The sequence below is a fragment of the Pseudomonas fluorescens genome (genome assembly GCF_902497855.1).
In the GTDB taxonomy this organism is placed as follows: Bacteria; Pseudomonadota; Gammaproteobacteria; order Pseudomonadales; family Pseudomonadaceae; genus Aquipseudomonas; species Aquipseudomonas fluorescens_BI.
Map to the genome: position 1 here is coordinate 1 of NZ_CABVHU010000018.1, position 57671 is coordinate 57671.

The following is a 57671-nucleotide window of genomic DNA, read 5'->3' on the forward strand; positions in this document are numbered from 1 at the left end:
TACGCTTCTTCATGTATTACAACCGCACAAGGCTCCACAGCTACAACGGTTACCTATCACCGATAGCTATGGAGCAAAAGGCGGCATAAACACCGTAACCGGTGTCCGGAATTACTTGACCAGTTCAGCTTGCCAGCGAAGGTCGTTAACGATAACGCGTGCAGTCAGGACAAACGCGGCACCTGTAGGAGCTGGCTTGCCAGCGAAGGTCGTTAACGATAACGCGTGCAGTCAGGACAAACGCGGCGCCCAGGAATGCTTCGCTGGCAAGCCAGCTCCTACAGATCATCTGTATAGAAGTTGTAACTGTGCGAACCAGATCATTAAAGCTAGAGTCTGATGGTTTCACGCAGGCTCGGACCTTAACCCCTGCGCATCGCCCAAGGAGTTTTCATGCACACATTTCGCCGCAGCGCCGCCCTTCTTGCCCTAAGCGTGAGCGCCGTTGCCAGCCTCCCGGCCCTGGCCGCCGACGAGCTGCATTACAACCAGATCGCCCTGCGCGCCGAAGTCAGCCAGGAAGTGGCCCGCGACCTGATGATCGTGACCCTCTACACCGAAGCACAGAACAGCGACCCGGCCAAACTCGCCGCCGACGTCAGCACCACCATGAACAAGGCGCTGGCCCAGGCCAAGCAGGTCAAGGACATCACCCTGCGCCAGGGCAGCCGCAACAGCTACCCGATCTACGACACCAAGGGCCAGAAGATCACCGGCTGGCGTGAACGCGCCGAACTGCGCCTGGAAAGCTCGGACTTCGCCGCCCTGTCGAAATTGACCGGCGAACTGCTAACCGACCTCAAAATGGGCGGCATGGACTTCGCCATCGCCACGCCTACCCGCAAGGCCAGCGAAGACACGCTGCTCAAAGAAGCGGTCACCGCCTTCAAGGCCCGCGCCCAACTGGCCACCGACGCGCTGGGCGGCAAGGGCTACAAAATCGTCAACCTGAACCTCAACAGCAATGGTTACCCGCAGCCGTACATGCGTGGACCGATGATGATGAAAGCCGCGAGCATGGACAGCGCGCCAGTGACACCGGAAGTTGAAGCCGGCACCAGCCAGGTCAGCATGACGGCGGACGGGTCGATTGAAGTGTTGATGCCTTGATTCGCTAACCCGTACCAGTAACGGCGATCACCCACGTGATCGCCGTTTTTTTTGCCAGGCCAAAAACCACTGAGTGCCTACACTGTGGGTGGGTATAAATAAGTAACACCCGCGCCAACCGAGTGCACCAGACACCCCCGGTCGTCCGTTGCCGGTGCGCTAATTGCACCGAAAAAACCCCGCGCAAACGTTCAAATGCGCAGGTATTTATACATTTGCGACATTAAGGTACGTTCGTGCCACTGTTTAAGGCTTGTTGCTGATCGGGATCTTGCATTGGGTATGGCCCCTGCATAAGTATCCGCAGGCACGACTCACGAGGTCGTCCTCTAATTCCAAAAATGACAACAAATCATGAGGCCACCATGCTTAAACACGCGGTCATTCCGTTTTTAGTCGGCGCAAGCCTGTTAGCCAGCGCACCTTTCGCCCAAGCGGCGACTAACCTGGTGTTCTGCTCCGAAGGGAGCCCGGCCGGTTTTGATCCCGGTCAGTACACCACCGGAACCGACTTCGACGCCTCAGCAGAAACCATGTTCAACCGCCTGACTCAATTCGAGCGCGGCGGCACCGCCGTTGTTCCTGGCCTGGCGACCAGCTGGGACATTTCCCCGGACGTGCTGACCTACACCTTCCACCTGCGTGAAGGCGTGAAGTTCCACACCACCCCGTATTTCAAGCCGACCCGTGAGTTCAACGCCGACGACGTGCTGTTCACCTTTAATCGCATGATTAACAAGGATGACCCGTTCCGCAAAGCGTACCCGACCGAATTCCCGTACTTCACCGACATGGCCATGGACACCAACATCGCCAAGGTCGAGAAGGTTGACGATCGCACTGTCAAATTCGTCCTCAACAGCGTTGACGCAGCCTTCATCCAGAACCTGGCCATGAGCTTCGCCTCCATCCAGTCCGCCGAGTACGCTGCCCAGCTGCTCAAGGAAGGCAAGCCCGGCGACATCAACCAGAAGCCGATCGGCACTGGCCCGTTCGTGTTCAAGAGCTACCAGAAAGACTCCAACATCCGCTACACCGGGAACAAGGACTACTGGAAGCCTGAAGACGTCAAGATCGACAACCTGATCTTCGCCATCACCACCGACCCGTCGGTACGTATCCAGAAGCTGAAGAAAAACGAGTGCCAGATCACCTTGTTCCCTCGTCCTGCCGACCTCAAGGCACTGCGTGAAGACAAGACCCTGAAGCTGCCGGAACAGGCCGGGTTCAACCTGGGTTACATCGCCTATAACGTGATGCCCGTGCTCAAGGGCCGCACCGACAACAACCCGTTGGCCGACCTGCGGGTCCGTCAGGCGCTGGACATGTCGGTGAACAAGGCACAGATCATCGATTCGGTGTACCAGGGCGCCGGCCAGCTGGCCGTCAACGCCATGCCGCCCACCCAATGGTCCTATGACACCACCATCAAGGATGCCAAGTACGACCCTGAGAAAGCCAAGGCGCTGCTCAAGGAAGCCGGCATCAAGGAAGGGACCCAGATCACGCTGTGGGCCATGCCGGTCCAGCGTCCGTATAACCCGAACGCCAAACTGATGGCAGAAATGCTGCAGTCGGACTGGAAGAATATCGGTCTGAACGTCAACATCGTCAGCTACGAATGGGGCGAGTACATCAAGCGCTCCAAGGGCGGCGAGAACCAGGCGATGATCATCGGCTGGAGCGGCGACAACGGTGACCCGGACAACTGGCTCAACGTGCTGTTCGGCTGCGACTCGCTGAGCGGCAACAACTTCTCCAAATGGTGCGACAAGGACTTTGACAAGCTGGTCAAAGAGGCCAAGAAGACACCTGACCAGGCCAAGCGCACCGAACTGTACAAGCAGGCGCAACACGTCCTCAAAGATGCCGTTCCCATGACACCTATCGCTCACTCGACGGTGTTCCAGCCCATGCGCGCCAACGTGCAGGATTTCAAGATCAGTCCATTCGGCTTGAACTCCTTCTACGGCGTCAGCGTCAGCAAATAAGGTGGTGCAGTGGCGACGTTTTGGACGTCGCCATTGCGTTATCTACCGAGAAAGCAGGAATTTGCCTACATTCTGATCCACTGCGTACTACAGCAGCGGTTTCGGACGTGTTGCCTTTTCCCACAAGCCTTTCGGAATTTTCGTATTTACTGCCGGACCCAAGGTTCATACCGTCGGGATCTGACCAGTTAGTCCGTGGGCTCTCGGTTATTGCTGCACGTCATGGCTTGAGATCAGTGAGGCCTCCACGTCCCCCGGACGGGAAACGTCTCATTGTCAAAAACACTAAAAAAAGAGCGAGCGTCATGCGCCATTCCTTGGTTTTTTCCGCATTGCTGGGCACCGGCCTGTTGGCCGCCACTTCCATCAGCCAGGCCGCCAGTAACAGCCTGGTGTTCTGCTCCGAAGGCAGCCCCGCTGGCTTCGATACCGCGCAGTACACCACCGCGACCGATAACGACGCTGCCGAGCCGCTGTACAACCGACTGGCAGAGTTCGAAAAAGGCGCCACCAACGTAGTCCCGGGCCTGGCAACCCGTTGGGATATTTCCGAGGACGGCCTCAAGTACACTTTCCACCTACGCGAAGGAGTGAAATTTCACACCACGGCGTACTTCAAGCCGAGCCGTGACTTCAATGCCGACGACGTGCTGTTCACGTTCAATCGCATGCTCGATCCGCAGCAACCCTTCCGCAAGGCTTACCCGACCGAATTTCCGTACTTCAACGGGATGAGCCTGAACAAGAACATCGCCAAAGTCGAAAAGACCGGGCCGCTGACCGTGGTCATGACGCTCAACAGCGTGGACGCCGCGTTCATCCAGAACATCGCCATGAGTTTTGCCGCCATTCTTTCGGCCGAATACGCCGACCAGTTGCTGGCGTCCGGCAAGCCGAGCGACATCAACCAGAAACCGGTCGGCACTGGCCCGTTCGTGTTCAAGAGCTACCAGAAAGACTCCAATATCCGTTACACCGGCAACAAGCAGTACTGGGACCCGAGCCGGGTCAAGCTCGACAACCTGATCTTCGCCATCAACACCGACGCTTCCGTGCGGGTGCAGAAGCTCAAGGCCAACGAGTGCCAGATCACCCTGCATCCGCGCCCTGCCGATGTAACCGCGCTGAAGAACGATGCCAGGCTCAAGCTGATCGAGAAGCCTGGTTTCAACCTTGGCTACATCGCCTATAACGTGCGTCACAAGCCGTTCGACCAGCTCGAAGTGCGCCAGGCACTGGACATGGCGGTGAACAAGCAAGGCATCCTCAACGCCGTCTACCAGGGTGCCGGTCAACTGGCGGTCAACGCCATGCCGCCGACCCAGTGGTCCTACGATGAGACCATCAAGGATGTCGCCTACAACCCGGAAAAAGCCAGGGAATTGCTCAAGGCCGCCGGCGTCAAGGAGGGCACCGAAATCACCCTCTGGGCCATGCCGGTCCAGCGCCCCTACAACCCCAATGCCAAGTTGATGGCAGAGATGCTCCAGGCCGACTGGGCAAAGATCGGTCTCAAGGTCAAGATTGTCAGCTATGAATGGGGCGAGTACATCAAGCGCACCAAGAATGGCGAACACGACGTCAGCCTGATCGGCTGGACCGGGGACAACGGCGACCCGGACAACTGGCTCGGCACGCTTTACAGCTGCGACGCCATTGGCGGCAACAACTACTCCATGTGGTGTGATCCGGCTTACGACAAGCTGATCAAGCAGGCCAAGGTCGTCACCGACCGTGACCAGCGCACCGTGCTCTACAAACAGGCTCAGCAGTTGCTCAAGCAGCAAGTGCCGATCACGCCTGTCGCCCACTCGACGGTCAACCAGCCGTTAAGCGCCAAGGTCGAAGGGTTCAAGGTGAGTCCTTTCGGCCGCAATGTGTTCTCGGGTGTCAGCCTGGAAAAATAACCGATTAGCCACAACCGCCGGGGGGCGCTTGCGCCCCTCACGCAAGCGTATTGCCGCAATTCGTCAAATCGGCCTGCTGCAAACGTTTGCGATGCCTTGAATGCGTTTTAAACCAATAGCCGGATCACCAAAAAAAGACCGGCATAAAAAAGAAACCAAGGAGCTTCACCCATGAAACTGAGCAGCACCGCGTTACTGGCCCTGGCCATCAGCAGCGTCACCGCCACGGCGTACGCAGAATCCCAAAGCCAGGCGTTCACCCCGGTTACCGTGAAAGAGAAAAGTGCCCAGAGCGCAGCCACCGGCTTCGTCGAAGGTCAGTCGATCAGCGGCACCACGCGTAACTGGTATGCGAACGAGCAACTGAAACGGGGCGGCCAGTTCGCTTACAAGAAAAATGGCATCTCGACCGACACGGATCGTCGGATCAATTGGGTGCAAGGCACCATCATCAAATACAACTCCGGTTTCACCGAAGGCCCCGTGGGCATCAGCACCGAAGTGGCGGCGTACAACGCCATTGCCCTGGACCGTGATCGCAAGGACCTGGCGTCCAACAACGGCGGCGCACCGGGCACGCGTCCCGGCGCGGGCAACAACCGCACCCTGACCGAAGAAGGCGGCGACGCTGTCGGCCAGTGGAGCAAGCTCGGCCTGGCCAACGTCAAGGCCCGCGTGTCCAACACCACCCTGACGGCCGGTCGCCAGAACTTCAGCAGCCCGATGGTCGATGTGATCGGCAACCGTGCGCTGCCTTCGAGCTTCGAGGGTGTGAGCCTGCACAGCGAAGAGCTGGAGAATCTGTCCTTCGACGTCGGCACCTTCGATCGCAACTCTCCACGTATGGAACAGAGCCAACGCAAGTTCCGCACCGAATATGCCAACGGCATCGTTGAAAGCGATCACGTCCACACCGCCGGCATCACCTACACCCCATTTGCCAGCCTGACCACCAGCCTCTGGGCCACCCAGGCCGAAGACATCTGGAACCAGTACTACTTCGGCGCCAGCCATGTGCTGGGCGACAGCCAGGTTTTGAGCCTGACCACCGGCCTGAACTACTACAAGACCCAGGAAGAAGGCAAAGCGCTGATCGGCAATATCGACAACGACACCTACTCCCTGTCGCTCGGACTGACCCATCAGGCCCACAGCCTGACCTTCTCGTACCAGGAAATTAACGGCGACGAGTACTTCGACTACCTGCACGAAACCAACGGCATCTACCTGGCCAACTCCCTGCTGTCGGACTTCAACGGCCCGAACGAGAAATCCTTCCAGGTGGCCTATGGTCTGAACATGGCCGAATACGGCGTGCCAGGTTTGAAGTTCAACATCTACAGCGCACGCGGCTGGGGGATCGACGGTACTCACTACAAGGGTAACGAAGGCGTGGCGGGCAGAGGCTACGACGGCATCCAGGCCCAGGATGGCGAACATCACCAGGAATACGGAATCGGCACTGCGTACGCGGTGCAGAGCGGCCCGCTGAAAGCCACGGCGATCCGCGCGACCTACACGACTCACCGCGCCAGCGAAAACCAGGCGGATGGCAGCATCAACGAGTTCCGTCTCGTGACCACCATCCCGTTCAACATTCTGTAAAACGCCAGCCAGACGGCTGACTCGTCACGGGTCGGCCAACTGGATGCGGTCTTTTAACCGTTTGCAGAGGGTTCTTGATGAAAATGCTTCCCCTACGTGCGGCCATCGCTGCCGCGTTGCTGAGCGTCGCTGTTGGCGTCTCGGCCAAACCCCTGGTGGTCTGCACCGAAGCCAGCCCCGAAGGCTTCGACATGGTCCAGTACACGACAGCGGTCACCGCCGATGCAGTGGCCGAAACCATCTTCAATCGCCTGGCCGACTTCAAGCCCGGCACCACTGATGTGATTCCTGCCCTGGCAGACGCCTGGGACATCAGCGAGGACGGTCTGACCTACACTTTCCACCTGCGCAAAGGCGTCAAGTTTCACACCACCGACTACTTCAAGCCGACCCGTGACATGAATGCCGACGATGTAGTCTGGAGCTTCCAGCGTCAGCTGGACCCGAAACACCCGTGGCACAACAAGTCGAGCGTAGGCTTCCCGTACTTTGAAAGCATGGGCTTCAAGGAACTGCTCAAAAGTGTCGAGAAGCTCGACGACAGCACGGTGAAATTCACCCTGACCCGTCGCGAAGCACCGTTCCTGGCCGACATTGCCATGGCCTTTTCTTCGATCTACTCCGCCGAGTACGCCGACCACCTGCTCAAGGCCGACAAAACCGGCGATCTAAACAATAAACCGGTCGGCACCGGGCCGTTCATTTTCCAGCGCTACAACAAGGACGCCCAGGTTCGCTTCAAGGCCAACCCGGACTACTTCCGCGGCAAGCCACCGGCAGACGCACTGATCTTCGCCATCGCCACCGACAACAACGTGCGCCTGCAGAAACTCAAGGCCAACGAGTGCCAGGTCGCACTGTATCCGAAGCCGGATGACATCCCGAGCATCAAGAAAGATACCCAGCTGAAAGTCGATGAAATGAACGCGATGACCGTCGCGTATATCGCCATCAACACCACTCACAAATATTTGAGTGATGTGCGCGTACGCAAAGCCATCGACATTGCTTTCGACAAGGAAGCGGCGGTCAACGCGCTGTTTGGCAAAGGCAATGCGACGGTGGCGGTCAATCCGTACCCGGACACCTTGCTGGGCTACAACCACAGCCTGAACAACCCGCCCCGCGACCTGGGCAAAGCCCGCGCCCTGTTGAAGGAAGCCGGCGTTCCTGAGGGCACCGTGTTTACCCTGTTCACCCGCAATGGCGGTGGCGCGACCAACCCGAACCCGATGCTCGGCGCGCAAATGATGCAGGCCGACCTCGCCAAGGTCGGGATCAGGATCGACATCCGCGTGATGGAATGGGGGGAAATGCTCAAGCGCGCCAAAAACGGCGAGCACGACATGGTGTCCGCCGGATGGGCGGGCGATAACGGCGACCCGGATAACTTCCTGACGCCTATGCTCAGTTGCGAGGCCGCAAAAAACGGCGAAAACTACGCGCGCTGGTGCAACGAGAAGTTCCAGGCGCTGCTCGATGAAGCCCGGGCCAAAGTGAACCCTGCCGAACGCGCGGCGCTCTATGAGCAAGCCCAGGTCATTTTCAACCAGGACCAGCCATGGATCAGCATCGCGCATACCCGTATGTTCACCGCAATGCGCAACAACGTAGAGGGCTATAGCATTAGCCCGCTCACCACCAATAACTTCGCCACCACCCAGGTGAAGTAGATAAGAAAATTCCCGGTGTCCCTGACCCCAGGGACGCCGGGCACGCCTAACCGGCTGATGAGGTACACCACACGATGTTTAGTTTTATTGCCCGCCGACTGGGGTTGTTGATCCCTACGTTCTTCGGCATCACCTTGCTGACTTTCGCGTTGATTCGCATGATTCCGGGCGACCCCGTGGAAGTGATGATGGGTGAACGTCGGGTCGACCCCGAAATGCATGCTCAGGCAATGGAACGCCTTGGTCTGAACAAACCCCTGTATGCCCAATACCTGGATTACATCGGCAAACTGGCCCAGGGCGATCTCGGCGAATCCCTGCGCACCCGGGAAAGCGTCTGGACCGAGTTCAGCTCGCTGTTCCCCGCGACTCTGGAACTGTCCATGGCCGCCCTGCTGTTCGCCGGCATCCTGGGCCTGCTGGCCGGGGTGATCGCGGCACTCAAGCGAGGATCCCTGTTCGACCACGGGGTGATGGGCATCTCCCTGGCGGGGTATTCGATGCCGATCTTCTGGTGGGGCCTGATCCTGATCATGTTCTTCTCGGTGTCCCTGGGCTGGACCCCGGTGTCCGGGCGGATCGACCTGCTCTACGACATCGAGCCGCGGACCGGCTTCATGCTGATCGATACGCTGCTGGCCGATGACGTCGGTGCCTTCTTCGATGCCCTGCATCACCTGATCCTGCCGGCCATCGTGCTGGGTACCATCCCGCTGGCGGTGATCGCGCGGATGACCCGTTCTTCGATGCTCGAAGTGCTGCGCGAGGACTACATCCGTACCGCCCGCGCCAAAGGCCTGTCACCGTCGCGCGTGGTGTTCGTCCACGGTCTGCGTAACGCGCTGATTCCGGTGCTGACCGTGGTCGGCCTGCAAGTCGGCACATTGCTGGCCGGTGCGGTCCTGACCGAAACCATCTTCTCCTGGCCCGGCATCGGCAAATGGCTGATCGAAGCCATTGGCGCCCGGGATTATCCCGTGGTGCAGAACGGCATCCTGTTAATCGCCTGCCTGGTGATTCTGGTCAACTTCGTGGTGGACATCCTCTACGGCTTTGCCAACCCACGCATCCGTCATCAGCGCTGAGATCATCATGACCATGACCACTCCAGCTTCAACTTCAAATCAAGCGGTAACAGTCGATCAAAGCCTGCTGTACCCGTCGCCGTACAAAGAATTCTGGCACGCCTTCTCCCGCAACAAAGGCGCCGTTGCCGGCCTGATGTTCATGCTGCTGATCATTTTCTGCGCGATCTTCGCGCCCTGGGTTGCCCCGCATAACCCGAGCGAGCAGTACCGTGACTTCCTGCTGACCCCGCCGGCCTGGCTGGAAGGTGGGCAGATCCAGTTCCTGCTCGGCACCGATGAACTGGGGCGCGACCTGCTGTCGCGGTTGATCAACGGTTCGCGCCTGTCCCTGCTGATCGGTTTGTCGTCGGTGGTGATGTCGCTGATTCCGGGGATCCTGTTGGGTCTGTTCGCCGGGTTCTTCCCGCGGATTCTGGGCCCGACCATCATGCGTCTGATGGACATCATGCTGGCCCTGCCGTCCCTGCTGCTGGCCGTGGCGATTGTCGCCATCCTCGGCCCTGGCCTGATCAACACCATTATTGCCATCGCCGTGGTTTCGTTGCCGTCCTATGTTCGTCTGACCCGCGCCGCAGTGATGGGCGAACTGAACCGCGACTACGTGACCGCCGCGCGCCTGGCCGGTGCCGGTCTGCCACGCCTGATGTTCGTCACGGTGCTGCCCAACTGCATGGCGCCGCTGATCGTTCAGGCGACCCTGAGTTTCTCCTCGGCGATTCTCGATGCCGCGGCACTGGGCTTCCTCGGCCTTGGCGTACAACCGCCAACGCCTGAGTGGGGCACCATGCTGGCTTCGGCTCGCGACTACATCGAACGCGCCTGGTGGGTCGTCAGCCTGCCCGGCTTGACCATTTTGCTCAGCGTGCTGGCAATCAACTTGATGGGCGACGGCCTGCGCGATGCGCTGGACCCAAAACTCAAGAACGCCGCCTGAGGAGATTCACATGTCACTGTTGGAAATCAAGAATCTCAACGTTCGCTTCGGCGACAAGAACGCCGTACCCGTGGTCGACGGGCTCGACATTACCGTGGACAAGGGCGAAGTGCTGGCCATCGTTGGCGAATCGGGTTCCGGCAAGTCCGTGACCATGATGGCGCTGATGGGCCTGATCGAGCATCCGGGGATCGTCACCGCCGACGCCCTGAATTTCGACGGCAAGAACATGCTCAAGCTGAGCAACCGCCAGCGCCGGCAAATCGTCGGCAAAGACCTGGCCATGGTGTTCCAGGACCCGATGACCGCGCTGAACCCGAGCTACACCGTCGGTTTCCAGATAGAGGAAGTGCTGCGCCTGCACCTGAAAATGTCCGGCAAGCAAGCCCGTGCCCGCGCCATCGAACTGCTGGAAAAAGTGGAAATCCCCGGCGCCGCCAGCCGCATGAGTGCCTACCCGCATCAACTGTCCGGCGGCATGAGCCAGCGCGTTGCGATCGCCATGGCGATTGCCGGCGAACCGAAACTGTTGATCGCCGATGAGCCGACCACGGCGCTGGACGTGACCATTCAGGCGCAGATCATGGACCTGCTGCTGGCCCTGCAAAAAGAGCAGAACATGGGCCTGGTGCTGATCACCCACGACCTCGCGGTCGTGGCCGAAACCGCCCAGCGTGTGTGCGTGATGTACGCGGGGCAAGCGGTGGAAGTCGGTCAGGTGCCACAACTGTTCGACATCCCGGCCCACCCGTACAGCGAAGCGCTGCTCAAGGCGATTCCGGAACACAGCCTCGGCGCCGCGCGCCTGTCGACGCTGCCGGGCATCGTTCCCGGTCGTTACGACCGCCCGCAAGGCTGCCTGCTGTCGCCGCGCTGCCCGTACGTGCAGGAAAACTGCCGCACGCAACGTCCGGCCCTTGACCCGAAAAGCCATAGCCTCGCCCGCTGCTTCTACCCGCTGAATCAGGAGGTGGCGTAATGGCCGTCGTACTTACCGCCCGCAACCTGACCCGTCACTACGAAGTGTCCCGCGGCCTGTTCAAGGGCCACGCCACCGTGCGTGCGCTCAATGGTGTGTCGTTCGAACTGGAAGCCGGCAAGACCCTCGCGGTTGTAGGCGAGTCGGGTTGCGGCAAATCCACCCTCGCTCGCGCATTGACCTTGATCGAAGAGCCCTCCTCCGGCTCCTTGAAAATCGCCGGGCAGGAAGTTGCCGGCGCCGACAAGGCCCAGCGCAAGCAGCTGCGCAAAGACGTGCAGATGGTGTTCCAGAGCCCGTACGCCTCGTTGAACCCGCGGCAGAAAGTCGGTGATCAGCTGGCCGAACCGCTGCTGATCAATACCAATCTTTCAGCGGTTGAGCGCCGTGAAAAAGTCCAGGCGATGATGAAGCAGGTAGGCTTGCGCCCTGAGCATTACCAGCGTTATCCGCACATGTTCTCCGGCGGTCAGCGCCAGCGGATCGCCCTGGCCCGGGCGATGATGCTGCAACCGAAAGTGCTGGTGGCGGACGAACCGACTTCGGCGCTGGACGTGTCGATCCAGGCGCAGGTGCTGAACCTGTTCATGGATCTGCAGCAAGAGTTCAACACCGCCTACGTGTTCATCTCCCACAACCTGGCGGTGGTGCGGCACGTGGCTGATCACGTGATGGTGATGTACCTCGGCCGTCCGGTGGAAATGGGTCCCAAGGAAGACATCTACACCCGTCCTTTGCACCCGTACACCCAGGCGCTGTTGTCGGCGACGCCGACCATCCACCCGGACCCGGACAAGCCGAAAATCAAGATCGTCGGCGAATTGCCCAACCCGCTGAACCCGCCGTCCGGCTGTGCTTTCCACAAGCGCTGCCCGTACGCGACCGAGCGCTGCAGCACTGAAGAACCGGTCCTGCGCCTGCTCGACAGCCGCCAGGTGGCGTGCCACTACGCCGAACAGTTCCTCGACGGCGCGGCATAAGCAAACCTGTAACCGGCACAAAAAACTGTGGGAGCGAGCTTGCTCGCGAAGGCGGAGGATCAGTCAATAGAAGTATCAACTGACAAACCGCTTTCGGGAGCAAGCCCGCTCCCACAGGGACTGTGTTTCATCCAGGGTTAAGTGATAACCCAACCTCTTCCACCGCGATTGCACATCAGTCGGCGCAGAAGAGGTTTATTTTGTTTGCGGTTTATGTCTGGGTGTCGTCCTCGCCCTCGTCACCGTCCATCGAATCGTCCTCTTCCGAGCTGCCAGCCAGACTCTGGTCACCCGCCTCTGATCCGGATTGGGCAATCATCGTCTCGCTCTGCGTGCCCTGCCAATTCCAGGCCTGTTTGTCATGCTCCTGACACTCCGCCCACGCCGCGGACGAACCGAGGGACAGCAACACCAACACCTTCAGCAACAAAATACCGCGAAGAAACATGCTCATAGCCGACTCCCTCCTGCCCACGACGAACCCGGGTGCCGTGGCTTTTGTGCGAGACAGTTGTGATCGAGCGGGTTCTCAAACCAGAACGTTGATGATCGCCGGGAAATGCCACCCACGCAGAGAATGGTTTTGCATAATCGCTATGGCGAATGGTTATTTAACAGAGATGATGTCCCCTGTAGGAGCAAGCTTGCTCGCGATGGAGGCCAACGATAACGCGCCCTTCCTGAATGAATGCGGCGCCCTTGAGCATCGTCGGAACGCCGCCCCCAAAACCCCGCAGCTTTCGCAACGGGGCTTTGGGTGTTTCAGGTCAGCGCTTAACGATGCTCACGCCGCGCGGAATTTCACGTCCGGACAGCGCTCTTGCATCAGCGCCAGGTTGACCCGGGGCGGGGCCAGATTCTTGCGCACGTCGATAGTTCGTCGCAGGGTTGACGCTCGCGCATGGAGGCCTCCCAAAACAAGCACGTTTGCAATTAGGGATATTTGATGATCACAACTGTTTTTGCTCCGTTGCAATCTCTCGCCGATACTCTGCTGCCTCATGCACTGGAACCGTCGGAGGACGGTGCTCACGATCTGTCGCACCTACAGAGGGTGTGGAACAACGCCCGCACGCTTCATGCGCAAGAGGGAGGCAATCTTGAAGTGCTTTTGGCAGCGGTGCTGCTGCACGATTGCGTGACAGTGGAAAAAAACTCGCCGCTACGATCACAAGCGTCAATGCTAGCGGCGCAGAAAGCATCACAGGTGTTGGCGGAGATAGGCTGGATGAGCACAAAAATCAACCTTGTCGCCCATGCCATCGAAGCCCATAGTTTTTCAGCCAGCATCGCCCCGACCTCGCTGGAAGCGAAAATCATGCAAGACGCTGACCGCCTGGACGCCTTAGGCATGGTCGGAGTCGCACGCATGTTCTACGTTGGCGGACGCTTAGGTCACGCGCTATACGACCCGCAGGACCCCGAAGCCAACCAGCGCGACTACGACGACAAACGCTTTTGCCTTGATCATTTTCAGACCAAGTTGCTGCACTTGGCAGATGGTTTCCAGACCGTGACGGGACAACGTCTGGCGCAGATTCGCCATGACCGGTTGAAAAGCTTTCTGGATCTGTTCAAAGAAGAGATCGGTATTGGCTGATCCCACACGCATGGCAGATGGTTTTCTATCAGGGGACATGTTCCCAAGAGACGACTGCCGTTCATTTTAGGCTGACTAATTTCAAACCTGTGGGGGCGAGCTCGCGCCCGGAGAGGCCTTCACTGCCATTGATGTTGTCTGATCTGCCGTCATCGCGAGCAAGCTTGCTCCTACATAGTTGTGGTGCCTCAACTCAATCTGACCAACGCTTCGCCCAAGCAGACCCATGAGCAACAAAAAGCCCCGCGGCTTTCGCAACGGGGCTTTTGGTGTTTCAGGTCAGCGTTTAATGATGTTCACGGGTCGCGCGGAATTTCACGTCCGGCCAGCGCTCTTCCATCAGTGCCAGGTTGACCCGGGTCGGGGCCAGGTAGGTCAGGTGACCGCCGCCGTCGACCGCGAGGTTTTCCACGGCCTTGACTCGGAATTCCTCGAGCTTCTTCTTATCGTCGCAATCGATCCAGCGCGCGGAATACACGGTGATCGGCTCGTAGGAGCACTCGACCTTGTATTCCTCTTTCAAACGGCTGGCGACCACATCGAACTGCAGCACACCGACGGCGCCGAGGATGATGTCGTTGCTGCGCTCGGGGAAGAACACCTGGGTCGCGCCCTCTTCCGCCAGTTGCTGCAGGCCTTGACGCAGCTGCTTGGATTTCAGCGGATCACGCAGGCGCACGCGACGGAACAGTTCCGGGGCGAAGTGCGGGATGCCGGTGAAGCCCAGGACTTCGCCTTCGGTGAAGGTGTCGCCGATCTGGATGGTGCCGTGGTTGTGCAGGCCGATGATGTCGCCAGCAAACGCTTCCTCAAGCTGCTCACGCTCGGAGGAGAAGAACGTCAGGGCATCGCCGATCCGCACGTCTTTGCCGGTGCGCACGTGGCGCATCTTCATGCCTTTTTCGTACTTGCCGGAGCAAATGCGCATGAAGGCGATGCGGTCGCGGTGTTTCGGGTCCATGTTCGCCTGGATCTTGAACACGAAGCCGGCGAATTTCTCTTCGACCGGTTCCACGGTGCGTTCGTTGGCGACACGGGCCAGCGGTTTCGGCGCCCAGTTGACCACGGCATCGAGCACGTGATCGACACCGAAGTTGCCCAGTGCGGTACCGAAGAACACCGGCGTCAGTTGGCCGTCGAGGAATTCCTGCTGGTTGAATTCGTGGCAGGCACCCTGCACCAGTTCCAGCTGTTCGACGAAGCGATCGTACTCGTCGCCCAAATGCGCGCGGGCTTCATCGGAATCGAGCTTCTCGATGATTTTCACATCGGTGCGCTCGTGGCCGTGACCGGCGGTGTAGACGATGATGTAGTCGTCGGCGAGGTGATAAACGCCCTTGAAGTCGCGGTAGCAACCGATCGGCCAGGTGATCGGCGCCGCCTTGATCTTCAGGACCGCTTCGATTTCGTCGAGCAGTTCGATCGGGTCGCGGATGTCACGGTCGAGTTTGTTGATGAAGCTGACGATCGGCGTGTCACGCAGACGGCAGACGTCCATCAACGCAATCGTACGTGGCTCAACGCCTTTACCGCCGTCGAGGACCATCAAGGCCGAGTCCACCGCCGTCAGGGTGCGGTAGGTGTCTTCGGAGAAGTCTTCGTGGCCCGGGGTGTCGAGCAGGTTGATCATGTGGTCGCGATACGGGAACTGCATGACCGACGTGGTAATGGAAATACCCCGTTGTTTTTCCATTTCCATCCAGTCGGAGGTGGCATGGCGGTCGGACTTGCGAGATTTCACCGTGCCGGCAACCGCAATCGCCTTGCCCATCAGCAAGAGCTTCTCGGTGATGGTGGTTTTACCGGCATCGGGGTGGGAAATAATGGCGAAAGTGCGGCGTTTCGCGACTTCGGCGGCCTGTTTGGTCATGGGAAATCGCCTGGCAGGTGATTCAAAAAAGGGCGCAGATTATAGCCCAACTTGAGTCAATAACCGAACCGTTGAGCACATTAGGGGTGGCCAAATGCTGCTTCAGATGGGAACCTTTCAGACCGTGGAGGCGTCCACTCCCCTGTTACGACTATTCGTCAGGGTTGAAAAATCAGCAAGTTAGCCTGACGAGGCTGCGCTTATGGCTCGATAAGCCGTACGCCTTTCTCCTGTAGGAGCGAGCCTGCTCGCGAAAAACGTCCAGACGAATGCGTTCATTCAGAATGCACGCGTCATCGTTGACGTCCTTCGCGAGCTGGCTCGCTCCCACAGGGGGGACGCGCACGGCATGAGCTGCTTCTCGCGAACGTTGATCCCGGCAGCCAGGAATGGCATGCCACACGGGACTGCGTCCGCCGACTGAACAAAAGGAGTCCGCCTGTGGCTATTCGCTATGGCAAGGGGCTGATAGGAGGTGCGGTTGTCGTCGCCCTCCTGGCCCTGCTGATCCATTGGATTGGCATCAACACGATCGAACATTACCGCGACGATTTGTTGTTCTACCTGCAAGCTCATCTGATTCTGGTCCTCTTTTCCATGCTGGCCGCCCTTGTAGTGGGCATACCCGCCGGTATCTTCCTCAGCCGCCCGACCATGGTTGGACGCGCCGAACGCTTCATGCAGATCTTCAACATCGGCAACACCGTGCCGCCTCTTGCCGTACTGGCCATCGCCCTGGGTATCCTCGGCATCGGCAGCGGTCCCGCGATCTTCGCCCTGTTCCTCGCCTCGCTGTTGCCGATCGTGCGCAACACCTATGAAGGCCTGAAAAATGTGCAGGGTTCGCTCAAGGAAGCGGCCGTCGGCATCGGCATGACACCGACTCAGGTGTTGTGGCGGGTCGAACTGCCGAACGCCGTGCCGATCATCATCGGTGGCGTGCGCGTGGCGCTGGCGATCAACGTCGGTACCGCACCCCTGGCGTTCCTGATCGGCGCCAACAGTCTGGGCAGTCTGATTTTCCCCGGCATCGCCCTGAACAATCAGCCGCAACTGATGCTCGGCGCGGCCTGCACCGCCCTGCTGGCCTTGCTGCTCGACGGCCTGGTGACACTCGCCAGCCGCCTCTGGCTCGAACGCGGGCTGCGCCCGTCTTAAGCCTCGGCAAAGGAATCGATATGAAAAAGCTATGCTTATTTTTAGGCTGCGCCCTGCTGTTCGCAGGATTTGCCCAAGCCGCTGAAAAACCGGTGATTCGCATCGGCGCCCGGGTGTTCACCGAACAGACCCTGCTCGCGGAAATCACCTCCCAGTACCTGCGCACCAAGGGTTACGACACCCAGGTGACCGGCGGTCTGGGCAGCAACCTCGCCCGCAGCGCTCAGGAAAGCGGCCAGCTGGACCTGATATGGGAATACACCGGCGTGTCGCTGGTGGCTTACAACCATGTCACCGACAAACTCGACAGCGCGCAGTCCTACGCGAAGGTGAAAGAACTCGACGGGAAAAAAGGCCTGGTCTGGCTCACCCCGTCGAAGTTCAGCAATACCTACGCCCTGGCACTCCCGGAAAAAACCGCGAAGGCTTATCCGCAGATCAACACCATCAGCGAGCTGAACACGGTGATGCAGGCTGAGTCGAAGACCAACCACCTCGTCGCCCTGGACACCGAGTTCGCCAACCGTTCCGATGGCATGGCCGGCATGGTCGACCTCTATGGCATGAACCTGACCCGTAAAAACACCCGCCAGATGGATGCCGGGCTGGTCTACACCGCCCTGCGTAATAGCCAGGTGTTTGCCGGCCTGGTCTATACCACCGACGGCCGCTTGAACGCCTTCAAGCTCAAGTTGCTGGAAGACGACAAGCACTACTTCCCGGATTACACCGCAGCCCCGGTGGTACGTCAGGTGTACCTCGACGCCCATCCGGCACTGGCGGAAGACATCAAACCGCTGGCCGAACTGTTCGATGACGCCACCATGCGTGCGCTGAATGCGCGGGTCGACGTCGATCACGAAAGCCCTTCATCCGTTGCCGCAGATTTCCTGCGCCAGCACCCTATCAACTGAGGAGGAAAAGACATGGAATTTCTGAACGCCTTTTCCCATCTCGACTGGGCGCAGGTCGCGCAATTGACCTGGCAGCACATCACGCTGGTCGGCATTGCCGTGACATTGGCGATCCTGGTTGGCGTGCCGCTGGGCATCCTGATGACGCGCTTCCCGACACTCGCCGGCCCGTTACAGGCCAGCGCCACGGTGCTGCTGACCGTGCCATCGATTGCCCTGTTCGGCCTGCTGCTGCCGTTCTACTCGAAATTCGGCCAGGGCCTGGGCCCGATGCCGGCGATTACCGCCGTATTTTTGTACTCGCTGCTGCCGATCATGCGTAACACCTACCTCGCCCTGACCGGCGTCGAACCCGGCATTCGCGAAGCCGCCCGCGGCATCGGCATGACCTTCGGCCAGCGCCTGCGCATGGTCGAACTGCCGATTGCCGTGCCGGTGATCCTCGCCGGTGTGCGCACCGCCGTGGTCATGAACATTGGCGTCATGACCATCGCCGCGACCATCGGCGCCGGTGGCCTCGGTGTACTCATTCTCGCTTCAATCAGCCGCAGCGACATGTCGATGCTGATCGTCGGCGCCGTGCTGGTCAGCCTCCTGGCCATCTTCGCCGACCTGCTTCTGCAATGGCTGCAACGCACGCTGACTCCAAAAGGACTCCTGAAATGATCGAACTTCAAAACCTCAGCAAGACCTTCCAAAGCAACGGCAAAGATGTGAAAGCCGTGGACTCGGTAAGCCTGACCGTCAATGAAGGCGAGATCTGTGTGTTCCTCGGGCCATCGGGCTGCGGCAAAAGCACCACGCTGAAAATGATCAACCGCCTGATCAAGCCGACCTCGGGCAAGATCCTGATCAATGGCGAAGACACCACCGACCTCGACGCCGTGACCCTGCGTCGCAACATCGGTTATGTGATCCAGCAGATCGGCTTGTTCCCGAACATGACCATCGAGGAAAACATCACCATCGTTCCGCGCCTGCTGGGCTGGGACAAGCAGAAATGCCACGACCGCGCCCGCGAGTTGATGAGCATGATCAAGCTCGAGCCCAAGCAGTACCTGAATCGCTACCCGCGTGAGTTGTCCGGCGGCCAGCAACAGCGGATCGGCGTGATTCGCGCCCTGGCGGCCGATGCGCCGTTGCTGCTGATGGATGAACCGTTTGGCGCGGTCGACCCGATCAACCGCGAGATGATCCAGAACGAGTTCTTCGAGATGCAACGGGCGCTGAACAAGACGGTGATCATGGTCAGCCATGACATCGACGAAGCTATCAAGCTGGGCGACAAGATCGCGATCTTCCGCGCCGGCAAGCTGCTGCAGATCGACCATCCGGACACCTTGCTCGCGCACCCGGTGGACGACTTTGTCAGCAACTTCGTCGGCCAGGACAGCACGCTCAAGCGGCTGTTGCTGGTAAAAGCCGAAGATGCGGCGGACAACGCGCCGTCGGTGAGCCCGGAAACCCCGGTGGCCGAAGCGTTGGAATTGATGGACGAACTTGACCGTCGTTATGTGGTGGTCACTGATGGTGAGAATAAGGCGCTCGGTTATGTACGACGTCGCGACCTGCACCGTCAGACCGGCACTTGCGCGCAATACCGGCGCGAGTTCAATGCCACCGCGGCGTACGACGAGCACTTGCGCATCCTGTTGTCGCGCATGTACGAGTTCAACCGTTCGTGGCTGCCGGTGATGGATGCCGAGCGGGTGTTCCTGGGTGAAGTGACCCAGGAATCGATTGCCGAGTACCTCAGTTCCGGCAAGTCCCGTGGCGGCAAGACCAGCATTGTTTCGCCGGCCGAGACTGCCGTCGCCTGATCTGACGCCTTCCCTGTAGGAGCGAGCTTGCTCGCGATGGACCTGAGAGCGCCGCGTTGACTCAGGAACCACGCATTTTCGTTAACGCCCATCGCGAGCAAGCTTGCTCCTACAGGCGGTTGCAAACACCTCAAATATCCTTCTACCGGGAACATCACACTGTCATGCTGGTCAGCTACATCATTGGGTACAAGGCACCGCACGACGGAAGCGTGCAATAACGCGACATTTTTTGTTGATCTCAAGCCCCTCACGCCCTAAAGTTCGCGCCGAACGTCCATGCTGGAAACGATCCATCCGGCTCAAGTACTGACGACGAGACAGCAAGGCCAAGGGAAAGCACCGCTTCCCATGGCCTTTTTGCTTTCGGCGACATGCCTTGGGAAGTAGGCGAACCAAAGTGGGGATACGGAGGACGTTCATTTGCACCCATTGTTAATTTCAGTTTGCCCTTAGGAGTCTCCAGCAATGTCGATCAACGTCGAAGATTATTTCGAGCGCGCTACCTTTGACAAAATGAAGGCATTCGCCGACAAGCAAGAAACCCCGTTCGTGGTGATCGACACCGCGATGATCAGCCAGGCCTACGATGACCTGCGCGCCGGTTTCGAATTCGCCAAAGTCTATTACGCGGTAAAAGCCAACCCGGCTGTCGAGATCATTGACCTGTTGAAAGATAAGGGGTCGAGCTTCGACATCGCCTCGATCTATGAGCTGGACAAGGTGATGGACCGCGGCGTCAGCGCCGACCGTATCAGCTATGGCAACACCATCAAGAAATCCAGAGACATCCGTTATTTCTACGAGAAAGGCGTGCGCCTGTTCTCCACCGACTCCGAAGCCGACCTGCGCAACATCGCCAAGGCGGCACCGGGCTCGAAAGTCTACGTGCGTATTCTCACCGAAGGCTCGACCACGGCTGACTGGCCTTTGTCGCGCAAATTCGGCTGCCAGACCGACATGGCCATGGACCTGCTGATCCTGGCCCGCGACCTCGGTCTGGTGCCTTACGGCATTTCCTTCCACGTCGGCTCGCAACAGCGCGACATCAGCGTCTGGGACGCGGCGATCGCCAAGGTCAAAGTGATCTTCGAGCGCCTGAAGGAAGAAGACGGCATCGTGCTCAAGCTGATCAACATGGGCGGTGGCTTTCCAGCCAACTACATCACCCGCACCAACAGCCTGGAAACCTACGCCGAAGAAATCATCCGCTTCCTCAAGGAAGACTTCGGTGACGACCTGCCGGAAATCATCCTGGAACCTGGCCGTTCGCTGATCGCCAACGCTGGCATTCTGGTCAGCGAAGTGGTGCTGGTTGCGCGTAAATCCCGCACCGCCGTCGAGCGCTGGGTGTACACGGATGTGGGCAAGTTCTCCGGCCTGATCGAAACCATGGACGAAGCCATCAAGTTCCCGATCTGGACCGAGAAGAAAGGCGAAATGGAAGAAGTGGTCATCGCCGGCCCGACCTGCGACAGCGCCGACATCATGTACGAAAACTACAAGTACGGTTTGCCGCTGAACCTGGCCATTGGTGATCGTATGTACTGGTTGTCGACCGGTGCCTACACCACCAGCTACAGCGCCGTTGAATTCAATGGCTTCCCGCCGCTGAAATCGTTTTACGTTTAATTAGTAGTCACCCATAAAAACCCGTGAATTTCACGGGTTTTTTTATTGCTGCTTATTGGCAATAAAGTTCTGCACTCCAACTTCATAACGCGTTACAGACCCGCCATATAAAAGCATCCAAAACAAGGTTATTCTGCGACCTCACTCCATTATTCTAAAAGGATTTAAACCATGGATCATAATGCCGCACCTGTTGCATCCCCATCGATCATTACCAAAAGCGACATTACACGTATCAAAGAGTACGTCACCACCGCAAATGCACTTCCAATCACCCAGAGTGAGGTTCAACAGTTTCTCAAAGGTGAAGGGAGTGGTATCGCAGGCCTGGAGCCGTATGAAATTGCCAGCACTTTTGCCAAAATCGCAAGCAACGCAAACAGCTGGAACGACATCGAATTATCGATGAAAAAAGTTGCCGGCAGCCTTAACGCCTTCCATGCCGACCTGACTTCCTTCGGAAATGACATTATCGATGCCGTTGTGACAATGCCAGGTTATAAAAACTACCTGGGCACTCTTGAAGGACTGTCCGAAGAAGAAATCGCCCTGCTGCCGCCTTTGCAGGTGGGCCAGGAAGAGAAAAACAGATTCCCGACTATCAAGGACTCCATCCAGTTCATTGCCAGCTCCATCGAACAAAAAAGGATGAGCAGCACTAACATTGAGCTACGCCTTCGTATCTTCAAAAAGGAGTTGAACAATGAAATATCGGTAATGATCAGCAAAAAGCTGAAGCTGGCCGACCCTCATGAAGTGTCCGCAGAAATCACCCGGCTCAACGCCGAAATCGACGCTGCCCAACAATTGGTTGAAAAAACAACCAAAGCGTACGAATTAAATATTTACGATCAAGTTTTTTCATTTCACCCCACCCTATTTCTGGTTCCGGCTGCCAAAGAGGTAGCAAAAAAAATTGAGGTAGACCCTTTGATCCGTCGCCGGAACGAGCTCACCGAGCAAGTCCGCCAGAAGTACATTCTTACAGGGACCCTGCAAACACTGCATAACCGTCTATCCGTCATAGATACTTTTATCAACGACGCTATCAGCAGTGTGGCTCTGGTGGAGACCTTGTGGATCACTATTTCAGAATATATTGACTCGTCAAAAAACAAAGTGGACGGGATTCACGAATTCCTGACACTAAGAACATTTGTTACCAGCCTGCGAGCAGTTCTCGAAGACTGGAAAAAAGTGGATGTGAATGCCAGAGCTCTGACAAGGGCGTTAGACTGATCTGCTCATTCTGCACTTTGGTAAAACCATTTATAAGTAAAGAGTCAAGTCACTTGTTGAGCGAGTTGCGACGCACGCTGCTGATACTGTTGAGCCATCGCTCGAATGACGGGGTGCGGGGCGTTGAGTAACGCCTCGCCACTCACTCGCAGAAAATTCTGGTTACCGCCAGCCAATGCCTGGCGCAACCAGGACAACGCTTCGTCGACTTGCCCCTCATCGGCCAACAACGCCGCAAAACTGAACTGGCCTCGAAAATCCCCACCTTCCGCCGATCGTCGATACCAACACCTTGCCGCCAATGGATCGGCTGGACAAATTTGCCCTTCTTCCAGATAACGCCCCAGTAGATTCATCGATTTCGCATGCCCCAGTTCTGCGGCCTGTCGATACAGGCTCAACGCTTGAACCGGGTCTATCATCACCCCGCGCCCGGTCGCCAGCAGATTGGCGTAGTTGTACATCGCCCAATCGAGACCCGCTTCGGCGGCAACGCGATAATGCACCGCAGCAACCGCCGCATCGGCAGCACACCCCCAGCCATGCTCATGACAACGACCGAGCATGTTGCGCGCCATCAGATGACCTCGCTGAGCGGCGATTGCGAACCAGCGCACGGCCAGCGGCTGATCTTGCGCGATCCCTCGCCCGTCCAGCAGGATCTGCCCGAGCAGGGCCTGAGCGTCGAGCACGCCTTCACGGGCCGCGATCAGAATCGCCTGAGCCGCGCTCGCGGGGCTTTCATTGAGCATGGCTTTGAGGCGATCGCCGTCGAGCACTTCTTCGCGGCGCAATTGAAAACTCATACCTCGACCCAGCGGCGCAGCAGGTTGTGGTAAGTGCCGGTCAGGCGGATCAGCGAAGGGTGGTCGGGCATATCTTGCGTCAGCTGCTGGATCGCCCCGTCCATTTCAAACAGCAAGGCACGCTGGCTGTCTTCGCGGACCAGGCTTTGGGTCCAGAAAAACGAGGCAAAGCGCGTGCCGCGGGTGACGGCATTGACCTTGTGCAGGCTGGTGCCGGGGTACAGGACCATATCGCCGGCGGGCAACTTCACCCGTTGGGTGCCGAAGGTGTCCTGGATCTCCAGTTCGCCGCCGTCATAGTCGTCGGGCTCGCTGAAAAACAGGGTCGCCGACAGATCGGTGCGCACCCGCTCGATGCTGTTCTTTGGCTGGCGCACGGCGTTGTCGATGTGGAAATCGAAGCTGCCACCCGCCGTGTAGCAGTTCAGCAACGGCGGGAAGACCTTGTGCGGTAGCGCGGCCGACATGAACAGCGGATTTTTCCACAGCCGTTCCAGCATCGCCGCGCCGACCTCCTTGGCCAATGGATGACCTTCGGGCAGTTGCAGATTGTGCTTGGCCTTGGCCGACTGAAAACCTGCCGTGATCTTGCCATCCGCCCAATCGGCCTGTTCCAGAGCCTCGCGGATGCGCTGCACTTCTTCTTTAGCGAACAAGCCGGGAATGTGCAGCAGCATGGAGAAGCACCTGAAGGCAAAAGGATGGCAATGATATTGATTCTTATTGCCTGTGTAAAACCCTGGCGACGAATGAAACATCAAAAACCGTAAGGTTAAATTGTAAAGAATGTAAATTCAGTGCGAATAGTAATGTTTCGCAATTGATACGGATACTTGTTTACCCTATATTCCGCGGCCTCAAATCCTTGGGGAGGGGAAATGCTCATGTCACGCCAACACTCACAATTACCGGTCAGTTCACCGCGTTTGCTCGCGTCTGCAATTGGCGTGGCGATCACTGCGGGCTCCGCTGGCCATATGGTTTTCGCTGCCGAGAAGACCGACGAGAAAGCGCCGAACAATGCGATTTCCCTCGACGCCACTGCGATTAACGGCGAAGCCCAGGACGCGACGACCTACAACGTTGAAAAAGCCTCCTCGCCCAAGTACACCGCGCCACTGGTCGACACGCCACGCTCGATCACCGTCATTCCGCAACAGGTCCTCAAGGACACCGGCGCCCTCAACATGCAGGACGCGCTGCGCACCGTTCCAGGCATCACCTTCGGTGCCGGTGAAGGCGGCAACCCACAGGGTGACCGTCCATTCATTCGTGGCTTCGACGCTCAGGGCGATACGTACCTGGACGGCGTGCGCGACACCGGCTCGCAAAGCCGCGAGATCTTCGCCGTCGAGTCGATTGAAGTCAGCAAAGGCCCGAACTCGGCCATTGGCGGCCGTGGCGCTGCCGGCGGCAGCATCAACCTGGTGAGTAAAAAAGCACACTTGGGCGACTCGCTCGACGGTGGCTTCACCTGGGGCTCGGATCAGACTCAGCGCTACACCTTCGACGGCAACTACCAGTTCACCGACACCGCCGCCGGCCGTCTGAACCTGATGAGCCACGAAAGCAACGTCGCCGGCCGGGACAAGGTCGATTACGACCGTTGGGGCATCGCGCCATCGCTGGCGTTCGGCCTGGGTACCGACACTCGCGTGAACCTCGATTACTACCACCTGGAAAGTAACGACACGCCGGATTCGGGCATTCCGTACACCATTCCTGCCGGCCTTGCTGCCGCCCGCACCAAGTCCAATCCGGACAAGCCTTACGCCGGTGGCGATGACAGCAACTTCTACGGTCTGGACCGCGATTTCCGCAAGGGTCGCACCGACACCGCGACCTTCGCCATCGAGCACGACCTGAACGATGCGCTGACCGTCAAGAACACCCTGCGCCATGGCAGCAGCATGCAGGATTACATCCTGACCCAGCCGGACGACTCCAAGGGCAACGTCAACAATGGCAGCGTCTGGCGTCGGGCCAACACCCGTGTCAGCAACACCACGACCACCACCAACCAGACCGATCTGTTTGGTGATGTGTACATCGCCGGGTTCAAGAACAGCTTCGCCACCGGTATCGAGCTGAGCCGCGAGGAAGGCAAAAAGTCCTCGTACAACGTCAACACCGACACCACGCCGGGTACCGCCGCCGCGACCACCAACTGCACCCCGGCGCTGATCGGCACGCCGAGTAACTACAACTGCACCTCGCTGTCCAACCCGAACCCGAACGACCCATGGGACGGTTCCATCTCGCGCAACTACGCCGGCACCGACACCAAGGCCAAGACCTATGCGCTGTACGTGTTCGACACGCTGGAGCTGTCCGATCAGTGGCTGGTGAACATGGGCCTGCGTTACGACCATTTCGATACCGACTACAAGACCTACAACGCCGCCGGCACCACCACGTCCAAGGGCGATGACGTCAGCGAATTCGTCACAGGCCAATTCGGCGTGGTCTACAAGCTGGCTGAAAACGGCAGCATCTATGCCTCGTATGCCACCTCCGCCACGCCACCGGGCAACACCCTGGGTGAAGGTCAGGAAGGCAACCCGCTGGGCGGCACCCCGGATCGCAGCGGCAATCTGCTGAGCAGCGACATGGAGCCGGAAACCACCAAGAACTACGAAATCGGTACCAAGTGGGATCTGCTGAATGATCGTCTGTCGCTGACTGCCGATATCTTCCGCACCGAGAAAGACAACGCCCGGGTACAAGTCGACACCACGTCCTATGAAAACGCCGGTAAAACCCGCGTTCAAGGTGTCGAACTGTCGGCCACCGGCAAGATCACCGACAAATGGCAAGTCTTCGCCGGTTATGCCTACATGGACAGCGAGCAAGTCGACGGCGGCCCGTTGGGCGCGGCGAACGACGGCAACGAGCTGCCTAACACGCCGAAAAACAGCGCCAGCCTCTGGACGACCTATCAGGTCACTCCGAAGCTGACCATCGGTGGCGGTGCGTTCTACGTCGACGACGTATTCGGTAGCACGGCCAACACCACCATGGTGGATGACTACGTACGCTACGACGCCATGGTGGCCTACAAGCTGACCAAAAACGTCGACCTGCAGCTGAACGTGCAGAACCTGACCGACGAAACCTACTACGACAAAGCGTTCTCGACCCACTTCGCCAACCAGGCGGCAGGCCGTACCGCGTTGCTGAGCACCAACTTCCACTTCTGATAGAAAACTGTAGGAGCGAGCTTGCTCGCGATGGTCGTCAACGATGACGCGGGAAACCTGACACCCCGCGTCGCTCTCGAGTTTTTCGCGAGCAAGCTCGCTCCTACAGTATCGGCGTTGGGCCAGGCCCCGTTCATCCAGATGAACGGGGCCTTTGTGCGTAAAAAAGAATGCTTCTCGACAACCCACGGCATAATGCGCGCCGTGATGATTATTTTCGAACGAACAAGGCGAGTGACGTGTTGAAGAAAACCCTGTTCCAGTTGCACTGGTTTTTCGGCATCAGCGCCGGGCTGGTCCTGGCCCTGATGGGCATCACCGGGGCGACGGTATCGTTTCAGGATGAACTCCTGAGCGTGCTGAACCCGACTGTGCTGCAGGTCGAGAAGCAGGTCGCCGGCGTCCTGCCGCCCGCCGAACTGGTGGAAAAAATCGAAGGCGCCTCGGGCAAGAAAGTGGCGATGATCTGGGTCGAGACCGACAGCGGCAAAGCCGCCCGGGTGTCCTTTACCCCGCCACCGGGTGAGCGCCGCGGCGAGATGCGCTACTTCAACCCGTACACCGCCGAATTCATGGGCGATGCCGTCGGCCAGGACTTCTTCGGCTTCATGCTGCAACTGCATCGTTTCCTGGCCATGGGCGATACCGGTCGGCAGATCACCGGCGCCTGTACGCTGATCCTGGTGTTCTTCTGCCTGTCCGGCCTCTACCTGCGGTGGCCGCGCCAGTGGAACAGCTGGCGTGCCTGGCTGACCCTCGACTGGAAGAAAAAAGGTCGCAGCTTCAATTGGGACCTGCACTCGGTGGCGGGCACCTGGTGCCTGGTGTTTTATCTCCTGGCGGCGCTGACCGGGTTGTCCTGGTCTTATGAGTGGTACAGCAAGGGCCTGACCCGGTTGCTTTCCGATTCGCCGCAGAACGAGCGGGTTCGCGGCGGCCGTGGTCCTGCGCCAGCCGGCCCGGCGCCGACCGCCGACTACGCCGCGATGTGGAGCAGCATCTACAGCGCCGCCGGCCCGGCCTTGAGTGCCTACAACATTCGTATGCCGCCAGTGGCCGGGCAACCGGCAACCGTGTTCTATCTGTTGAACAGCTCGCCCCATGACCGGGCACTGAACCAGATCAGCCTCGATCCGGCCACCGGCATCGTCAAACGCCATGACCGCTACAGCGACAAGAGCCTCAAGGCGCAGTTGCTGACCAGCATCTACGCGCTGCACGTCGGCAGCTATTTCGGAATCGTCGGGCGGATCATCCTGACGCTCAGCGCGCTGACCATGCCGCTGTTTTTTGTCACGGGCTGGTTGCTGTACCTCGATCGTCGACGCAAGAAAAAGCAGATCAAGGATGCCCGCCAAGGCCTCGCACAATCAGACAGCAATACGCCGGCCTGGTTGATCGGCTTCGCCAGCCAGAGCGGGTTTGCCGAGCAATTGGCGTGGCAGACCGCCGGGCAATTGCAGGCCGCCGGCCTGCCGGTAAAGGTTCAGCCTCTGGCGGATGTCAGTGAGCAGGATCTGCGCGATTCCAGCAACGCACTGTTCGTGGTCAGCACTTTCGGCGACGGCGAAGCGCCGGACAGCGCCCGGGGCTTCGAACGCAAGGTACTGGGCCAGGCGCCGAGCCTGGAGCGCCTGAACTATGCGGTGCTCGGCCTCGGTGATCGGCAGTATCAGCACTTCTGCGGTTTCGCCCGACGCTTGCACACCTGGCTGGGCGAGCACGGCGGCAAGACCCTGTTCGCCCCGGTGGAAGTCGACAGCGGCGACCCCTACGCCTTGCGTCACTGGCAGCAGCAACTCGGCCTGGTGACCGGACAGGCGCCCGTGGACACCTGGCAAGCGCCCGGCTATGACCACTGGACCCTGGTTCGCCGGGACTTGCTCAACCCGGACAGCAGCAGTTCGGGCGTGTACATGCTGGGCCTCGCCGCCCCTACCACCAGCAGCTGGTTGGCCGGTGACCTGGTGGAAGTACTGCCGCGCAATTGCCCGTGGGCGATCGAGCACTTCCTCGATGGCCTGGGCATCGACGGTCGAGCCACGGTGACGCTCGACGACCTGTCGCAACCGCTGGAGCAAGCCCTCGCCAGTCGACAGTTGCCCGAGAACCGGACCCATCTGGTCGGTCTGCACGCACAAGCGCTGGTGGACGCCTTGGTGCCGTTGGCCATGCGCGAGTACTCCATCGCCTCGATTGCCGCCGATGGCGTACTGGAACTGATCGTGCGCCAGGAACTGCACCCCGACGGCAGGCTCGGCATCGGCTCCGGCTGGCTGACCGAACACGTGCCGGTGGGCGGCACCATCAGCCTGCGGGTACGACGCAACAGCGGTTTTCATCTGCCGACCGAGCCGGTGCCGATGATTTTGCTGGGCAACGGTACCGGTCTCGCGGGGCTGCGCAGCTTGCTCAAGGCGCGGATTGCCGACGGGCAGCAGCGTCATTGGCTGTTGTTCGGCGAGCGCCATCGCGAGCACGATTACCTGTGCCGCGATGAGCTTGAAGAATGGCTGATTTCAGGTGATCTGGAGCGATTGGACCTGGCGTTCTCGCGGGATCAGGCCGAGAAGATCTACGTGCAGGATCGACTGCGCGAGTCAGCCGCAGAACTGAAAAAATGGCTGGCGGATGGCGCCGTCATTTACATCTGCGGCAGCTTGCAGGGGATGGCCTCAGGGGTGGACCACGTGCTCAATGAAGTGCTCGGAATCGAAGCGGTCGACCGCCTGATCGAAGAAGGCCGCTACCGCCGCGACGTTTACTGATAGAGCTGAATATTGGCTGGGTATCCTGGCGTCACATTAACAACAATGTGATGCCTGGATAACCAACTGCTTGATTCGGGGCTCAACGTTACTGTGGCGACTCGCTTTCTGGATCACGCTTATTAAGCTTTGCTCGCGCCTTGATCTTGTCGATCTGCTGCTGACTGAGGCAGGTGACCTTAGAGCAGTTGTTGTTAAGGTCACACATTTGGTCGCAAGGGATGTCTTTATGGTCATCGATCAAACAGCGGTCTGCAGTACCGCTTCGATAAACGCCGTTGCCATCATTGTCCTTCCCTAAAAAAACACATAGAAAATGGCCGCCACCGATGGGCGCGATATCGCAGTAATAAGCACCCACCATTCCCCATCCTCCGTTGCATAACCCTGCATCGGTTTGATTTTCATTTTTGCAAGCAGAAAGAAACAGCGTGCACAATATCAAGGATATAACTGCCTTCCATGATGATCTTTGTTGTCCATTTATCAGTTTCATTGGTCTTTACTCGATTGGCGTTCAAGGTTTCAATCACCACCCTCTTAGCTTTCAATGAAAACAACCAAAAAACACCTGTAACAAATGACAGTTTATTATGCCGATTGGTTATAGCACGGCGCTTTATTCCTAATTAACGGCGAAGTTAAGCTGGGTAACGGATGGTAACCATGGAATGTCCAGCTGAGGCTATTACATCGCCTGCAGCTGCTTCTCAAATACGCTCACCCCATCCAGATCCCGCAACACCACGCTCATCTCCCCCGTCTGCCCATCGATATTCACCTCGCCAAAAAACTGAAATCCGGCAAAGGGTGAAGCGTTCTGCACCGGCGGTGCCTTTTCGAACACCACTTCAGGGCCAAAGGTTTTATCCAGTGGCTCCGGGCCGAAGCTCCCCGCATTCAGCGGACCGGCGACAAATTCCCAGAACGGCTCGAAGTCCTGGAATGCCGCGCGATCCGGGTGGTAGTGATGGGCCGCGCAGTAATGCACATCCGCCGTCAGCCAGACGTAATTGCGTACCTGCTGCGCTCGCAGGAAACCGAGCAATTGGGCGATCTCCAGTTCACGCCCCTGGGCCGGTCCCGGATCACCGTTGGCCACGGCTTCCCAGCGGGCCACCCCCGGGCTGACTTCACCGTCGGAGACACCCAGACCGATCGGCATGTCGGCGGCGATGACTTTCCACTGGGCACTAGAGCCTTTCAATTCGCGTTTGAGCCAGTCCAGTTGTTCACGTCCAAGGAAGGCTTTGGCGGTGCCGAGGTTGTCGTCGTTCGCCCCACGATAACTGCGCATGTCGAGAACGAACACATCGAGCAACGGGCCGTAGCCGAGCTTGCGATAAATCCGCCCACCGCCATCAGCGCCCTGCCATCGCATCGGCGCATAGTCGAGCCAGGCCTGGCGCCCGTGACTCACCAGACTGTGGATATCTTTGTTCGTGTAACGCCCATCCAGTTGCTTGCCCGGCGACCAGTTGTTCACCACTTCGTGGTCGTCCCACTGCCAGATCTGCGGCACCTCGGCGTTGAAGCGACGGATGTTTTCATCCATCAGGTTGTAGCGGTAATTGCCGCGGTAGTCATCGAGGGTCTGGGCGACTTTGCTTTTGGCTTCGCTGGTGAGATTGCGCCAAACGCGACCACTCTCCGTCATGAGCTGCGCCGGCACCGGGCCGTCCGCGTAGATGGTATCGCCGCTGTGGATAAAAAAGTCCGGCAGGCGCAAACGCATGGCTTCATAGATGCGCATGCCGCCGATGTCCGGATTGATGCCGAACCCCTGGCCTACGGTGTCGCCGCTCCAGACGAAGCGGATGTCGCGACGGGCCTGGGGCACACTGCGCAGGTGGCCGAACCAGGGTTCGCTGGCGACTCCGCACCGGGCGTCTTCGAAAGACACCCGATAAAAAATCGCCTGGTCGGCGGGCAGTCCGCTGAGTTCGACCCGGGCGGTGAAGTCGGTGCGGACATCGGCCAAGGGCGAGACGAATCGACGGGGGTTGCTGAACAGGCTGCGGGTGTCCCACTCCACCACCATCCGCGCGGGACGGTCGCAGCGGCTCCAGACCATCGCCCGGTCACCCAGCAGGTCGCCGGATTGCACGCCATCGGTGAGTTGTGGACGGTCCTTGACCGAGGCAATCACCGCCGGCGCCAGGCCCGGAAGCAGCAGGCCGGCGCCGACGGCTTGCATGACACGACGGCGACCGAGGTCGAATTCGCTCATGGGGTTCTCCCTTTAAAAGGAAAACTTAAGCACCTACGCATGACACTGGCGTGAAATGCGATCCCTGTAGGAGCTGGCTTGCCAGCGAAAGCGGTGTGTCAGGCGACATCAATATTGACTGTCCCGCCGCCTTCGCTGGCAAGCCAGCTCCTACAGGGGTGTGGAGAGGTTAGGCCTTGGCGGGCTCCAGCGCCATCTCCACCACTTCCGGCCGCTTGAGCAGCGCATACGCCACTGCCGTCAGCAAACTCCCGGCCACAATCGCCAGCAGATACAACAAGGCATGATTGATCGCATTCGGAATCGCCAGCACGAACAACCCACCGTGGGGCGCCATGAGTTTGCAGCCGAAATACATCGACAACGCTCCCGTCAGCGCACCACCGGCAATGCTCGCCGGGATCACCCGCAACGGGTCTTTCGCGGCAAACGGAATCGCGCCTTCGGAGATAAAGCACAGCCCCAACACCAACGCCGCTTTACCGGCCTCGCGTTCGGTCTGGGCGAACTTGCGCCGGGCGATGAACGTGGCGATACCGAGGCCGATCGGCGGCACCATGCCCGCGGCCATGGTCGCGGCCATCGGTGCATAACTCTGTGACGCCAGCAACCCCACCGAAAAGGCGTAAGCGGCCTTGTTGATCGGCCCGCCGAGGTCGACGCACATCATGCCGCCCAGCAACACACCGAGCAGGATCGCGTTGGTGGTGCCCATGCTGTCGAGGAAGTGCGTGAGCCCGGTGAGCATCCCGGCGACCGGTTTGCCGACCACGTAGATCATCACCAGGCCGGTGAACAGGCTCGCCAGCAACGGGATGATCAGGATCGGCTTCAGCGCTTCGAGACTTTGCGGCAAGCGCGCATAGCGATTGATCGCCTGCGCGGCGTAACCGGCGATGAAGCCGGCAATGATCCCGCCGATGAACCCGGCGCCCAGGGTGCTGGCCAGCAGACCGCCGATCATCCCCGGCGCCAGGCCGGGACGGTCGGCGATCGAATAGGCGATATAACCCGCCAGCAACGGCACCATCAGCTTGAACGCGGTCTCGCCACCGATCTGCATCAGGGCGGCCGCGAGCGTGCCCTCCTCCTTGAACGCGGTGATGCCGAACACGAACGACAAGGCGATCATCAGGCCGCCCGCCACCACCATCGGCAGCATGAACGACACCCCGGTCAGCAGGTGTTTATAAACGCCGGTTTTCTCTTGCTTGGCCGGGCCTTTACCGCCGGTGGCCGCCGTTTCCTGCTTGCCTTCGGCCAGCGCCTTGTTCAGCGTCGCTTCGGCTTGCTTGAGGGCAATGCCGGTGCCGCAACGGTAAATCTTCTTGCCGGCGAACCGCTCAGTGGCGACTTCGATGTCCGCCGCCAGCAACACCACATCGGCATCGGCAATGGCATCAGCGCTCAACGGATTGCGCGCGCCGACCGAGCCCTGGGTTTCCACTTGCAGGTCGTAGCCCAGGCGCTTGGCGGCCTGCTGCAAGGCTTCGGCGGCCATGAAAGTATGCGCGACACCGGTCGGGCAGGCGGTCACTGCCACCAGGCGTGGTGCGTTTTTAACGACAGCAGCAGGCTCGGCGACCGCTTCGGGAGCGGCGTACACCTCGGCTTCTTCAGCGCCGCGGCGCAGCACGGCTTCGACATCCTGCAGGGCCTGGGCCGGCGTGCTCTGGAACACCCGCTTGCCGACGAAACGCGACATGTCCACCGGCGCGCTGGTCACCAGCAGCAGCCACTCGGCGGCTTCGATCGTGGCCGCCGACAATTGACGTTCCGGATGCGCGGCATCGGCAACTTCCACGCTGGTGCTCCAGCCCTGACGCTGGGCCGCGGCATCGAGCAACCGCGCGCACAGCACACTGGTGACCATGCCGTTCGGGCAGGCCGTAACAATGGCTAACTTCATGACAATCCCTCTTATTGTTCTGTCAGGGGGCGCATGCGCACACCCTGTTCGAGCCGCGCCAATTGCGCGACGTCGCCGATGCCGAAACCGATCTGGGTGACCGCCATCGCGGCAATCGCCGTGGCGGTGCGCAGGGTCTGTTCAGGCGTGTCGGCGCTGAGCAGACCGTGAAGCATGCCGGCCAATAACGAGTCGCCCGCCCCCACCGTGCTGACCACGCGGACCTTGGGCGGCGTGGCATGCATCGCCGAACCGACACTGAACCAGTTCACCCCGTCGGCACCGTGGGAGATCACTACGTGCTCGATGCCTCGAGCGTGCAAGCGGCTCGCGGCTTCGGCCTGGGCCGTGACCGAAACCACTTCGCAACCCAGCACGTCGGCCAGCTCTTCGGTGTTGGGCTTGATCAGCCACGGCGCGGCCTTGAGCCCGGCACGCAGGGCTTCACCACTGGAGTCCAGCGCCACGTTCAGCCCGAGGTTGTTCAACCGCACAATCAACGCCTGCAGCCACTCGGGGCTGATGCCTTGGGGCAGACTGCCGGCCACGACAACCGCATCATGACCTGGAGCCAGTTGATCCAGTCGATCGAGCAACGCCTGCTGCGCCGCTTCACTGACCAGGGGGCCGGGACCGTTGATGTCGGTAATGCGCCCATCGCTTTCCGCCAGTTTGATGTTGCTGCGGGTTTCGCCGGGGACGCGAATGAAGGCGTCGACAAAACCGCGCCTGGCGAACAGGGCTTCGAACGCCTGGGGATTGTCTTCGCCGAGGAAACCGCTGACCGTGAGCTGATGCCCGAGATCCGCCAGCACCTGCGCCACGTTCACACCCTTGCCGGCGGCGTGGGTGTGCATCTCGTCGCTGCGATTCACCTCGCCGGGTTCCAGGCGCGGCAACTGGACGGTGAGGTCCAGCGCCGGATTGAGGGTCAAGGTCAGGATCTTGGCCATTACAGGGCCTCCACTAATGCGCGCACTTCGTTCGCGCTGCCCACGGCCAGGGCCTGTTGGGCAAGGGTTTGAGTCTGGGTCAGGCTGAGTTCGCGGATGCGCGCCTTGACCTCGGCAATGCTGCGGCCCGACACGCTGAGCTCATCCACCCCCAGCCCGACCAGCACCGGCACCGCCAGCGGGTCGGCCGCCAGCTCGCCGCACACGCCGACCCACTTGCCATGGGCATGGGCCGCCCGCACGGTTATGTCGATCAGTTGCAGCACCGCGGGGTGCAAGCCGTCAGCCTGGGCCGACAAGGTTGGATGGCCACGGTCGATGGCCAGGGTGTATTGGGTCAGGTCGTTGGTGCCGACGCTGAAAAAGTCGACTTCCCTGGCCAGCACCGGCGCCAGCAAGGCCGCCGAGGGCACCTCGATCATGATCCCCAGTTGCAGATCGGCCACGGGGATTTCCAGGCGCAGGCGTTCGGTCATGTCCCGGGCCTGACGCCACTCATCGACGCTCCCGACCATCGGGAACATGATGCGCAGCGGACGGTTATCGGCCGCACGGAGCAAGGCGCGCAATTGCGCTTCCATGATGTGCGGGCGTTGCAGGGTCAGGCGAATGCCGCGCACGCCCAGGAAGGGGTTTTCCTCTTTGGCGATCGGCCAATAGGGCAGCGGTTTGTCGCCACCGACATCGAGGGTGCGCACCACCAGCGGCCGACCGGCCAGGCCATCGAGTACGCGACGGTATTCGACTTCCTGGGTGGCTTCATCCGGCGCTTGGGAGTGGGCCATGAAAATCAGTTCGGTGCGCAGCAGACCAATGCCTTCGGCGCCCTGCTCCACCGCGCTGGTGACGCCGGCGCTTTCGCCGATGTTGGCGAACACTTCCACGGCGTGGCCGTCGGTGGTCAAGGCCGGTTGATGGCGTTGTTCGGCAGCGGCCTTCAGGCGTAGCTCACGGGTGTCGCGTTCTTCGATGGCGCGCTGCAAGGTTGCGGCATCGGCGTCCACGTGCAGGCGACCGCGCTGGCCATCGATCAGCAGCGGCGTGCCCGGCGCCAGCAGCAATACCGCCGCACCCGCGCCCACCAGCGCCGGAATGCCCAGCGCCCGGGCAACGATGGCGCTGTGGGCGGTGGCACCGCCACGGGCGGTGAGAATGCCGGCGACGCGAGTCGGATCGAGACGGGCGACGTCCGATGGGCCGACTTCATCCATCACCAGAATGTACGGTTGCTCGGGCTCGCTCGGGGTTTCGACCCCACAGAGTTGCGCCAGCACCCGACGACCGATATCGCGCAAGTCGGCGGCACGTTCGGCGAGCAAGGCGTCCTGCAGCGATTCCTGCTGTTTGGCAGCCGCTTCGATCACCGCCATCCACGCCGCTTCGGCGCTTTCGCCTTGCTTGAGGCGGGTGTCGACTTCATCGGTCAACTCCGGGTCGTCGAGCATTTCCTGGTGGGTGATGAAGATCTCGCGAATCGCTTTGGATTTGCTGCGCTCGATCAAGCCTTCGATGTCGCGGCGCACCTGCGTCAGCGCTTGCTGGAGGCGCTCGCGCTCGATGGCGGCGGATTCTCCGCGCAGCGGGTAATCGATGGTTTGCAGCACTTGAATATGGGCGGGACCGATGGCGATGCCCGGTGCCGCAGCGATGGCCTGAACCAGGCTGCCGGAGGCTGGCGCGAGCAACACTTCGGCGATCTCGGTGAGCACTTCGCGCTGCTGGCTCACGGCCGGCAGCGGCTCGACCTCTTCACCGAGGCCTTCTTCGATCGCCGCCAGCAACGCCGGCAAGGCATCGGCGGCAATGCTTGGCTCGGCAATGAACTCCAATACCTGACCGCGCCGGGCGCCAAGGCTGAGCAGCTTGCTCAAGCTCTTTACCGACACCGCGCTGTCCTGGCCATCGACGATGCGCACACGAATCTCACCTTCGAAACTTTTCGCCAGTTGCGCGAGGATTTTTGCCGGGCGCGCATGCAGGCCGTGGGCGTTGGCCAGGGCGATGCGTGCGCTCGGCCAGTCCGCCGGCAGCTCACCACCGAGCACCTCGAGGACTTTGCGGCTGCTGGTGGCGCGGCCCAATTCATGGCCACGACCTTCGATCAACAATGCACAAAGCCGCTCCAGCAATGCCTGATGGGCTTCACCGAGGCTGGCCAGGCAGAACAGACCGCTCAACGGCTGGCCGAGATAACGCATCGGCTTGTCCGGGGTGACGAAGGCCAGGCCCGGACGCTTGACCGTTTGCTCACTGTGCAACCACCACAGCCCGTCGCCCAGCGGCAACGCGTCGACCTGTTGCAGCACCGCGGAGAAACCGTTGCTGACGCAGTCGGCCTGACGCAATAAACGCGCACCGCGCCAGACCAGCTCTTCGAAATCATCGGCAGACACACCGAGGCCGATCATCTGTGCATCCAGCGCCAGCTCTTGCGGCGCGCCTTGCAGCAGTTTCAACAAGGCTTCGGCGGAACTGGCGCGGCGCAGGGCCTGGCCCAGGTCGGTCTCGCCCAGGGCACGGGTCAGCAGTTGCAGCAGGCGCAGGTGTTCGTCGGATTTGGCCGCAATGCCGATCGCCAGGTAGACGATCTGACCGTCGCCCCAATCCACGCCCTCGGGAAATTGCATCAGCCGTACCCCGGTGGAAAACACCTGGTCGCGGGTTTCCGGAGTTCCGTGGGGAATGGCAATACCTTGACCGAGAAAGGTCGAGCCCTGGGCTTCGCGCGCCTGCAAACCGGCGAGATAACCCTCGGCCACCAGGCCATCTGCGACCAGGTGCTGGGCCAGCAGGTGCAACGCAGTGGACTTATCCACAGCCGATTGGCCCATGGAAATCTGCTCTATGGTGAGCTCGAGCATGCTTTCTCCTTTTTGGCGCCTGGGCACCAGGTATTGTTTTGAATGATTCCAGCTTAGGCGCTGGGTACGACCTTTTCAGAAGCCATTTGGCAGTTTCGCGGCAGAACCGACCAAAGACGTCTTAAACCTAGAAAATACGCCTGCTGAAACGTTTAATCTAGAATGATTGGCACGTTACTCGATAATGTCTCATCCTTGAAGCCCAACTTGTCGGATGCGTTGAGACAGGGGTCGTCTGGCTGAATCGGTTAGGATTGGCGTACATGTCGCGGCAAGCTCGAAAAAACAAGGAATTCCCGGGTTGAAACTCAGTGATATTGCACAGTTGGCCGGTGTGTCCGTTACCACCGCCAGTTACGTCATCAATGGCAAGGCCGAGCAGCAACGCATCAGCAGTGCCACCGTCGAACGCGTGCGCGCGGTCGTCGAACAACATGGCTTCACGCCCAATCCCCAGGCCGCCGGACTGCGCAGTCGGCACACCCGCACCCTGGGCTTCATTCTGCCGGACCTGGAAAACCCCAGTTACGCGCGGATCGCCAAATTGCTGGAACAAGGCGCCCGGGCGCGCGGCTATCAGTTGTTGATCGCCAGCTCCGACGATGCGCCGGACAGCGAACGGCAGTTGCTGCAACTGTTCCGCGCCCGGCGCTGCGATGCACTGATCGTCGCCAGTTGTTTGCCGGCGGGTGATGACAGTTACCGTCAGTTGCAAGCCAAGGGCATTCCGATCATCGCCATCGATCGGGTGATGGAGCCTGAGTATTTCTGCTCGGTGATCAGTGATGACCGCGAGGCCAGTCTGCAGCTTACGCGCAGTCTGCTTGAGCCGTTGCCCAAGCAGATCGCGCTGATCGGTGCCCGCCCGGAACTGAGCATCAGCCAGGAACGTGCGGCCGGTTTCAAAGAGGCGCTGGCCGGGTTTGACGGCGATATCCTGATCGAACACGGCGAATCGTTCAGCCGCGAGTGCGGTAAACAATTGATGGACGAATTGCTCCAGCGCCTGGGCCATTTGCCGGATGCGCTGGTGACCACGTCCTATGTACTGCTGCAGGGCGTGTTCGATGCCTTGCATGACTTCCCGCTGAAGTCCCGCCCGCTGCGCCTCGGCACCTTTGGCGACACGCAGTTGCTGGACTTCCTGCCATTGCCGGTCAATGCCATGGCCCAACAGCATCAACTGATTGCCGACAAGGCCCTGGCGCTGGCGCTGGCCGCCATCGAGCAGTCCGATTACCAACCCGGCGTGCAGGCCATCGCGCGGACCTTCAAGCAGCGTATTCGTCAGGACTGAATCGTGGAGCTTATCGACACCCACACTCATCTGGATTTTCCGGACTTCGACGAGGACCGTCAGGCGCTGCTGGCCGAGAGCCGCGCCCTCGGGGTGCGGCGGATGGTGGTATTGGGGGTGTATCAGGGCAACTGGCAGCGGGTCTGGGAGCTGGTGCAAAGCGACCCTGACCTGCATGCGGCATTCGGTTTGCACCCGGTGTATCTGGATGATCACCGCCCTGAAGACTTGAAGGAACTCGGTGACTGGCTGACTCGGCTGGCCGGTCATCGGCAGTTGTGTGCGGTGGGCGAGATCGGCCTGGATTACTTTATCGAGACCCTCGATCGCGAACGTCAGCAGGCGCTGTTCGAGGCGCAGCTCGGGCTGGCGAAGGACTTCGATCTGCCCGCGTTGATCCATGTCCGGCGCAGCCATGCGGCGGTGATTGCCACGCTCAAACGGTTCAAGTTGAACCGCGCGGGAATCATCCATGCCTTTGCTGGCAGCAAGGAAGAAGCCCGCGAGTACATCAAGCTGGGTTTCAAACTCGGACTCGGCGGTGCCGCGACCTGGCCGCAGGCATTGCGCATGCACCGGGTCCTTGCCGAACTGCCGCTGGAGTCGGTGGTCCTGGAAACCGACTCACCGGACATGGCGCCCGCCATGTTTCCCGGTCAACGCAACAGCCCGGCGCATTTGCCGGCGATCTGCGCGGCGCTGGCGGAGATCATGGCGGTGAGCCTCGAGGAATTGGCCACCGCCAGTACCACCAATGCATACGAACTGTTTCACTGGTGACATCACTCGTCAACTTGAATAGCAGCAGCGTATTATCCTAATAATTGAACCAAACTTCATTCTGCACAATTGGATCAGGCCCAAATATATCAAACGCAAAACGAGCAAAAACGCGAGCATGTTTATTCGCTCCAACCCATCCGCCTTTATCACGCTCATTATCAGTAACGTTATACCAGCCTCCGTCCTGCTTCCGATCATCCGGGGAGTCTCTTCCCCACCACTGGAGTGAGTCAAAGCTATAATGCAGATTTGCTTTATCACCTGAAATGTCGCCTAGCAGCGGGCTGATGCTATATTGCTTGAAGTAGCAATAAAACAGCCCACCGTTGTTCTCCCACCAATAATCAAATGTTAAATATCCTTGAAACAAGGCATGTTTCACAGTTAGCACTTCAGTTTTAATTTCGGCCGTTTTCGACATTTTCTCATACTGTTCCGCCGTGAGAATGTTAGGTGAGACATTATTTGATCTGTTCGGACCCGAAACATCTTCTTTCTTTTTATCATGCATTTTCACGCCCACCCTTATACTAATAAAACGCAGGAAAAGTTGGCCTTAAGGCTTGAATTATTAAAGTCTGAACAACACGGAAATGATACCTGTCAAATATGACAGTACCGACGAGCGGTGTGCTCATGGTCGGCGCATCTACCAGAAATTTGCGTGACGGGAATTATAGGGATTAGTACTGGACGGTTGGCAGCGGCCGGCACGGCCAATGCGCGTGAAGTATTCAATTGGCCTTCCACGTAGCCCTCTTCTGTAGGAGCAAAGCTTGCTTGCGATGGAGTATCAGTCGACATCTGTGTCGCTGACGGTTCATCGCGAGCAAGCTTTGCTCAACAGGAGAGGGATAGCGGGTGTTTTACACCCGGAACGCACTGATCAGCTGCTTCAACTCCACCACCTGAGCCGACAACGCACGGCTGGCATCCTCGGTCCGATGCGCACCTTCGGCGGTCCGCTCGCCGGCGCGGTTGATCTCGACGATATTCTGGTCGATGTCGTGCGCCACGGCGGTTTGCTGCTCCACCGCGGCCGCGATCTGCTGGTTCTGGTCAACGATCATGCCGACGGCACCGAGAATATTTTCCAGCGCCTGCTGGACCTTCTCTGATTGCCCCACGGTGCCGCTGGCCATCTGATGGCTTGAGCCCATGGCCTTCACCGCAGCGCCGACACCACTGTGCAGCCGGGCAATCATCTGCTCGATTTCTTCGGTCGATTGCTGGGTGCGCTTGGCCAGTGTCCTGACCTCATCAGCAACTACCGCGAATCCACGGCCCTGTTCACCAGCCCGCGCGGCTTCGATAGCCGCGTTGAGCGCCAGCAGATTGGTTTGCTCGGCGATGCTTTTGATCACTTCCAATACGCGGCTGATGGACTGGCTGTCGCTGGCCAGTTGATTGATCACCCGCACCGACTGATCGATCTCGTTGGCCAGTGCCGCGATGCTGCCCTGTTGGGACTCCACGAGCCCGCGACCGCTGACGGTCTCGTCGTTGACGCTGTGGGCGCTGCTGACCGCCGCAGCGGCACTGCGCGCCACCTCCAGAGAAGTCGCCGACATCTGGTTCATGGCCGTGGCGACCTGCTCGATCTGCGAACGCTGCCCTGCCACTGCCTGGCTGCTCTGGGTGGAGACGTTTTCGACTTGCCCGGCCTGGCGCTCGACCTCGCCGACGGTCTGCCCCACCCGCTCGATCAAATCATGGATTTTCTTCACGGTGCCGTTGAACACCTCGCCCAACTCGCCCAGTTCATCGCGACTGTTGGCATTGAAGGTCACCGTCATGTCGCCGGCCGCCACCTTGTCCATCATCGCGCCAAGGCGTTTGAGCGTGGTGCGGGTCGATGCGTAGAAGCCGCCGTAAAGGTAAAAAATCAACACGAACACCACCGACAACGCCACGGCCTGCAATACCATGTGAGTGCGGTTCTGATCCAGCCGCTGCTGCAATTGGGTGCCCAGAAACGTCAGGGTGGCTTCGTTGAGTTGATAGGTCTGATCCATCAGGCCCGTGACCTGATCGTAAAAAGCCTGCCAGGGTGCATCGAGGGTATCGGCCATCACCACCTGTTCTTCGAACAGTTCGCTGGCTTTTTTGAGCGACGCTTTACTACTCTCGGCCTGACTGGCCAGGGCTTGCTGTGCCGCGCTGCTTGAGCCCAGCGCATCTTGCAACTTCAGTCCGTACTCGGCCTGCAGCTTTTCGATCTGTACCAGTAGCTCATCGAAACGGGTGCTCGAGGATGAATTGAGAAAGCCCTGCCCCAAGGAGTAAGCACCCATCGCCCGCCCATCGCCCAGGATCTGGGTGATGAGGGGGGTGACGTGGGTGACGAGTTCACTGAGCTGACGCATGTCGCTCTGGTTGTCGCGGCTGAGCCCGGCCTGACTGGCGATGATCTGGCTGAAAATCTGCGCATTGCCCAGCAACTTGCCGATCAGCGCACTTTTGCTTTGCAGGGAGGTTTCCGTTTGCTGGGCCTTGAACGCCGCAATCATTTCATCGCGTTTGGCGTCGAATACGGCGATTTGCTCCGGCTCGGTGGCCATCGCGGCCAACCCTTGCAAGCGCGCGAGAACGCTTTGCTCCAAGGCATTGATTTTGCCTTCGACATTGCTGGCCTTGCCGGATTGACCGAGGGTGACGTTGATCTGCACCAGGTTGTTCAGGGTTTCCAGATCGCGCCGCAACGTCAGGCTGCTGCCCAGCAGGTCGAGGCTTTGCAGTTCGACCCGGGTACCCTGGAATTCGCGATAGGAATCGCGTACCAGATAGAAGTTGGTCACCAGCATCGGCACGAGGAACAGCACGCTGATCAGACTGAACTTCATACCGAAACTCAGGCGGTTCATCAGCGCGACAGCGGGATAGAGCAAGCTCTTCACGGGTAGTCTCCCTTGGATTTCTTATTTTTATTCAGGCACGGGCTGAGAGCAGATAGCCACTATTCGATGCTGTCTCTGTATAACTTAAATCGGCGGGAGGTTTTGTAACTTAAGGTTAACGGCGGGGCTGTTCATCGGGCAGGTAATGTCTTCGGACGACTGATACATCTGGGGCGAGGGGAGGCTTGCCCCAATGACGTTCAGTTAAGCGTATGCGGCCTACTGTAGGAGCGAGCTTGCTCCGGGCGGCGTTCCGACGATGGTCGTTAACAACAACGCGTGTTTGCTGATTAAACGCGGCGCTCTTGAGTCCATCGCGAGCAAGCTCGCTCCTACAATGCAGTTCACTTCAGAGCTACGGCAGGACAGTCCACAACGCAAACCCCGCATACCAGAGCACCGCCGCGCGCAGCAGCAGCTCCCAGATCCGGTCGAGGCTGTTGATGCCATCCGGTCCGACCACCGGTGCCGGAATTTCACCCGCCACCAATCCGACTTTCTCTATTAACCGGGCGGCGCTGATGTTCCAGTTCAGCAGCTCGTGCAACATCACCCGGCCGACCGCGACAAAGTTGCCGACCAAGGCAAAACTCGCCGCCAGCAACCGCACCGGCACCCAATCGAACGCGTGACGCAGTTGTGCCGCGCGCTCGACCACGGCCGGGTTCTGCCCGTGTTCTTCGGCCAGTGCCAGCAGTCGATAGCTCAAGGCAGCGACCGGCCCCAGCAGGAAATACCAGAAAATCACCGCAAAGAAGCTCTGGTAGGCTTCCCACAGCAGATGCCCCTGGACCCGCTCCAGCAGCTGGTCAGCGCTGTCGGCGCAGATACCCAGGTCACGTTCCGCCACGTGGGCGGCGGCCTGCAGGTCTTCCCGGCGCCAGGCATCGCGAAACGGGCCGAGGCCGGCCAGCAGATCGCCGCGACCCAGGCTGTAGATCACCACCAGCAAATGCACGGGCAACGCCAGCAGGCCGTAAGCCACGGGCTCCAGCACCAGCAACAGCAAGCCCAGCAGCGCCACGGGCAACAACACCAGCACCACCAGGATCAGCCATGGCCGATTCACCAGACGCGCACTCGCCTCAAGCTTGTGCAGTTCGCGCACCCAACCGCCATCACGCTGGACCCGATGGCGCAGGGCCGAGAATTTTTCTATCCAGACCGCCAACAGCAACACCAGAAAACTCATTGTTGTTCCTCTTTTTCCAGAGCGGCGCGATAGCGTGCCCAGTCGAACGCTGGCCCCGGATCGGTTTTGCGGCCAGGGGCGATGTCGCTATGCCCGCAGATGCGCTGCGCGGTGATCGCGGTGAAGGTGCTTTGCAGCTGCCGGGTCAGGGCCGTCAACGCTTCATATTGCGCATCGGTGAAGGGCAGATCATCCGTGCCTTCGAGCTCGATGCCCACGGAAAAATCGTTACAGGTTTCCCGACCTTCAAAACTCGAGACGCCGGCGTGCCAGGCGCGCTCGAGACAAGAGACAAACTGAGTGACAGTGCCGTCACGTTCGATCAGGAAATGCGCCGACACGCGCAGGTCGGCGATCCCTGCAAAGTAGGGATGCTCGGTGACATCCAGGCGATTCTGGAAAAATTCCTGCACCTTGCCAGTGGCGAACTGTGCCGGCGGCAAGCTGATGTTGTGGATCACCAGCAGGGAAATTTCGCCCGGGGGGCGCGCATTGAAGTTGGGCGAGGGGCATAAACGCACACCCTGGCACCAACCGCTCGCGGGGTCCAACTGCATACAGATTCCTTCAACGACGACTGTGTTGCGTCCAGTATGCCGCGATAGACCCTCCGGGCGCGATCACTTGCCGCGATTGAGACGTAGCAGGGTTGGGTTGCTCCCCGCCATACCCCTATAATCGAAGCACTTTGTTTGTGGAGTCCGTTATGCCGAATCTACGTCTCGCCGATCTGACCGCCGAAATCGAAGCCAACGTGCGCCGTGCGTTGCGCGAAGACATCGGCAGCGGCGACATCACCGCACAGCTGATCCCGGCCGAACGTCTGGCCAAAGCCACCATCATCACTCGCGACGCAGCTGTCATTGCCGGCACCGCTTGGGTCGATGCGGTTTTCCTGCAACTGGACCCCCGGGTTGCCGTGCATTGGCAAGTGAGCGATGGCGAACGGGTCAAGCCCAATCAGGTGCTGTTCCACCTCGAAGGCCCGGCACGCTCGCTGCTGAGCGGCGAACGCAGCGCGTTGAACTTCCTGCAATTGCTTTCGGGGGTTGCCACCCGTGCGCAGGATCTGGCGGATTTCGTTGCCCAGACTCAGGTGAAACTGCTGGACACCCGCAAGACCCTGCCCGGGCTGCGCCTGGCCCAGAAGTACGCCGTGACCTGCGGTGGTTGCCACAATCACCGCATTGGCCTGTATGACGCCTTCCTGATCAAGGAAAACCATATCGCCGCCTGCGGGGGCATTCCCGAGGCCATCAACGCCGCGCACAAGATTGCCCCGGGCAAACCGGTGGAGATCGAAGTGGAAAGCCTGAGTGAGCTCAAGGAAGCGCTGGCGGCCGGTGCCGACATCATCATGCTCGATGAGTTGAGCCTGGATGACATGCGCGAAGCGGTGCGCCTGAACGGCGGCAAGGCCAAGCTGGAAGCCAGCGGCGGGATCAACGAAAGCACCCTGCTGCCGATTGCGCAGACCGGGGTGGATTACATTTCGATCGGCGCGATGACCAAGGATGTGAAGGCAGTCGATCTGTCGATGCGGCTGAGCCTTTGATCCGCGAAGCAAATCTGTAGGAGCCCGGCTTGCCGGCGATGGCGATCTCAAGGACGCTGCAAGGCTTGAGGCCGCCTTCGCTGGCAAGCCAGCTCCTACAGGGTCAGACCACCAGGTTATTCATCTCGCAGTACTCTTCCCACTCGACGCCCAACACCTCGGCCGCCTCCTTGTGCAGCACCAGGCGCGCCGCCTCGAACTCTTCGGGGCTCGAGGTGTACTTGAGCGTCAGTTCCCAGGGCTGCAAGCCCTGGGATTCCGCTTCATCCTCGAACGCCCACTGGATCTGGTCTTTCTGATCATCGGCGGGCAAGTCCTTGATCTCTTCAGCGAGCTGGGGGGAGTCCAGCAAGTACTTTTTCAGCGCTTCTTCGTGCCGTGCTTCCTGGGTCAATTCTTTAACGGTCATGGCGTTCTCTCTGATCTTGGGGAATGGAAGATGGATCTGGATCATCAAGGATCTCTCTGACGCAAAAAAACCGCGTAAACCCGGTTTATCTGGCCTTCAGAACCATTCGGGATCATCTGAAAACAAAGTGTCGCTGGTGCCCGAGACAGGAATCGAACCTGCGACCTTCGCGTTACGAGTGCGCTGCTCTACCGGCTGAGCTACACGGGCGGTGGGCTAAACCTAGCACTGACCATGGAGTCAGGCAACTGACCGCGCTACAAAGATCAAAAGATCGTCCGAACGCGGCCCGAGCCTGCGGCAGCTCCAATATAAGACCCTGTGCAGGAGCTGCCACAGGCTGCGATCTTTTGATCTTTCTGTGCACAAAAAAATGCCCCACCGTTTTCACGGCGAGGCATTTTCCAGAACGTTGAAACGGTCAGGCGTGGGGAGTGATTAAACGCCCGAAGCCTTGGCCGCCGCTACGTCTTTGATGGACAGCTTGATACGGCCGCGGTTGTCCACGTCCAGTACCAGTACTTCCACTTCCTGGCCTTCTTTGAGGATGTCGGTCACTTTCTCGACGCGAGCGTCGCTCAGCATCGAGATGTGAACCAGACCGTCCTTGCCAGGCAGGATGTTGACGAATGCGCCGAAGTCGACGATGCGCTCAACCTTGCCGACGTAGATCTTGCCGATCTCGGCTTCAGCGGTGATGCCCAGAACGCGCTGACGTGCTGCTTCAGCCGCTTCCTTGGTTTCGCCGAAGATCTTGATCGAGCCGTCGTCTTCGATGTCGATCGAAGCCTTGGTCTCTTCACAGATCGCACGAATGGTCGCGCCGCCTTTACCGATGACATCACGGATTTTGTCGGTGTCGATTTTCATCGCGATCATGGTCGGAGCGTTTTCCGACAGTTCGGTACGCGACTGGCCAATGATCTGGTTCATCTGACCGAGGATGTTCAGGCGCGCTTCCAGGGCTTGGCCCAGAGCGATCTCCATGATCTCTTCGGTGATGCCCTTGATCTTGATGTCCATCTGCAGCGCGGTCACGCCTTTGGCGGTACCGGCTACCTTGAAGTCCATGTCGCCCAGGTGGTCTTCGTCGCCCAGGATGTCGGTCAGGACGGCAAATTTCTCGCCTTCTTTAACCAGACCCATGGCGATACCGGCAACCGGCGCCTTCATCGGCACACCGGCGTCCATCAGGGCCAGGGAAGCGCCGCAGACCGAAGCCATGGAGCTCGAACCGTTGGACTCGGTGATTTCCGACACCACACGGATGGTGTACGGGAACACGTCGGCAGCCGGCAGCATGGCCTGGATCGAACGACGGGCCAGACGGCCGTGACCGATTTCGCGACGACCGGCGCCACCCATGCGACCACACTCGCCTACCGAGAACGGAGGGAAGTTGTAGTGCAGCATGAACGGGTCTTTTTTCTCGCCTTCCAGGGTGTCCAGCAGCTGTGCGTCACGGGCGGTGCCCAGTGTTGCAACAACCAGGGCCTGGGTTTCGCCACGGGTGAACAGCGCCGAACCGTGGGTCTTCGGCAGAACACCCACTTCGATGTTCAGCGGACGAACGGTGCGGGTGTCGCGACCGTCGATACGTGGCTTGCCGTTCACGATGTTTTCGCGAACGGTGCGGTATTCTATTTCACCGAAAGCCGCTTTGACTTCGGCGGAAGTCGGCTGGCCTTCTTGGCCGGACAGGCTGGCAACCACCTGGTCTTTCAGCTCGCCCAGACGTGCATAACGGTCAGCTTTGACAGTGATGGTGTAAGCCTGGGAAATCGCGTCGCCGAACTCGGCACGGATAGCGCCCAGCAGTGCGCTGGCTTCTGGCTGTGGAGCCCAGGCCCAGGTTGGCTTGGCGGCTTCGGCAGCCAGTTCCTTGACAGCGTTGATCACGACCTGGAATTCGTCTTGAGCGAACAGTACCGCGCCCAGCATCTGGTCTTCGGTCAGCTCTTTGGCTTCCGATTCAACCATCAGCACGGCGTCGGCGGTACCGGCAACGACCATGTCCAGGCTCGAGGCTTTCAGCTGTTCGTAAGTCGGGTTCAGCAGGTAACCGGTGCTTTCGTGGAACGCAACGCGGGCAGCGCCGATCGGGCCATCGAAAGGAATGCCGGAGATGGCCAGGGCCGCCGAAGTACCGATCATCGCAGCGATGTCCGGATCGGTCTTCTTGCTGGTGGAAACAACGGTGCAGACAACCTGCACTTCGTTCATGAAGCCTTCTGGGAACAGCGGACGGATCGGACGGTCGATCAGTCGGGAAGTCAGGGTTTCTTTCTCGGAAGGACGGCCTTCACGCTTGAAGAAACCGCCAGGGATCTTACCGGCAGCGTAAGTCTTTTCCTGGTAGTGAACGGACAGAGGGAAGAAGCCCTTGCCTGGATCGGCTTGCTTGGCGCCGACCACAGTCACCAACACGCTGACGTCGTCGTCAACGGTGACCAATACTGCGCCGGAGGCCTGACGGGCGATACGGCCAGTCTCGAGGGTAACGGTCGACTGACCGAACTGGAATTTTTTGATAACCGGGTTCACGGTGTCCTACCTTCTTTTGTGGCTCTTGGGGAACTTGTCTTCTTGCGAAATTCTTGGGCAATGCCGGGAATCGGCCCAACGCCTGTCCAGGGTAAAACGTTGTATCCAGATAAAACTTGAGGCTGGGAGCCTGCCATCCGCCAGCGGGAAACCCGCTGACGCACGACAAACAACCAACCTCTAGCGCAATCGCTGATTAGCGACGCAGACCCAGGCGACCGATCAGAGTCTGATAGCGACCCAGTTCCTTGCCTTTCAGGTAGTCCAGCAGCTTGCGACGCTGGTTTACCATGCGGATCAGACCACGACGGGAGTGGTGATCTTTACCGTTGGCCTTGAAGTGACCTTGCAGTTTGTTGATGTTGGCGGTCAGCAGTGCAACTTGCACCTCTGGCGAACCAGTGTCACCAACAGCTTGCTGGTAGTCAGCTACGATTTGAGCTTTTTCTTGAACGTCGAGAGCCATGAGGCAATCCTTTTATCAGGAAACTGTTTCAGAAAAACAGTTTCAACAGGCCAGGGACAAATCCCTGTATCTAAAAATGAGTAGTGACCGTGCCTGTTGACAGCCACCCTCGTTCGGTCATTCTGACCGAATCAGTCGACGTGGCGCGATGCGCCCGTCTTCGCTCACTTCACCGATACCGATGAAGCGACCATTGTGATCCTGTACCCGCACCATGCCGAACTTCGGAGCATCCGGGGCACGTACCGGCTGGCCGTTGAGCCAGTAGAACGCGCTCGCTTCCGAGAACTGCAGCAGAGGCCAATCCAGCAGGCCGCTGTCCGATGGCATCAGGAAGCGATCGACCGCTTCATTGCCGCCTTCGGCATGCACCGCTTCCAGCTCTTCGAGCGTCACTGTCTGCGCCAGGGTGAATGGCCCGGCCTGGGTACGTCGCAGTTCTGCAACGTAGGCGCCACAACCGAGTTGCTCACCAATATCCTCTACAAGAGTGCGGATATAGGTGCCTTTAGTGCAATCCACCGCCAGCCGCGCAGTATCACCTTCGAAGGCCAGTAATTCCAAGCGCGTAATAGTAACAGAACGCGGTTCGCGCTCCACTACTTCGCCTGCACGGGCCAGCTTGTACAGGGGTTGGCCATCACGCTTGAGCGCCGAGTACATCGGCGGTATCTGACTGATTTGACCGCGAAAATTGGGCAGCACCGCTTCGACATCGGATCGACCAACGGTCACCGGACGCTCCTGCAAAACTTCGCCCTCGGCGTCCGCCGTGGTCGTGGTTTTGCCCAGTTGCGCCAGGGTTTCGTAACCCTTGTCGGAATCAAGCAGGTATTGCGAGAACTTGGTGGCCTCGCCGAAGCACAACGGCAACACGCCGGTGGCCAGCGGATCGAGACTGCCGGTGTGCCCGGCCTTCTCGGCGTTCAGCAGCCAGCGAACCTTCTGCAACGCGGCGTTGGAGGTAAACCCCAGCGGTTTGTCGAGCAGAATGATGCCACTGACGTTACGACGGATGCGTTTGACCTGAGCCACCGATTACTCCTTGGCGTCTTCGGGTTCAGCGGCTACCGGGCGCTGACTGTCTTCAGCCACCGCACGCTCGATCAGGGCCGACAGGTGCGCGCCACGCACGACGCTTTCGTCGTAGTGGAAGTGCAACTGTGGAACGCTGCGCAACTTCATCTCGCGGGCCAACTGCATGCGCAGGAAACCGGCGGCGGAGTTGAGCACCTTGATGCTTTGCGCGATGTCGTCGCTGTTGTCCTGGCCCATCACGGTGATGAAGATCTTGGCGTGACCGACGTCACGACTGACTTCAACGGCGGTAATGGTGACCAGGCCGACGCGCGGGTCTTTGACTTCACGACGGATCAGCTGTGCCAGCTCACGCTGCATCTGATCGCCGATACGTTGGGTACGGCTGTATTCTTTTGCCATGTCTTGTTACCTGTTACTGCCCCACGGTGAAACCCGAAGGGTCTGAAAGCGGCAAACGCCCGGCCTGACAAAAGCCAGACCGGGCGTTGCGTTTAGAGTCCTGACGCTGTGCCGCGCATTTGCATGCGGCGGCTCACCGTGGCCCTTGAAGTGCGCGAGTCAGAGGCTGCGAGCAACCTGAACCTTCTCGTAGACTTCGATCTTGTCGCCAGGCTTGACGTCGTTGTAGCTCTTGACGCCAATACCGCATTCCATGCCGGCACGTACTTCGGAAGCGTCATCCTTGAAGCGGCGCAGGGATTCCAGCTCGCCTTCGAAGATAACGATGTCTTCACGCAGCACACGGATTGGACGGTTACGGTGCAAAACACCTTCGATAACCATGCAACCGGCGATCGCGCCGAACTTCGGCGAACGGAACACGTCACGCACTTCAGCGATACCCAGGATGTTCTCGCGAACATCGCTGCCCAGCATACCGGTGAGGGCTTTCTTGACGTCTTCGATGATGTCGTAGATCACGTTGTAGTAACGCATATCCAGGCCTTCCTGCTCGACGATCTTGCGAGCGCCAGCATCGGCACGCACGTTGAAGCCGAACAGTACAGCGTTGGAGGCCAGTGCCAGGTTGGCGTCGGACTCGGTGATACCACCGACACCGCCACCGACCACGCGCACTTGCACTTCGTCGTTACCCAGGCCGTTCAAGGCACCGTTCAACGCTTCCAGCGAACCACGGACGTCGGATTTGAGGACGATGTTAAGCGTCTTCTTCTCTGCCTGACCCATGTTTTCGAAGATGTTTTCCAGCTTGCCGGCGTGAGCGCGAGCCAGTTTGACTTCGCGGAACTTGCCTTGACGGAACAGAGCCACTTCACGGGCTTTCTTCTCGTCCGACAGCACGCTCATCTCGTCGCCAGCGTCCGGGGTACCGTCCAGGCCGAGGATCTCGACAGGGATGGAAGGACCGGCTTCCTTGATTGGCTTGCCGTTCTCATCGAGCATGGCACGTACACGGCCATAGTTCGAACCGACCAGCACCATGTCGCCTTGGCGCAGGGTACCGTCTTGAACCAGAACGGTAGCCACCGGGCCACGACCTTTGTCGAGACGCGATTCAACCACGACGCCACGACCTGGAGCCGAAGGCGTTGCTTTCAATTCCAGAACTTCAGCTTGCAGCAGAACAGCTTCGAGCAACTCGTCCACGCCAGTACCGACTTTCGCCGAAACCGATACGAACGGGGTGTCACCGCCCCACTCTTCTGACGTCACGCCGTGAACCGACAGTTCGCTACGGATGCGATCGAGATCGGCGCCCGGCTTGTCGATTTTGTTCACTGCAACCACCAGTGGAACACCAGCGGCCTTGGCGTGCTGGACAGCTTCAATGGTCTGCGGCATCACGCCGTCGTCCGCTGCAACTACCAGGATCACGATGTCGGTCGCCTTGGCACCACGGGCACGCATTGCGGTAAACGCGGCGTGACCAGGGGTGTCGAGGAAGGTGACCATGCCGCGCTCGGTTTCAACGTGGTACGCACCGATGTGCTGGGTGATCCCGCCGGCTTCGCCAGCAGCTACCTTGGCACGACGGATGTAGTCGAGCAGCGAAGTCTTACCATGGTCAACGTGGCCCATTACGGTCACAACTGGCGCACGGGAGAACGTCTCACCTTCAAACTTCAAGGACTCGGCCAGGGAATCTTCCAGGGCGGTGTCGCTGACCAGGGTCACTTTGTGGCCCAGTTCTTCGGCTACCAGCTGAGCAGTTTCCTGATCAAGCACCTGGTTGATGGTCGCTGGAGTACCCAGTTTGAACATGAACTTGATGATTTCAGCAGCCTTGACCGACATCTGCTGGGCGAGATCGCCAACAGTGATGGTCTCGCCGATCTGCACATCACGCACGACAGGGCCGGTTGGGCTCTGGAAACCGTGAGCGTTGCGTTTCTTCAGCTTGGCCTTGCCGCGACCACCACGACGGAAGCCATCGCTTTCTTCGTCGGTAGTACGTGGGGCAACGCGTGGAGCAGGCGCTTTTTCCTTGACCGAAGCACGATGCGGAGCGTTTTTGCGCTCGCCATCGCCACTGCCACGGCGACTGTTATCGTCGGCACGTGGTTTGTCCGGACGGCGCTGTTCGTTCTGCTTGTTGCGAACGTCAGCAGACGGCGCTGGAGCAGCGGCGACAACCGGCGCGCTTTCGCGTACAGGTTCGGCAACTGAAGCAGGTGCTGCAGGTGCTGCAACGGCGTTGCCAGTAGCGGTTTGCGCAGCAGCTGGCTGGCGACGCGCTTCTTCTTCGGCGCGACGCTTGGCTTCTTCTTCAGCCTTCTGACGAGCAGCATTTTCTACTGCGCGACGTTCATCCTGTTCGCGTTTGCGCTCGGCTTCGATTTCTTCCGGGCTGCGCTGTACGAAGACTTTCTTCTTGCGCACTTCAACGCTGATGCTTTTGCTGCCAGCAACACGCAGGGTGCTGGTAGTTTTGCGCTGCAATGTAATCTTGCGCGGTTCTTCCACTTTCGCCTTGTGGCTGCTTTTCAAGTGAGTCAGCAAAGACTGCTTCTCACTATCGCTCACACCTTCATCGGCGGCGGTGTGCGGCAGACCAGCCTCACGCATCTGCTGCAACAGGCGCTCTACCGGTGTTTTGACCTCATCGGCCAGTTGTTTCACCGTGACTTGCGTCATGCACTTCTCTCCTCAGGCCGCGCCTAATTACTCGAACCAGTGGGCTCGGGCGGCCATGATCAACTTGCCGGCACGATCATCGTCAATGCCGTCGATGTCGAGCAGATCGTCAATAGACTGCTCGGCCAGGTCTTCGCGGGTAATTACGCCGCGCACCGCCAGTTCCATCGCCAAATCCTTGTCCATACCCTCAAGCGAGAGCAGGTCTTCGGCCGGATGGGCGTCTGCCAGCTTTTCCTCAGTAGCGATGGCTTTGGTCAACAAACGATCCTTGGCACGAGCGCGAAGCTCGTTGACGGTTTCCTCGTCAAAGCCGTCGATGTTGAGCATTTCTTCCAACGGTACGTAGGCAATCTCTTCCAGGCTGGTGAAGCCTTCATCTACCAGCACCTGTGCCAGGTCTTCGTCGACTTCCAGCTCGTCGATGAAGTTGCGCAGGATATCGCCGGTTTCTGCTTGCTGCTTAGCCTGGATGTCCGATTCGGTCATCACGTTCAGGGTCCAGCCAGTCAACTGGCTGGCCAGACGCACGTTCTGACCTCCGCGACCGATGGCCTGAGCCAGATTGTCTGCGCCAACGGCGATGTCCATGGCATGGGCATCCTCGTCAACGATAATTGCCGCCACTTCAGCCGGCGACATTGCATTGATCACGAACTGAGCCGGGTTGTCGTCCCACAGGACGATGTCCACACGCTCACCGCCCAACTCACCCGACACTGCCTGGACGCGCGAACCGCGCATGCCGATGCAAGCGCCTTGCGGGTCGATGCGTTTGTCCTTGGAGCGGACCGCGATCTTGGCGCGCGAACCCGGGTCCCGGGACGCCGCCATGACTTCGATCAGGCCTTCAGCGATTTCCGGCACTTCGATGCGGAACAACTCGATCAGCATTTCCGGCGCGGTACGCGACAGGATCAGCTGCGGGCCGCGGTTCTCGGTGCGGATTTCCTTGAGCAGCGCGCGCAGGCGCACGCCAACCCGGAAGGTTTCGCGAGAAATGATGTCTTCGCGGGCCAGCAACGCTTCTGCGTTGTTACCCAGGTCGACGATCACGTTGTCGCGGGTCACTTTCTTCACGGTGCCGGAAATGATCTCTCCCAGGCGCTCGCGATAGGCATCAACGACTTGAGCACGTTCGGCTTCGCGAACTTTCTGCACGATGACTTGCTTGGCAGTCTGTGCAGCGATGCGGCCGAATTCGATGGACTCGATCTTTTCTTCGACGACGTCACCGACCTGAGCACCAGGATGCGTTTCTGCAACCTTGCTCGGCCAGGTTTCGATGGCCGGATCGTCCAGGTCCGCTTCTTCGACGACCGTCCAGCGACGGAAGGTCTCGTAAGCGCCGGTGTGGCGATTGATTTCCACACGCAGATCGACTTCGTCCTCGAAACGTTTTTTGGTAGCAGTGGCCAGAGCCAGCTCCAGCGCTTCAAAAATTACGTTTGCCGGTACGCCCTTTTCATTGGATACCGACTCAACAACCAGCAGTACTTCTTTGCTCATCGTACGCCTCGCCTTTCGCAAGCCATTGGATCCGCGGGATCCGCGTCTCAGTCAAAACTGGGAATAATGTTGGCCTTGTCGATCATATCGATCGGCAACAGGAATTCATGGTCTTCAACCTGCACCACGACGTCCTGCTCTTCTACACCGCGCAGAAGGCCCTGAAAGTTGCGTCGCCCTTCAAAAGGCGAGCGCAGCTTGATCTTCACTTGTTCACCGGCAAATTTTGCAAACTGCTCAATAGTGAACAGCGGGCGTTCCATGCCAGGCGAGGAAACTTCAAGGGTGTATTCAACGGCGATCGGATCTTCAACATCCAGGACACCGCTGATCTGACGGCTGACGATGGCGCAATCGTCCACCAGCACACCGCCTTCTTTATCAATATAAACGCGCAACATTGAGTGGCGACCCTGAGCCGAAAACTCAATACCCCAGCATTCATAGCCCAGGGCCACGACCACCGGGGCCAACAAGGCCTGCAACTCTTCTAGCTTGCTCGACACCTGAACCCCCTCGTGCATGTATGTGCATGCTATGCAAAATAAAAAAATGGGCGAAACGCCCATCCTTGAAACGCCGTCGAACAGCGGCGTAGAAAGTGTCCAGCTAACAAAAAGCCCCTGAAAAGGGGCTCCTGAAACTGGTTGCGGGGGCCGGATTTGAACCGACGACCTTCGGGTTATGAGCCCGACGAGCTACCAGACTGCTCCACCCCGCGACAAAGCTGGGGCGGAAGTATACGACCGATCCCTCACAGGGTCAATGTAACCTTCCACCTACAAGAAAGCCCGCAACAGCGGGCTCTCCTGATAATTGGTACCGAGAAGGGGACTCGAACCCCTACACCCTATGGGCACAACCACCTCAAGGTTGCGTGTCTACCAATTCCACCACCTCGGCAATACTGCGTTTGAAACCCTTCTTACTTCTGCTCTTGAGCTGGAGGCACGTCAGTCGCTGGAGTAGCCGACTTTTGCTCTTGAAGCACCGGGACATCATCAGAAGCCGGTTGTTGCTTTGGAACTTCCAACACTGCCGGGTTTGGCAAACCTACTTGAGTCAGCTGGTGAGCTTTCTCTTTAGCAAAGTAACCTAACCCTAAGCTGGTTATGAAGAAACCTGCGGCAAGTATAGCAGTAAACTTACTAAGAAAGGTAGAGGAACCTTGGCTTCCGAACACAGTATTTGAAGCACCTGCTCCGAAAGACGCGCCAGCATCCGCACCTTTACCCTGCTGCAGCAAAACCAGAGCAACTACGCCCAATGCACCCAGCAGATGAAAAACGACTACGACTGTTTCCAGCATTTTTTCAGTTTCCCGCGGCGCGACAGATCGCACCGAACTCATCTGCATTCAGGGACGCTCCACCAATGAGCCCCCCATCGATATCCGGCATGCCGAACAGTTCGACCGCATTGGCCGCCTTCACGCTGCCGCCGTATAGAAGCCGCACACCTTGTGCGACTTCAGAATTCTTTTCCGCCAACTGGGCGCGAATGGCTGCGTGCACATCCTGCGCCTGTTGCGGCGAAGCAGTCAGCCCGGTGCCAATGGCCCAGACCGGCTCGTAAGCGATGACCGCCTTGGCAAAGACACCGACACCCAGCTCCTCGATGATACTGTCCAGCTGACGCCCGACAACTTCAAGAGTTTTCCCGGCTTCGCGCTGCTCAAGGGTTTCCCCTATGCACAACACCGGAATCAAGCCACATGCCTGTGCCGCTGCGAACTTGCGGATCAGCATTCCGTCCTGCTCGCCCATGATCTGGCGGCGCTCGGAATGCCCGACAAGCACCAGGGAACAACCTGCATCCACCAACTGACTCGGTGCAACTTCACCGGTCAATGCGCCTTGCATGGATTCCACCGCAGAGTTCTGCGCGCCGATCGAAATCGGCTGGTCTTTCAAGCCATCAATCACTTGATTGATATGCAGGCAAGACGGGAATACCGCAACGTCAACATCGCTCGGCAAGTCCAGACGGCGGAGGCCGTCAATCAGCTCAGCGACGCTGGTGCGGGTACCGTGCATCTTCCAGTTACCAGCTACCATAGGGCGACGCATGCTGTACCTCGTCGGTCAAAGTGGGCGCAGATGTTACCCAACACAATCATGGCTGGCAAGCCGAATTCAGGCAGAAACTGCAGTAACCAGGTTTGCCAGCTCTTCGGCGTGGCCGCGAACCTGCGTTTCGTCCTCGCCTTCGACCATTACCCGCACCAACGGCTCCGTCCCGGACTTGCGCAACAGCACGCGCCCGCGACCGGCCATGGCCTGGGTCACGCGCTCGCTGGCCTCCTTGACCGCCGGATGATCGAGGGGGCTTGCACCACCGCCGAAACGCACGTTGATCAGCACCTGAGGGCACTTGCGCAATGGCTGACGCGATTGCGCCAGACTTTCGGAGCGCCGCTTGAGCGCCATCAGTACCTGCAAGGCCGCAATGATCGCATCACCGGTGGTGGTGTGGCTGAAGCAGACAATGTGCCCCGAGTTTTCACCACCCACCAGCCAATCACGCTCCTGCAACTCGGAGATGACGTACCGGTCGCCGACGTTGGCCCGTACAAAGGGAATGCCCAGGTCCGCCAGGGCCAGCTCCAGCCCCAGGTTACTCATCAGCGTACCGACCACACCGCCCTGCAACTTGCCGCGCTCCTGCAGGTCGCGAGCAATGATGAACAGCAATTCGTCACCGTCGACGACAGCGCCGGTGTGATCGACCATCTGCACCCGGTCGCCATCGCCATCAAAGGCGATACCCAAATCGGCGTGCTCGGCCAATACGGCAGCCTGCAACGGCTCCATATGGGTCGAACCGCAGTTGTCGTTGATGTTCAGGCCATTGGGATGGGCAGAAAGTACAACGACCTCGGCGCCCAGCTCACGGAACACACTCGGCGCCACCTTGTAGGTCGCACCGTGAGCGCAGTCGAGCACGATCTTCAGGCCCGCGAAGCTGGTGCCGGTCGGGACGCTGCTCTTGCAGAACTCGATGTAGCGGCCCGACGCATCGTTGATGCGCGAGACCTTGCCGATCTTGCTCGACTCGACCACGGTCATCGGGGTGTCGAGCAATTCTTCGATCATGTGTTCGACTTCATCCGGAAGCTTGGTGCCCTTTCCAGAGAAAAACTTGATGCCGTTGTCGTCGTGCGGATTGTGCGAGGCGCTGATCACGATGCCGGCTTCGGCATGGAAGGTGCGCGTCAGATAGGCGATGGCCGGCGTCGGCATCGGACCCAGGAGCAAGACATCGGCACCTGCCGACGTCAGTCCGGCTTCAAGCGCCGATTCGAACATGTAGCCGGAGATCCGGGTGTCCTTGCCTACCAGTACCTTGCAGGCGCCCATCTTGCGGAACGCCATACCCGCAGCCCAACCGAGCTTGAGCATGAAATCAGGCGTGATCGGGTATTCGCCGACGCGACCACGAATGCCGTCGGTACCAAAGTATTTTTTAGTCATAAGCGCTCCATCCTTCTTATTCGGCTGATTCCACTGCGGCGATCATCCGCAGTACATCGACTGTTTCGGCCACATCATGGACGCGCAATATACGCGCTCCCTTGAATGAGGCCAGCGCCGCGAGCGCCAGACCGCCATACAGGCGTTCTCCGACCGGGCGATTCAAGGCCTGGCCTATCATG

The 57671-nt window shown here is 59.3% G+C and carries 46 protein-coding genes, 3 tRNA genes and 1 pseudogene (1 of these 50 running past the window's edge); 21 read left to right on the forward strand and 29 right to left on the reverse strand.

Features of this window, described 5'->3' with window-relative positions:
- Positions 1-393: 393 nt before the first annotated feature.
- The 9 genes from F8N96_RS28025 (at position 394) to F8N96_RS28065 (ending at position 12267) form a co-directional block, all read left to right on the forward strand.
- Complete coding sequence (locus F8N96_RS28025) at positions 394-1110, forward strand: SIMPL domain-containing protein (RefSeq protein WP_150800558.1); 717 nt, start codon at positions 394-396, stop codon at positions 1108-1110.
- A gap of 365 nt (positions 1111-1475) precedes the next feature.
- On the forward strand, positions 1476-3101 hold the full coding sequence (locus F8N96_RS28030) for an ABC transporter substrate-binding protein (protein ID WP_150800559.1): 1626 nt from the start codon (positions 1476-1478) through the stop codon (positions 3099-3101).
- A 305-nt stretch (positions 3102-3406) separates the two neighbouring features.
- Positions 3407-5008, forward strand: a complete 1602-nt coding sequence (locus tag F8N96_RS28035) for an ABC transporter substrate-binding protein (protein WP_150800560.1) — start codon at positions 3407-3409, stop codon at positions 5006-5008.
- Positions 5009-5179: 171 nt separating this feature from the next.
- Positions 5180-6613 carry an OprD family porin gene (locus tag F8N96_RS28040; RefSeq protein WP_150800561.1) on the forward strand — a complete coding sequence of 478 codons (1434 nt, stop codon included), beginning with the start codon at positions 5180-5182 and terminating at the stop codon, positions 6611-6613.
- A gap of 77 nt (positions 6614-6690) precedes the next feature.
- A complete protein-coding gene (locus F8N96_RS28045; RefSeq protein ID WP_150800562.1) occupies positions 6691-8286 on the forward strand; it encodes an ABC transporter substrate-binding protein in 1596 nt (531 codons plus the stop codon).
- 74 nt (positions 8287-8360) lie between these two features.
- Positions 8361-9371 carry an ABC transporter permease subunit gene (locus F8N96_RS28050; protein ID WP_064679756.1) on the forward strand — a complete coding sequence of 337 codons (1011 nt, stop codon included), beginning with the start codon at positions 8361-8363 and terminating at the stop codon, positions 9369-9371.
- A 13-nt stretch (positions 9372-9384) separates the two neighbouring features.
- Positions 9385-10308 (forward strand): ABC transporter permease subunit, encoded by a 924-nt coding sequence (locus F8N96_RS28055; protein WP_150800658.1) that lies wholly within the window; start codon positions 9385-9387, stop codon positions 10306-10308.
- A gap of 10 nt (positions 10309-10318) precedes the next feature.
- The gene (locus F8N96_RS28060) at positions 10319-11287 is read left to right on the forward strand and encodes an ABC transporter ATP-binding protein (protein ID WP_150800563.1); all 969 of its coding nucleotides are present in this window, start codon (positions 10319-10321) and stop codon (positions 11285-11287) included.
- Positions 11287-12267, forward strand: a complete 981-nt coding sequence (locus F8N96_RS28065) for a peptide ABC transporter ATP-binding protein (protein ID WP_150800564.1) — start codon at positions 11287-11289, stop codon at positions 12265-12267. Before F8N96_RS28060 ends, F8N96_RS28065 begins: the two co-directional genes overlap by 1 nt.
- 211 nt (positions 12268-12478) lie before the next feature.
- Here the strand turns inward: F8N96_RS28065 and F8N96_RS28075 are convergent, their stop codons facing one another.
- Positions 12479-12721: a hypothetical protein gene (locus F8N96_RS28075; RefSeq protein ID WP_150800565.1), complete on the reverse strand. Its 243-nt coding sequence runs from the start codon at positions 12719-12721 to the stop codon at positions 12479-12481.
- Positions 12722-13213: 492 nt separating this feature from the next.
- Here F8N96_RS28075 and F8N96_RS28080 point away from each other — a divergent pair, with 492 nt between their 5' ends.
- Positions 13214-13867: an HD domain-containing protein gene (locus tag F8N96_RS28080; RefSeq protein WP_150800566.1), complete on the forward strand. Its 654-nt coding sequence runs from the start codon at positions 13214-13216 to the stop codon at positions 13865-13867.
- Positions 13868-14153: 286 nt separating this feature from the next.
- On the opposite strand, the gene F8N96_RS28085 is transcribed toward F8N96_RS28080, so the two are convergent.
- Entirely contained in the window at positions 14154-15737 is a 1584-nt protein-coding gene (locus tag F8N96_RS28085; RefSeq protein WP_150800567.1) for a peptide chain release factor 3, read from the reverse strand.
- Between the two features lie 441 nt (positions 15738-16178).
- Between F8N96_RS28085 and F8N96_RS28090 the strand changes: the two genes are divergently transcribed.
- From F8N96_RS28090 to F8N96_RS28120, 6 genes are all read left to right on the forward strand, one after another.
- Positions 16179-16895 (forward strand): ABC transporter permease, encoded by a 717-nt coding sequence (locus F8N96_RS28090; protein ID WP_150800568.1) that lies wholly within the window; start codon positions 16179-16181, stop codon positions 16893-16895.
- A gap of 20 nt (positions 16896-16915) precedes the next feature.
- Entirely contained in the window at positions 16916-17809 is an 894-nt protein-coding gene (locus tag F8N96_RS28095) for a glycine betaine ABC transporter substrate-binding protein (protein ID WP_150800569.1), read from the forward strand.
- A gap of 12 nt (positions 17810-17821) precedes the next feature.
- Positions 17822-18475, forward strand: a complete 654-nt coding sequence (locus F8N96_RS28100; RefSeq protein WP_064679765.1) for an ABC transporter permease — start codon at positions 17822-17824, stop codon at positions 18473-18475.
- Entirely contained in the window at positions 18472-19629 is a 1158-nt protein-coding gene (locus F8N96_RS28105; protein WP_150800570.1) for a betaine/proline/choline family ABC transporter ATP-binding protein, read from the forward strand. The genes F8N96_RS28100 and F8N96_RS28105 overlap by 4 nt, the downstream gene beginning before the upstream one ends.
- 468 nt (positions 19630-20097) lie before the next feature.
- A complete protein-coding gene (locus F8N96_RS28115; protein WP_150800571.1) occupies positions 20098-21261 on the forward strand; it encodes a type III PLP-dependent enzyme in 1164 nt (387 codons plus the stop codon).
- A 171-nt stretch (positions 21262-21432) separates the two neighbouring features.
- Positions 21433-22500, forward strand: a complete 1068-nt coding sequence (locus F8N96_RS28120; protein ID WP_150800572.1) for an alpha-xenorhabdolysin family binary toxin subunit A — start codon at positions 21433-21435, stop codon at positions 22498-22500.
- 44 nt (positions 22501-22544) lie between these two features.
- Here F8N96_RS28120 and F8N96_RS28125 read toward each other — a convergent pair whose 3' ends face one another.
- Together F8N96_RS28125 and F8N96_RS28130 are read right to left on the reverse strand one after the other, a co-directional pair.
- Positions 22545-23306 (reverse strand): tetratricopeptide repeat protein, encoded by a 762-nt coding sequence (locus tag F8N96_RS28125; protein ID WP_150800573.1) that lies wholly within the window; start codon positions 23304-23306, stop codon positions 22545-22547.
- Entirely contained in the window at positions 23303-23983 is a 681-nt protein-coding gene (locus F8N96_RS28130) for a Fe2+-dependent dioxygenase (RefSeq protein WP_150800574.1), read from the reverse strand. The genes F8N96_RS28125 and F8N96_RS28130 overlap by 4 nt, the downstream gene beginning before the upstream one ends.
- Positions 23984-24190: 207 nt before the next feature.
- Between F8N96_RS28130 and F8N96_RS28135 the strand changes: the two genes are divergently transcribed.
- Both F8N96_RS28135 and F8N96_RS28145 read left to right on the forward strand, forming a co-directional pair.
- Positions 24191-26506 carry a TonB-dependent receptor gene (locus F8N96_RS28135; RefSeq protein ID WP_150800575.1) on the forward strand — a complete coding sequence of 772 codons (2316 nt, stop codon included), beginning with the start codon at positions 24191-24193 and terminating at the stop codon, positions 26504-26506.
- A 239-nt stretch (positions 26507-26745) separates the two neighbouring features.
- A complete protein-coding gene (locus F8N96_RS28145) occupies positions 26746-29274 on the forward strand; it encodes a sulfite reductase flavoprotein subunit alpha (protein WP_150800576.1) in 2529 nt (842 codons plus the stop codon).
- 88 nt (positions 29275-29362) lie between these two features.
- On the opposite strand, the gene F8N96_RS28150 is transcribed toward F8N96_RS28145, so the two are convergent.
- From F8N96_RS28150 to ptsP, 5 genes are all read right to left on the reverse strand, one after another.
- Positions 29363-29770 (reverse strand): hypothetical protein, encoded by a 408-nt coding sequence (locus F8N96_RS28150; protein WP_150800577.1) that lies wholly within the window; start codon positions 29768-29770, stop codon positions 29363-29365.
- Positions 29771-29962: 192 nt separating this feature from the next.
- Positions 29963-31504, reverse strand: a complete 1542-nt coding sequence (locus tag F8N96_RS28155) for an alkaline phosphatase D family protein (protein WP_150800578.1) — start codon at positions 31502-31504, stop codon at positions 29963-29965.
- 169 nt (positions 31505-31673) lie between these two features.
- A complete protein-coding gene (locus tag F8N96_RS28165) occupies positions 31674-33413 on the reverse strand; it encodes a PTS fructose-like transporter subunit IIB (protein ID WP_150800579.1) in 1740 nt (579 codons plus the stop codon).
- A gap of 11 nt (positions 33414-33424) precedes the next feature.
- Positions 33425-34366, reverse strand: a complete 942-nt coding sequence (pfkB, locus tag F8N96_RS28170; protein ID WP_150800580.1) for a 1-phosphofructokinase — start codon at positions 34364-34366, stop codon at positions 33425-33427.
- Positions 34366-37227: a phosphoenolpyruvate--protein phosphotransferase gene (gene ptsP, locus F8N96_RS28175; protein WP_150800581.1), complete on the reverse strand. Its 2862-nt coding sequence runs from the start codon at positions 37225-37227 to the stop codon at positions 34366-34368. The genes pfkB and ptsP overlap by 1 nt, the downstream gene beginning before the upstream one ends.
- 301 nt (positions 37228-37528) lie before the next feature.
- On the opposite strand from ptsP, the gene cra reads away from it, so the two are divergent.
- Positions 37529-38524: a catabolite repressor/activator gene (gene cra, locus F8N96_RS28180; protein WP_150800582.1), complete on the forward strand. Its 996-nt coding sequence runs from the start codon at positions 37529-37531 to the stop codon at positions 38522-38524.
- A 3-nt stretch (positions 38525-38527) separates the two neighbouring features.
- The gene (locus F8N96_RS28185) at positions 38528-39304 is read left to right on the forward strand and encodes a TatD family hydrolase (protein WP_150800583.1); all 777 of its coding nucleotides are present in this window, start codon (positions 38528-38530) and stop codon (positions 39302-39304) included.
- A 37-nt stretch (positions 39305-39341) separates the two neighbouring features.
- Here F8N96_RS28185 and F8N96_RS28190 read toward each other — a convergent pair whose 3' ends face one another.
- From F8N96_RS28190 to ampD, 5 genes and pseudogenes are all read right to left on the reverse strand, one after another.
- Positions 39342-39818 (reverse strand): hypothetical protein, encoded by a 477-nt coding sequence (locus F8N96_RS28190; protein WP_150800584.1) that lies wholly within the window; start codon positions 39816-39818, stop codon positions 39342-39344.
- 355 nt (positions 39819-40173) lie between these two features.
- Positions 40174-41103 (reverse strand): methyl-accepting chemotaxis protein, encoded by a 930-nt coding sequence (locus tag F8N96_RS35920; RefSeq protein WP_412071827.1) that lies wholly within the window; start codon positions 41101-41103, stop codon positions 40174-40176.
- Positions 41080-42171 (reverse strand): annotated as a pseudogene (locus F8N96_RS35925) (methyl-accepting chemotaxis protein); the annotation flags it as partial. The gene F8N96_RS35920 and the pseudogene F8N96_RS35925, both read right to left, overlap by 24 nt.
- Before the next feature lie 388 nt (positions 42172-42559).
- Positions 42560-43396 carry a regulatory signaling modulator protein AmpE gene (gene ampE / locus F8N96_RS28205; RefSeq protein WP_150800586.1) on the reverse strand — a complete coding sequence of 279 codons (837 nt, stop codon included), beginning with the start codon at positions 43394-43396 and terminating at the stop codon, positions 42560-42562.
- Positions 43393-43953: a 1,6-anhydro-N-acetylmuramyl-L-alanine amidase AmpD gene (gene ampD, locus F8N96_RS28210; RefSeq protein ID WP_150766193.1), complete on the reverse strand. Its 561-nt coding sequence runs from the start codon at positions 43951-43953 to the stop codon at positions 43393-43395. The genes ampE and ampD overlap by 4 nt, the downstream gene beginning before the upstream one ends.
- Positions 43954-44102: 149 nt before the next feature.
- Between ampD and nadC the strand changes: the two genes are divergently transcribed.
- Positions 44103-44951, forward strand: coding sequence for a carboxylating nicotinate-nucleotide diphosphorylase (nadC, locus tag F8N96_RS28215; protein ID WP_150800587.1), 849 nt, complete (start codon positions 44103-44105; stop codon positions 44949-44951).
- A 103-nt stretch (positions 44952-45054) separates the two neighbouring features.
- On the opposite strand, the gene F8N96_RS28220 is transcribed toward nadC, so the two are convergent.
- From F8N96_RS28220 to folP, 15 genes are all read right to left on the reverse strand, one after another.
- Positions 45055-45360, reverse strand: coding sequence for a DUF6388 family protein (locus F8N96_RS28220; RefSeq protein WP_150766382.1), 306 nt, complete (start codon positions 45358-45360; stop codon positions 45055-45057).
- Positions 45361-45494: 134 nt separating this feature from the next.
- Positions 45495-45570 (reverse strand) — tRNA-Thr (locus F8N96_RS28225).
- Positions 45571-45798: 228 nt separating this feature from the next.
- A complete protein-coding gene (gene pnp / locus F8N96_RS28230; protein WP_150800588.1) occupies positions 45799-47904 on the reverse strand; it encodes a polyribonucleotide nucleotidyltransferase in 2106 nt (701 codons plus the stop codon).
- Between the two features lie 196 nt (positions 47905-48100).
- A complete protein-coding gene (gene rpsO, locus F8N96_RS28235) occupies positions 48101-48370 on the reverse strand; it encodes a 30S ribosomal protein S15 (RefSeq protein ID WP_150800589.1) in 270 nt (89 codons plus the stop codon).
- A gap of 117 nt (positions 48371-48487) precedes the next feature.
- Positions 48488-49405 carry a tRNA pseudouridine(55) synthase TruB gene (gene truB / locus F8N96_RS28240; protein ID WP_150800590.1) on the reverse strand — a complete coding sequence of 306 codons (918 nt, stop codon included), beginning with the start codon at positions 49403-49405 and terminating at the stop codon, positions 48488-48490.
- A 3-nt stretch (positions 49406-49408) separates the two neighbouring features.
- The gene (gene rbfA / locus F8N96_RS28245; RefSeq protein WP_150800591.1) at positions 49409-49810 is read right to left on the reverse strand and encodes a 30S ribosome-binding factor RbfA; all 402 of its coding nucleotides are present in this window, start codon (positions 49808-49810) and stop codon (positions 49409-49411) included.
- 159 nt (positions 49811-49969) lie between these two features.
- Positions 49970-52507 carry a translation initiation factor IF-2 gene (infB, locus tag F8N96_RS28250; protein WP_150800592.1) on the reverse strand — a complete coding sequence of 846 codons (2538 nt, stop codon included), beginning with the start codon at positions 52505-52507 and terminating at the stop codon, positions 49970-49972.
- Between the two features lie 27 nt (positions 52508-52534).
- Positions 52535-54016 (reverse strand): transcription termination factor NusA, encoded by a 1482-nt coding sequence (gene nusA / locus F8N96_RS28255; protein WP_008024459.1) that lies wholly within the window; start codon positions 54014-54016, stop codon positions 52535-52537.
- 47 nt (positions 54017-54063) lie between these two features.
- Positions 54064-54522: a ribosome maturation factor RimP gene (gene rimP / locus F8N96_RS28260; protein ID WP_010463487.1), complete on the reverse strand. Its 459-nt coding sequence runs from the start codon at positions 54520-54522 to the stop codon at positions 54064-54066.
- Positions 54523-54660: 138 nt separating this feature from the next.
- Positions 54661-54737: transfer RNA gene (locus F8N96_RS28265), tRNA-Met, on the reverse strand.
- Between the two features lie 96 nt (positions 54738-54833).
- Positions 54834-54919 (reverse strand) — tRNA-Leu (locus tag F8N96_RS28270).
- A gap of 22 nt (positions 54920-54941) precedes the next feature.
- Positions 54942-55325 (reverse strand): preprotein translocase subunit SecG, encoded by a 384-nt coding sequence (secG, locus tag F8N96_RS28275; protein WP_017336473.1) that lies wholly within the window; start codon positions 55323-55325, stop codon positions 54942-54944.
- A 4-nt stretch (positions 55326-55329) separates the two neighbouring features.
- The gene (gene tpiA / locus F8N96_RS28280) at positions 55330-56085 is read right to left on the reverse strand and encodes a triose-phosphate isomerase (RefSeq protein ID WP_150800593.1); all 756 of its coding nucleotides are present in this window, start codon (positions 56083-56085) and stop codon (positions 55330-55332) included.
- Positions 56086-56151: 66 nt separating this feature from the next.
- Positions 56152-57489 carry a phosphoglucosamine mutase gene (gene glmM, locus F8N96_RS28285; RefSeq protein ID WP_150800594.1) on the reverse strand — a complete coding sequence of 446 codons (1338 nt, stop codon included), beginning with the start codon at positions 57487-57489 and terminating at the stop codon, positions 56152-56154.
- Positions 57490-57505: 16 nt separating this feature from the next.
- Positions 57506-57671, reverse strand: the end of a protein-coding gene (folP, locus tag F8N96_RS28290) for a dihydropteroate synthase (protein ID WP_150800595.1). It continues 686 nt past the right edge of the window; the window shows 166 of its 852 coding nt (coding positions 687-852); its start codon lies off the right edge, out of view; it ends in the stop codon at positions 57506-57508.

What these genes read in the sequence shown, in the direction of transcription:
- F8N96_RS28105 (WP_150800570.1), top strand. Translation starts at nt 18,472, where the DNA reads ATGATCGAACTTCAAAACCTCAGCAAGACCTTCCAAAGCAACGGCAAA.
- rbfA (WP_150800591.1), bottom strand. Translation starts at nt 49,810, where the DNA reads ATGGCAAAAGAATACAGCCGTACCCAACGTATCGGCGATCAGATGCAG.
- F8N96_RS28050 (WP_064679756.1), top strand. Translation starts at nt 8,361, where the DNA reads ATGTTTAGTTTTATTGCCCGCCGACTGGGGTTGTTGATCCCTACGTTC.
- F8N96_RS28220 (WP_150766382.1), bottom strand. Translation starts at nt 45,360, where the DNA reads ATGACCGTTAAAGAATTGACCCAGGAAGCACGGCACGAAGAAGCGCTG.
- F8N96_RS35920 (WP_412071827.1), bottom strand. Translation starts at nt 41,103, where the DNA reads ATGACGGTGACCTTCAATGCCAACAGTCGCGATGAACTGGGCGAGTTG.
- glmM (WP_150800594.1), bottom strand. Translation starts at nt 57,489, where the DNA reads ATGACTAAAAAATACTTTGGTACCGACGGCATTCGTGGTCGCGTCGGC.
- F8N96_RS28085 (WP_150800567.1), bottom strand. Translation starts at nt 15,737, where the DNA reads ATGACCAAACAGGCCGCCGAAGTCGCGAAACGCCGCACTTTCGCCATT.
- infB (WP_150800592.1), bottom strand. Translation starts at nt 52,507, where the DNA reads ATGACGCAAGTCACGGTGAAACAACTGGCCGATGAGGTCAAAACACCG.
- F8N96_RS28080 (WP_150800566.1), top strand. Translation starts at nt 13,214, where the DNA reads ATGATCACAACTGTTTTTGCTCCGTTGCAATCTCTCGCCGATACTCTG.
- F8N96_RS28130 (WP_150800574.1), bottom strand. Translation starts at nt 23,983, where the DNA reads ATGCTGCTGCACATTCCCGGCTTGTTCGCTAAAGAAGAAGTGCAGCGC.
- tpiA (WP_150800593.1), bottom strand. Translation starts at nt 56,085, where the DNA reads ATGCGTCGCCCTATGGTAGCTGGTAACTGGAAGATGCACGGTACCCGC.
- F8N96_RS28115 (WP_150800571.1), top strand. Translation starts at nt 20,098, where the DNA reads ATGTCGATCAACGTCGAAGATTATTTCGAGCGCGCTACCTTTGACAAA.
- F8N96_RS28135 (WP_150800575.1), top strand. Translation starts at nt 24,191, where the DNA reads ATGTCACGCCAACACTCACAATTACCGGTCAGTTCACCGCGTTTGCTC.
- ampE (WP_150800586.1), bottom strand. Translation starts at nt 43,396, where the DNA reads ATGAGTTTTCTGGTGTTGCTGTTGGCGGTCTGGATAGAAAAATTCTCG.
- F8N96_RS28190 (WP_150800584.1), bottom strand. Translation starts at nt 39,818, where the DNA reads ATGCATGATAAAAAGAAAGAAGATGTTTCGGGTCCGAACAGATCAAAT.
- F8N96_RS28065 (WP_150800564.1), top strand. Translation starts at nt 11,287, where the DNA reads ATGGCCGTCGTACTTACCGCCCGCAACCTGACCCGTCACTACGAAGTG.
- F8N96_RS28095 (WP_150800569.1), top strand. Translation starts at nt 16,916, where the DNA reads ATGAAAAAGCTATGCTTATTTTTAGGCTGCGCCCTGCTGTTCGCAGGA.
- F8N96_RS28055 (WP_150800658.1), top strand. Translation starts at nt 9,385, where the DNA reads ATGACCACTCCAGCTTCAACTTCAAATCAAGCGGTAACAGTCGATCAA.
- F8N96_RS28100 (WP_064679765.1), top strand. Translation starts at nt 17,822, where the DNA reads ATGGAATTTCTGAACGCCTTTTCCCATCTCGACTGGGCGCAGGTCGCG.
- F8N96_RS28060 (WP_150800563.1), top strand. Translation starts at nt 10,319, where the DNA reads ATGTCACTGTTGGAAATCAAGAATCTCAACGTTCGCTTCGGCGACAAG.
- F8N96_RS28045 (WP_150800562.1), top strand. Translation starts at nt 6,691, where the DNA reads ATGAAAATGCTTCCCCTACGTGCGGCCATCGCTGCCGCGTTGCTGAGC.
- pfkB (WP_150800580.1), bottom strand. Translation starts at nt 34,366, where the DNA reads ATGGCCAAGATCCTGACCTTGACCCTCAATCCGGCGCTGGACCTCACC.
- F8N96_RS28155 (WP_150800578.1), bottom strand. Translation starts at nt 31,504, where the DNA reads ATGAGCGAATTCGACCTCGGTCGCCGTCGTGTCATGCAAGCCGTCGGC.
- F8N96_RS28025 (WP_150800558.1), top strand. Translation starts at nt 394, where the DNA reads ATGCACACATTTCGCCGCAGCGCCGCCCTTCTTGCCCTAAGCGTGAGC.
- F8N96_RS28120 (WP_150800572.1), top strand. Translation starts at nt 21,433, where the DNA reads ATGGATCATAATGCCGCACCTGTTGCATCCCCATCGATCATTACCAAA.
- nusA (WP_008024459.1), bottom strand. Translation starts at nt 54,016, where the DNA reads ATGAGCAAAGAAGTACTGCTGGTTGTTGAGTCGGTATCCAATGAAAAG.
- F8N96_RS28125 (WP_150800573.1), bottom strand. Translation starts at nt 23,306, where the DNA reads ATGAGTTTTCAATTGCGCCGCGAAGAAGTGCTCGACGGCGATCGCCTC.
- F8N96_RS28030 (WP_150800559.1), top strand. Translation starts at nt 1,476, where the DNA reads ATGCTTAAACACGCGGTCATTCCGTTTTTAGTCGGCGCAAGCCTGTTA.
- nadC (WP_150800587.1), top strand. Translation starts at nt 44,103, where the DNA reads ATGCCGAATCTACGTCTCGCCGATCTGACCGCCGAAATCGAAGCCAAC.
- rpsO (WP_150800589.1), bottom strand. Translation starts at nt 48,370, where the DNA reads ATGGCTCTCGACGTTCAAGAAAAAGCTCAAATCGTAGCTGACTACCAG.
- ptsP (WP_150800581.1), bottom strand. Translation starts at nt 37,227, where the DNA reads ATGCTCGAGCTCACCATAGAGCAGATTTCCATGGGCCAATCGGCTGTG.
- ampD (WP_150766193.1), bottom strand. Translation starts at nt 43,953, where the DNA reads ATGCAGTTGGACCCCGCGAGCGGTTGGTGCCAGGGTGTGCGTTTATGC.
- F8N96_RS28150 (WP_150800577.1), bottom strand. Translation starts at nt 29,770, where the DNA reads ATGAAACTGATAAATGGACAACAAAGATCATCATGGAAGGCAGTTATA.
- secG (WP_017336473.1), bottom strand. Translation starts at nt 55,325, where the DNA reads ATGCTGGAAACAGTCGTAGTCGTTTTTCATCTGCTGGGTGCATTGGGC.
- F8N96_RS28075 (WP_150800565.1), bottom strand. Translation starts at nt 12,721, where the DNA reads ATGAGCATGTTTCTTCGCGGTATTTTGTTGCTGAAGGTGTTGGTGTTG.
- F8N96_RS28165 (WP_150800579.1), bottom strand. Translation starts at nt 33,413, where the DNA reads ATGAAGTTAGCCATTGTTACGGCCTGCCCGAACGGCATGGTCACCAGT.
- F8N96_RS28035 (WP_150800560.1), top strand. Translation starts at nt 3,407, where the DNA reads ATGCGCCATTCCTTGGTTTTTTCCGCATTGCTGGGCACCGGCCTGTTG.
- F8N96_RS28040 (WP_150800561.1), top strand. Translation starts at nt 5,180, where the DNA reads ATGAAACTGAGCAGCACCGCGTTACTGGCCCTGGCCATCAGCAGCGTC.